Origin of the sequence: Actinosynnema sp. NPDC053489 (assembly GCF_044544865.1) — a bacterium.
In the GTDB taxonomy this organism is placed as follows: domain Bacteria; phylum Actinomycetota; class Actinomycetes; order Mycobacteriales; family Pseudonocardiaceae; genus Actinosynnema.
The window spans coordinates 1-55320 of the sequence record NZ_JBITXT010000019.1 but is presented as its reverse complement, the minus strand read 5'-3'; the positions used below and the strand labels follow the sequence as shown (position 1 = coordinate 55320).

Annotated in this window: 59 protein-coding genes and 1 tRNA gene (1 of these 60 only partly in view); 32 read left to right on the top strand and 28 right to left on the bottom strand. The window is 73.7% G+C overall.

Going from position 1 to position 55320, the window contains the following annotated elements:
• The 8 genes in view from ACIGNX_RS31620 to ACIGNX_RS31585 are tightly spaced (at most 36 nt apart) and all read right to left on the bottom strand, a layout consistent with a single transcriptional unit that may run on beyond the window.
• Positions 1-941: the 5' portion of an ATP-dependent DNA ligase gene (locus ACIGNX_RS31620; RefSeq protein WP_396544666.1), read on the bottom strand. The gene continues 133 nt to the left of window position 1, outside the view; the window shows 941 of its 1074 coding nt (coding positions 1-941); the start codon lies at positions 939-941; its stop codon lies off the left edge, out of view.
• Between the two features lie 26 nt (positions 942-967).
• Positions 968-1501 (bottom strand): alkaline shock response membrane anchor protein AmaP, encoded by a 534-nt coding sequence (locus ACIGNX_RS31615; protein WP_396544664.1) that lies wholly within the window; start codon positions 1499-1501, stop codon positions 968-970.
• Positions 1498-2001, bottom strand: a complete 504-nt coding sequence (locus ACIGNX_RS31610) for a DUF6286 domain-containing protein (RefSeq protein ID WP_396544662.1) — start codon at positions 1999-2001, stop codon at positions 1498-1500. The genes ACIGNX_RS31615 and ACIGNX_RS31610 overlap by 4 nt, the downstream gene beginning before the upstream one ends.
• On the bottom strand, positions 2002-2322 hold the full coding sequence (locus ACIGNX_RS31605) for an Asp23/Gls24 family envelope stress response protein (protein ID WP_396544660.1): 321 nt from the start codon (positions 2320-2322) through the stop codon (positions 2002-2004). It abuts the gene before it with no gap.
• Complete coding sequence (locus ACIGNX_RS31600) at positions 2319-2495, bottom strand: hypothetical protein (protein WP_396544659.1); 177 nt, start codon at positions 2493-2495, stop codon at positions 2319-2321. Before ACIGNX_RS31600 ends, ACIGNX_RS31605 begins: the two co-directional genes overlap by 4 nt.
• The gene (locus ACIGNX_RS31595) at positions 2492-2755 is read right to left on the bottom strand and encodes a hypothetical protein (RefSeq protein ID WP_396544658.1); all 264 of its coding nucleotides are present in this window, start codon (positions 2753-2755) and stop codon (positions 2492-2494) included. The genes ACIGNX_RS31600 and ACIGNX_RS31595 overlap by 4 nt, the downstream gene beginning before the upstream one ends.
• On the bottom strand, positions 2752-3228 hold the full coding sequence (locus ACIGNX_RS31590) for an Asp23/Gls24 family envelope stress response protein (protein WP_396544656.1): 477 nt from the start codon (positions 3226-3228) through the stop codon (positions 2752-2754). The genes ACIGNX_RS31595 and ACIGNX_RS31590 overlap by 4 nt, the downstream gene beginning before the upstream one ends.
• A gap of 36 nt (positions 3229-3264) precedes the next feature.
• The gene (locus ACIGNX_RS31585; RefSeq protein ID WP_396544793.1) at positions 3265-4038 is read right to left on the bottom strand and encodes a pyrimidine reductase family protein; all 774 of its coding nucleotides are present in this window, start codon (positions 4036-4038) and stop codon (positions 3265-3267) included.
• Between the two features lie 39 nt (positions 4039-4077).
• On the opposite strand from ACIGNX_RS31585, the gene zapE reads away from it, so the two are divergent.
• Both zapE and ACIGNX_RS31575 read left to right on the top strand, forming a co-directional pair.
• Positions 4078-5088: a cell division protein ZapE gene (zapE, locus tag ACIGNX_RS31580; protein ID WP_396544654.1), complete on the top strand. Its 1011-nt coding sequence runs from the start codon at positions 4078-4080 to the stop codon at positions 5086-5088.
• Positions 5089-5155: 67 nt separating this feature from the next.
• Complete coding sequence (locus ACIGNX_RS31575; RefSeq protein WP_396544652.1) at positions 5156-5398, top strand: DUF3040 domain-containing protein; 243 nt, start codon at positions 5156-5158, stop codon at positions 5396-5398.
• A 13-nt stretch (positions 5399-5411) separates the two neighbouring features.
• Here ACIGNX_RS31575 and ACIGNX_RS31570 read toward each other — a convergent pair whose 3' ends face one another.
• Positions 5412-6299 (bottom strand): hypothetical protein, encoded by an 888-nt coding sequence (locus ACIGNX_RS31570; RefSeq protein WP_396544650.1) that lies wholly within the window; start codon positions 6297-6299, stop codon positions 5412-5414.
• A 107-nt stretch (positions 6300-6406) separates the two neighbouring features.
• Here ACIGNX_RS31570 and ACIGNX_RS31565 point away from each other — a divergent pair, with 107 nt between their 5' ends.
• Positions 6407-8026, top strand: a complete 1620-nt coding sequence (locus tag ACIGNX_RS31565; RefSeq protein WP_396544648.1) for an ABC-F family ATP-binding cassette domain-containing protein — start codon at positions 6407-6409, stop codon at positions 8024-8026.
• A gap of 18 nt (positions 8027-8044) precedes the next feature.
• On the opposite strand, the gene ACIGNX_RS31560 is transcribed toward ACIGNX_RS31565, so the two are convergent.
• The 4 genes from ACIGNX_RS31560 to rocD all read right to left on the bottom strand — a co-directional run bounded on the left by ACIGNX_RS31560 (position 8045) and on the right by rocD (position 12333).
• The gene (locus ACIGNX_RS31560; protein ID WP_396544647.1) at positions 8045-8899 is read right to left on the bottom strand and encodes an NAD(P)H-hydrate dehydratase; all 855 of its coding nucleotides are present in this window, start codon (positions 8897-8899) and stop codon (positions 8045-8047) included.
• On the bottom strand, positions 8877-9584 hold the full coding sequence (locus ACIGNX_RS31555; protein ID WP_396544645.1) for a histidine phosphatase family protein: 708 nt from the start codon (positions 9582-9584) through the stop codon (positions 8877-8879). The genes ACIGNX_RS31560 and ACIGNX_RS31555 overlap by 23 nt, the downstream gene beginning before the upstream one ends.
• 54 nt (positions 9585-9638) lie before the next feature.
• Positions 9639-11012 carry a DUF2252 domain-containing protein gene (locus tag ACIGNX_RS31550; RefSeq protein ID WP_396544643.1) on the bottom strand — a complete coding sequence of 458 codons (1374 nt, stop codon included), beginning with the start codon at positions 11010-11012 and terminating at the stop codon, positions 9639-9641.
• A gap of 94 nt (positions 11013-11106) precedes the next feature.
• A complete protein-coding gene (gene rocD, locus ACIGNX_RS31545) occupies positions 11107-12333 on the bottom strand; it encodes an ornithine--oxo-acid transaminase (RefSeq protein ID WP_396544641.1) in 1227 nt (408 codons plus the stop codon).
• A gap of 142 nt (positions 12334-12475) precedes the next feature.
• Here rocD and ACIGNX_RS31540 point away from each other — a divergent pair, with 142 nt between their 5' ends.
• The 8 genes from ACIGNX_RS31540 (at position 12476) to ACIGNX_RS31505 (ending at position 18554) form a co-directional block, all read left to right on the top strand.
• Positions 12476-13345, top strand: coding sequence for a PPK2 family polyphosphate kinase (locus ACIGNX_RS31540; protein ID WP_396544640.1), 870 nt, complete (start codon positions 12476-12478; stop codon positions 13343-13345).
• 143 nt (positions 13346-13488) lie between these two features.
• Positions 13489-14580: a lactonase family protein gene (locus tag ACIGNX_RS31535; RefSeq protein ID WP_396544638.1), complete on the top strand. Its 1092-nt coding sequence runs from the start codon at positions 13489-13491 to the stop codon at positions 14578-14580.
• A 69-nt stretch (positions 14581-14649) separates the two neighbouring features.
• A complete protein-coding gene (locus ACIGNX_RS31530; RefSeq protein ID WP_396544636.1) occupies positions 14650-15396 on the top strand; it encodes an SGNH/GDSL hydrolase family protein in 747 nt (248 codons plus the stop codon).
• A gap of 17 nt (positions 15397-15413) precedes the next feature.
• The gene (locus ACIGNX_RS31525; protein WP_396544634.1) at positions 15414-15716 is read left to right on the top strand and encodes an ArsR/SmtB family transcription factor; all 303 of its coding nucleotides are present in this window, start codon (positions 15414-15416) and stop codon (positions 15714-15716) included.
• Entirely contained in the window at positions 15713-16168 is a 456-nt protein-coding gene (locus tag ACIGNX_RS31520) for an SRPBCC family protein (protein ID WP_396544633.1), read from the top strand. The genes ACIGNX_RS31525 and ACIGNX_RS31520 overlap by 4 nt, the downstream gene beginning before the upstream one ends.
• A 56-nt stretch (positions 16169-16224) precedes the next feature.
• Entirely contained in the window at positions 16225-17019 is a 795-nt protein-coding gene (locus tag ACIGNX_RS31515) for a HipA family kinase (protein WP_396544631.1), read from the top strand.
• On the top strand, positions 17003-17392 hold the full coding sequence (locus tag ACIGNX_RS31510; protein WP_396544629.1) for a DUF3037 domain-containing protein: 390 nt from the start codon (positions 17003-17005) through the stop codon (positions 17390-17392). The genes ACIGNX_RS31515 and ACIGNX_RS31510 overlap by 17 nt, the downstream gene beginning before the upstream one ends.
• 73 nt (positions 17393-17465) lie before the next feature.
• Positions 17466-18554, top strand: coding sequence for an LCP family protein (locus ACIGNX_RS31505; protein ID WP_396544627.1), 1089 nt, complete (start codon positions 17466-17468; stop codon positions 18552-18554).
• 72 nt (positions 18555-18626) lie between these two features.
• Here the strand turns inward: ACIGNX_RS31505 and ACIGNX_RS31500 are convergent, their stop codons facing one another.
• Positions 18627-19892, bottom strand: a complete 1266-nt coding sequence (locus tag ACIGNX_RS31500) for an MFS transporter (protein ID WP_396544625.1) — start codon at positions 19890-19892, stop codon at positions 18627-18629.
• Positions 19893-19956: 64 nt separating this feature from the next.
• On the opposite strand from ACIGNX_RS31500, the gene ACIGNX_RS31495 reads away from it, so the two are divergent.
• Positions 19957-20685: a TetR/AcrR family transcriptional regulator gene (locus tag ACIGNX_RS31495; RefSeq protein ID WP_396544623.1), complete on the top strand. Its 729-nt coding sequence runs from the start codon at positions 19957-19959 to the stop codon at positions 20683-20685.
• A 9-nt stretch (positions 20686-20694) separates the two neighbouring features.
• Here the strand turns inward: ACIGNX_RS31495 and ACIGNX_RS31490 are convergent, their stop codons facing one another.
• Positions 20695-20895, bottom strand: a complete 201-nt coding sequence (locus ACIGNX_RS31490; RefSeq protein ID WP_396544621.1) for a hypothetical protein — start codon at positions 20893-20895, stop codon at positions 20695-20697.
• 194 nt (positions 20896-21089) lie between these two features.
• Between ACIGNX_RS31490 and ACIGNX_RS31485 the strand changes: the two genes are divergently transcribed.
• Genes ACIGNX_RS31485 through ACIGNX_RS31475 form a run of 3 tightly spaced genes read left to right on the top strand, consistent with a single transcriptional unit; the run spans position 21090 to position 25089 of the window.
• Complete coding sequence (locus ACIGNX_RS31485) at positions 21090-21857, top strand: 3-hydroxybutyrate dehydrogenase (RefSeq protein ID WP_396544619.1); 768 nt, start codon at positions 21090-21092, stop codon at positions 21855-21857.
• A 39-nt stretch (positions 21858-21896) separates the two neighbouring features.
• A complete protein-coding gene (locus ACIGNX_RS31480) occupies positions 21897-23234 on the top strand; it encodes an MFS transporter (RefSeq protein ID WP_396544617.1) in 1338 nt (445 codons plus the stop codon).
• 4 nt (positions 23235-23238) lie between these two features.
• Positions 23239-25089: a helix-turn-helix domain-containing protein gene (locus ACIGNX_RS31475; RefSeq protein WP_396544615.1), complete on the top strand. Its 1851-nt coding sequence runs from the start codon at positions 23239-23241 to the stop codon at positions 25087-25089.
• Between the two features lie 103 nt (positions 25090-25192).
• On the opposite strand, the gene ACIGNX_RS31470 is transcribed toward ACIGNX_RS31475, so the two are convergent.
• Complete coding sequence (locus tag ACIGNX_RS31470) at positions 25193-26491, bottom strand: tannase/feruloyl esterase family alpha/beta hydrolase (protein ID WP_396544613.1); 1299 nt, start codon at positions 26489-26491, stop codon at positions 25193-25195.
• Positions 26492-26896: 405 nt separating this feature from the next.
• Between ACIGNX_RS31470 and ACIGNX_RS31465 the strand changes: the two genes are divergently transcribed.
• Positions 26897-27157, top strand: coding sequence for a hypothetical protein (locus tag ACIGNX_RS31465; RefSeq protein WP_396544611.1), 261 nt, complete (start codon positions 26897-26899; stop codon positions 27155-27157).
• Between the two features lie 111 nt (positions 27158-27268).
• On the opposite strand, the gene ACIGNX_RS31460 is transcribed toward ACIGNX_RS31465, so the two are convergent.
• From ACIGNX_RS31460 to ACIGNX_RS31445, 4 genes are all read right to left on the bottom strand, one after another.
• Positions 27269-28225, bottom strand: a complete 957-nt coding sequence (locus tag ACIGNX_RS31460) for a D-isomer specific 2-hydroxyacid dehydrogenase family protein (protein ID WP_396544610.1) — start codon at positions 28223-28225, stop codon at positions 27269-27271.
• 73 nt (positions 28226-28298) lie between these two features.
• Positions 28299-30617, bottom strand: a complete 2319-nt coding sequence (secA2, locus tag ACIGNX_RS31455; protein WP_396544608.1) for an accessory Sec system translocase SecA2 — start codon at positions 30615-30617, stop codon at positions 28299-28301.
• A gap of 286 nt (positions 30618-30903) precedes the next feature.
• Positions 30904-32205, bottom strand: coding sequence for an MFS transporter (locus ACIGNX_RS31450; protein ID WP_396544606.1), 1302 nt, complete (start codon positions 32203-32205; stop codon positions 30904-30906).
• The gene (locus tag ACIGNX_RS31445; RefSeq protein ID WP_396544604.1) at positions 32202-35168 is read right to left on the bottom strand and encodes a carboxyl transferase domain-containing protein; all 2967 of its coding nucleotides are present in this window, start codon (positions 35166-35168) and stop codon (positions 32202-32204) included. Before ACIGNX_RS31445 ends, ACIGNX_RS31450 begins: the two co-directional genes overlap by 4 nt.
• A gap of 156 nt (positions 35169-35324) precedes the next feature.
• Here ACIGNX_RS31445 and ACIGNX_RS31440 point away from each other — a divergent pair, with 156 nt between their 5' ends.
• On the top strand, positions 35325-36272 hold the full coding sequence (locus ACIGNX_RS31440) for a sporulation protein (RefSeq protein WP_396544602.1): 948 nt from the start codon (positions 35325-35327) through the stop codon (positions 36270-36272).
• 15 nt (positions 36273-36287) lie between these two features.
• On the top strand, positions 36288-36560 hold the full coding sequence (locus ACIGNX_RS31435; protein ID WP_396544600.1) for a GlsB/YeaQ/YmgE family stress response membrane protein: 273 nt from the start codon (positions 36288-36290) through the stop codon (positions 36558-36560).
• 82 nt (positions 36561-36642) lie between these two features.
• Here the strand turns inward: ACIGNX_RS31435 and ACIGNX_RS31430 are convergent, their stop codons facing one another.
• Positions 36643-37260, bottom strand: coding sequence for a TetR/AcrR family transcriptional regulator (locus tag ACIGNX_RS31430; RefSeq protein ID WP_396544598.1), 618 nt, complete (start codon positions 37258-37260; stop codon positions 36643-36645).
• 90 nt (positions 37261-37350) lie between these two features.
• Between ACIGNX_RS31430 and ACIGNX_RS31425 the strand changes: the two genes are divergently transcribed.
• The 5 genes from ACIGNX_RS31425 to ACIGNX_RS31405 all read left to right on the top strand — a co-directional run bounded on the left by ACIGNX_RS31425 (position 37351) and on the right by ACIGNX_RS31405 (position 41744).
• Positions 37351-38496 (top strand): acyl-CoA dehydrogenase family protein, encoded by a 1146-nt coding sequence (locus tag ACIGNX_RS31425; protein ID WP_396544596.1) that lies wholly within the window; start codon positions 37351-37353, stop codon positions 38494-38496.
• Between the two features lie 17 nt (positions 38497-38513).
• Positions 38514-39716 (top strand): acetyl-CoA C-acetyltransferase, encoded by a 1203-nt coding sequence (locus tag ACIGNX_RS31420; RefSeq protein ID WP_396544594.1) that lies wholly within the window; start codon positions 38514-38516, stop codon positions 39714-39716.
• Entirely contained in the window at positions 39717-40478 is a 762-nt protein-coding gene (locus ACIGNX_RS31415) for an SDR family NAD(P)-dependent oxidoreductase (protein WP_396544592.1), read from the top strand.
• 118 nt (positions 40479-40596) lie between these two features.
• On the top strand, positions 40597-41184 hold the full coding sequence (locus tag ACIGNX_RS31410) for a TetR/AcrR family transcriptional regulator (RefSeq protein ID WP_396544590.1): 588 nt from the start codon (positions 40597-40599) through the stop codon (positions 41182-41184).
• On the top strand, positions 41181-41744 hold the full coding sequence (locus ACIGNX_RS31405; protein WP_396544588.1) for a DinB family protein: 564 nt from the start codon (positions 41181-41183) through the stop codon (positions 41742-41744). The genes ACIGNX_RS31410 and ACIGNX_RS31405 overlap by 4 nt, the downstream gene beginning before the upstream one ends.
• Positions 41745-41859: 115 nt before the next feature.
• Here ACIGNX_RS31405 and ACIGNX_RS31400 read toward each other — a convergent pair whose 3' ends face one another.
• Together ACIGNX_RS31400 and fabG are read right to left on the bottom strand one after the other, a co-directional pair.
• The gene (locus ACIGNX_RS31400; RefSeq protein ID WP_396544586.1) at positions 41860-42318 is read right to left on the bottom strand and encodes a MaoC family dehydratase; all 459 of its coding nucleotides are present in this window, start codon (positions 42316-42318) and stop codon (positions 41860-41862) included.
• A gap of 2 nt (positions 42319-42320) precedes the next feature.
• Entirely contained in the window at positions 42321-43082 is a 762-nt protein-coding gene (fabG, locus tag ACIGNX_RS31395; RefSeq protein WP_396544584.1) for a 3-oxoacyl-ACP reductase FabG, read from the bottom strand.
• A 105-nt stretch (positions 43083-43187) separates the two neighbouring features.
• Here fabG and ACIGNX_RS31390 point away from each other — a divergent pair, with 105 nt between their 5' ends.
• Positions 43188-44000, top strand: coding sequence for an SDR family NAD(P)-dependent oxidoreductase (locus ACIGNX_RS31390; RefSeq protein WP_396544582.1), 813 nt, complete (start codon positions 43188-43190; stop codon positions 43998-44000).
• Positions 44001-44006: 6 nt separating this feature from the next.
• Entirely contained in the window at positions 44007-44960 is a 954-nt protein-coding gene (locus tag ACIGNX_RS31385) for a zinc-binding alcohol dehydrogenase family protein (protein WP_396544580.1), read from the top strand.
• A gap of 51 nt (positions 44961-45011) precedes the next feature.
• Here ACIGNX_RS31385 and ACIGNX_RS31380 read toward each other — a convergent pair whose 3' ends face one another.
• The 5 genes from ACIGNX_RS31380 to ACIGNX_RS31360 form a co-directional block, all read right to left on the bottom strand.
• A complete protein-coding gene (locus ACIGNX_RS31380) occupies positions 45012-45461 on the bottom strand; it encodes a DUF6319 family protein (RefSeq protein ID WP_396544578.1) in 450 nt (149 codons plus the stop codon).
• Positions 45462-45721: 260 nt separating this feature from the next.
• Positions 45722-45949, bottom strand: coding sequence for a hypothetical protein (locus ACIGNX_RS31375; protein WP_396544576.1), 228 nt, complete (start codon positions 45947-45949; stop codon positions 45722-45724).
• 19 nt (positions 45950-45968) lie between these two features.
• Positions 45969-47159: a S8 family serine peptidase gene (locus ACIGNX_RS31370; RefSeq protein ID WP_396544574.1), complete on the bottom strand. Its 1191-nt coding sequence runs from the start codon at positions 47157-47159 to the stop codon at positions 45969-45971.
• A gap of 140 nt (positions 47160-47299) precedes the next feature.
• Entirely contained in the window at positions 47300-48484 is a 1185-nt protein-coding gene (locus ACIGNX_RS31365; RefSeq protein WP_396544572.1) for a cation:proton antiporter, read from the bottom strand.
• Between the two features lie 5 nt (positions 48485-48489).
• Positions 48490-48972: a cation:proton antiporter regulatory subunit gene (locus tag ACIGNX_RS31360; protein WP_396544570.1), complete on the bottom strand. Its 483-nt coding sequence runs from the start codon at positions 48970-48972 to the stop codon at positions 48490-48492.
• Positions 48973-48991: 19 nt separating this feature from the next.
• On the opposite strand from ACIGNX_RS31360, the gene ACIGNX_RS31355 reads away from it, so the two are divergent.
• The 7 genes from ACIGNX_RS31355 (at position 48992) to ACIGNX_RS31325 (ending at position 55078) form a co-directional block, all read left to right on the top strand.
• On the top strand, positions 48992-50122 hold the full coding sequence (locus ACIGNX_RS31355) for a DUF1015 family protein (RefSeq protein WP_396544568.1): 1131 nt from the start codon (positions 48992-48994) through the stop codon (positions 50120-50122).
• A 90-nt stretch (positions 50123-50212) separates the two neighbouring features.
• Positions 50213-50941 (top strand): (d)CMP kinase, encoded by a 729-nt coding sequence (gene cmk / locus ACIGNX_RS31350; protein ID WP_396544566.1) that lies wholly within the window; start codon positions 50213-50215, stop codon positions 50939-50941.
• Positions 50938-51582: a lysophospholipid acyltransferase family protein gene (locus tag ACIGNX_RS31345; protein WP_396544564.1), complete on the top strand. Its 645-nt coding sequence runs from the start codon at positions 50938-50940 to the stop codon at positions 51580-51582. The genes cmk and ACIGNX_RS31345 overlap by 4 nt, the downstream gene beginning before the upstream one ends.
• A complete protein-coding gene (gene der / locus ACIGNX_RS31340; protein ID WP_396544563.1) occupies positions 51579-52985 on the top strand; it encodes a ribosome biogenesis GTPase Der in 1407 nt (468 codons plus the stop codon). The genes ACIGNX_RS31345 and der overlap by 4 nt, the downstream gene beginning before the upstream one ends.
• A gap of 37 nt (positions 52986-53022) precedes the next feature.
• Positions 53023-53679 carry a response regulator gene (locus ACIGNX_RS31335; RefSeq protein ID WP_396544561.1) on the top strand — a complete coding sequence of 219 codons (657 nt, stop codon included), beginning with the start codon at positions 53023-53025 and terminating at the stop codon, positions 53677-53679.
• Complete coding sequence (locus ACIGNX_RS31330; RefSeq protein ID WP_396544559.1) at positions 53673-54821, top strand: sensor histidine kinase; 1149 nt, start codon at positions 53673-53675, stop codon at positions 54819-54821. Before ACIGNX_RS31335 ends, ACIGNX_RS31330 begins: the two co-directional genes overlap by 7 nt.
• A gap of 183 nt (positions 54822-55004) precedes the next feature.
• Positions 55005-55078: transfer RNA gene (locus ACIGNX_RS31325), tRNA-Pro, on the top strand.
• Positions 55079-55320: the final 242 nt, after the last annotated feature.

Genomic DNA, 55320 nt, shown 5'->3' with positions numbered 1-55320 from the left:
CGGGCCGGCGCCGCGCCCTCGGTCTGCGAGTAGGCGATCTCCAGCACCCGCTCGGGCCGGACCGGCACCCAGTCGGCGTGCTTGCCGCGCCACCGGTTGACCTCACCGGGCAGCCGGCGGCCGTCCGGCTCCACCAGCCACGGGTGCTCGCCGGTGGTGATCAGGTCGCGGAACTCCTCGGCCAGCTCGCGCCGCTCGGCCGCCTTGAACGAGCCGACCACGCCGACGTGGTGCAGCACGCCCGCCTCGTCGTGCAGGCCGAGCAGCAGCGAGCCGACCGCCGTGCCCGGTTCCGTGTCCTTGTGCCAGCGCAGCCCGGCGACCACGCACTCGGCGGTGCGGGCGTGCTTGACCTTGATCATGCTGCGCTTGCCGGGCGTGTACTCGCCGTCGGCGGGCTTGCCGATGACCCCGTCCAGCCCCGCGCCCTCGAACAGCTCGAACCACTGCGCCGCCAGGCCGCCGTCGGTGGTCGCGGGCGTGAGGTAGAGGCCGTCGCCGGGCGTGACCAGGCCCTCCAACGTCGACCGGCGCTCGGCGCACGGCCGCTCCAGCAGCACGTCGTCGCCCACGGCCAGCACGTCGAACGCGACGAAGCCGGCGGGCGTTTGCTCCGACAGCAGCCGCACCCGGCTGGCGGCCGGGTGGATGCGCTCGGACAGCGCGTCGAAGTCCAGCTTGCCGTCCTTGGCCACGACCAGCTCGCCGTCGACCACCACCCGGGGCGGCAGGGTCCGCTTCAACGCGGCCTCCGCCTCCGGGAAGTACCGGTTGAGCGGCTTGCCGCTGCGGGACTGCAGGAACACCTCGTCGCCGTCGCGGAACACCAGGCAGCGGTAGCCGTCCCACTTCGGCTCGAACACCAAATCCACGTCGGTCGGGATCGCGTCCACCGCCGTGGCCAGCATCGGCTGCAGGGGAGGGGTCAACGGGAGCGCCACGCGGCCATCCTGCCGGGTGGGGTCGATCAGCGCACGCGTTGTCGCGGCCTCTTGTCCAGATCGAGCCGCACCGCGGTGGGCAGCACGTCCACGCCGAGCGCGGCGCGTGCCCGCGACAGCACCCGGTCGTCCAGTTCCAGCCACACCCCGGTCAGGTCCGTGCCGTGCCGCAGCGTCAGCCGCAGCCGCAGCGCGGGCGTGCCGACGACGGCCACCCGCGCCCCGTCCACGCCCGGCAGCCCCTCGGCGTCGGCCCGCACCGCCGACGCCAGCGCCTTGGCGGTCACCACGACGTCGTCCAGGCGCTGGTCGGGGTGGCGCTCCGGGCGGACCGCGCGCCAGGCCCACCACAGGCCGAGGAGCACGGCCAGCAGGCCGAGGGCGATCAGCCCGATCCGCACGGGCAGCAGGTGCCGCCGGGCCCAGTCCAGCGCGACCGGGTCCAGCACCGGCCGGTCGACCCCGAAGCGGTGCAGCAGCACGGCCGCGGCACCGGCCGCCAGGGCGAGCGCGCCCAGCAGGGACGCCAGCACGCGTTCGACGCGGTTCGAGCGGTTCACGGGCGGTCCTTCGGGGAGATGACCACGACGGACACCTTCGGCGGCACGGGCATCGGCAGCTCGGCCAGCGCCTCGCGGGCCGCCTCCAGCAGCCGGGGCCGCAACGCGGCCTCGTCGTGCGAGTGGCTGGTCGCCCGGACCCGCACCTTGCGCCGCGACGCCGTGACCGACGCGTCCGCCACGCCGTCCTGGGCCCGCACCCGGTGCCCGACCACGCGGGCCAGGGACGCGGGCGAGGTCACCACGCGCACGCCGTCGGCCGGGTCGTCCAGCGGCACGTGCCGCACGCCCGCCCGTGCGGCCACGACCAGCAGGAGCAGCCCCCCGACGGCCACGCACGCGCCGACGACCAGGACCGGCCGGTCGACCCACGACCAGCCGGGTCGGACGAGCCACCCCCGCCCGGCCCACTGCCGGGCGACCGCGACCACCAGCAACGCGCCCGCGGCGGCCAGCGCCAGCCCGAGCAGCGGCGACAACACGCGCAGCAGCACCCGCATCTACACCACCCGCGGTCGGGTGTCGGAGTCCAGCGCGGACACGGTCAGGGCCACCGACCGGACCCGGTGGCCGGTGATCCGCTCGACCTCGTCGGTGACGTGCCGCCGGACGGCCTCGGCCGCGGCGCGCACGGGCGCGGGGTAGCGCAGCGCGAGCCTCACGGCCAGCTCCAGCTCGCCGCCGCCCACCTCGCCGACCTTGATCGCGGCGCTCGGCCGCGCGCCGGGCACGAGCCGGACGGCGCGGGCGGCCAGCTTCCGCACCACGTCGGGGTGGATCTCCAGCGAGCCCGGGTGGTCCTGGTCGTCGGTCTCGGTCACTTGTCGCGGCCCCGGCCGAGCAGGTCGCCCAGGTCCAGCTCGCCGTCCAGGACGCGGCCGGCGACCAGGCCGATCACGCCGACCGCCAGGGTCACCAGGAACGCGGTGAAACCGCTGGTCGCGGCCAGTCCCAGCACCAGGCCCGCCAGCAGGCCGGTCTTCGTCGCGCTCATCTGCCCTCCCACTCCAGGTCGGCCACGACGACGTCCACCGGCGCCCGGCCGGCGACCCGCGCGACGTGCGCCCGCAGCTCCGACACGACCTCGCCGATCGGCCGGTCCGGGCGCAGCACCACCGCCACCTCGACCCGGTCGCCGACCCGGACGCCGTCCACCCGCCGCCCCGGCAGGTAGGAGGCGACCGCGCCGTCCAGCCGCGCCACGTCGGGGTGGGCCAGCAGCACGGCCTCGACGTCCTCCGCCACGTCCGTCACTCGACCCTGGGGCCGGTGCTCGGCGCGCCCTGCTCGTCGTCCTCGGGCAGGTGGATGTCGTTGACCGCGATGTTGACCTCGATGACCTCGAGGCCGGTCATCCGCTCGACCTGGCCGATGATGTTGCGCCGCACGGCCCGCGCCAGGTCGACGATGCCGACGCCGTACTCGACGATGATGTCGAGGTCGATGGCGGCCTGCTTCTCGCCCACCTCGACGGCGACGCCCGCGGTGTTCGAGGTGCCCGCGCCGGGGATGCGCTCGCGCAGCGCGCCGAACGCCCGCGACACGCCGCCGCCGACGGCGTGCACGCCCGCGATCTCCCGGGCCGCGATGCCCGCGACCTTCTGCACGACCGACGAGGCGATCGTGGTCCTGCCCTGCTCGGTGTCGTCGGCCGAGCGGGTGGCCGGCCCCCCGGTGTCCGGCTTGGCGGCGGCGGTGCTCTGGGTCACGGCGCGTCCTCTCCGCATCGGTGCGTGTCCGTACGAGTGCGCACCGTATCGGGATCAGGCCGGTCGGGCGCTCCCGGTCACCGGATCGTGCGTCGCCCTCCGGTACCGCAGCAGGAGGGCGCTGTCGTGGTGCAGCACGGACTCCAGCTCCAGCGACCGGGGCGACGGCGGCAGCGGGCCGACCGCGATCCGGCCGGCGTCACCCCCCGCCAGGAGGGGCGAGTACGTCACGCACAGCACGTCCACCAGGTCGGCGTCGATCAGCGCGCCGAACACCCTCGGACCGCCCTCGCAGTCGACCCGGCGCAGCCCGCGCTCGTCCAGCGCCCGCAGCGCGAGGTCCATGGCCACGGTCTCCTCGCCGGCCACGACGACGTCCGCGCCCGCCGCCGCCAGGGCGTCCCGGCGCTCCCGCGGCGCGGCCCGCGTGGTGAGGACGATCGGCGGCACGGCGGTGCTGGTCAGCAGCGTGGACGTCGGCTCGATCGAGCACCGCCCGGTGACCACCGCGATCGGCGGCACGGGCGCGAGCCCCAGCCGGGCCCGCCGCGACGCCCGCACCTCGCCCGCCTTGACCCCGTGGTAGCCCTCCACCAGCGCCGTGCCCGCGCCGACGAGCACCACGTCGCACAGGTCGCGGCCGAGCATGAACACCCGGCGGTCGGCGTCGTTGCCCAGCCCCTCGGAGCGCCCGGCGACCGACACCGCACCGTCCAGGCTGGACACGAAGTTCACCTGCACCCACGGCCGGTCCAGGCCGGCGGGGTAGTCGTAGAGCCGCTCCAGCTCCTCGTCGGTGACTTCGCCGGCACGTGGTGGCCACAACATCCGCACCGCCACATCCCAGCACGCCGTTACGATCCGGTCATGTCCGCCCCGCCGCGCCTGTCCGACCGCACCCCGCACGTCGCCGCGGACGAGCTGGTGGACGCCATGGTCCCGCCGCCGCGCTTCGACGGCGTCCGCTTCGACACCTACCTGCCCAACCCCGACGAGCCGAGCCAGGCCGCGGCCGTGCGGGTGTGCCGGGAGTTCGCCGAGCGCGTGTCCGAGGGCACCTCCCGGGGCGTGCTCGGCCGGCTGTTCAAGCGCTCCGGCGCGGACGACGCCAAGCCCGGCCTGTACCTCGACGGCGGGTTCGGCGTCGGCAAGACCCACCTGCTGGCCTCGCTGTGGCACGCCGTGCCCGGCCCGAAGGCGTACGGCACGTTCGTGGAGCTGACCAACCTCGTCGGCGCGCTGGGCTTCGCCGAGACCGTGCGCCGGCTGTCCGGGCACCGGCTGCTCGCGATCGACGAGTTCGAGCTGGACGACCCCGGCGACACGATGCTGGTCACGCGGCTGATCAAGGAGCTGACCGCGGCGGGCGTCTCGGTCGCGGCCACGTCCAACACGCTGCCCGACAAGCTGGGCGAGGGCCGGTTCGCCGCCGCGGACTTCCTGCGCGAGATCCAGTCGCTGTCGGCGAAGTTCGGCGTGGTGCGCGTCGACGGACCCGACTACCGCCACCGCGGCCTGCCCGACGCGCCGCCGCCCATGACCGACGAGGACCTGGTCGCGAAGTCGCTCGGCACGCCCGGCAGCACGTTGGACGAGTTCGCCGACCTGTGCGACGCGCTGGCCCGGCTGCACCCGTCCAGCTACGGCAGGCTGGTCGACGGCGTGACCGCCGTGCACCTGCGGCACGTCCGGCCCGCGCCGGACCAGGCGGTGGCGCTGCGGCTCGTGGCGCTGGGCGACCGGCTCTACGACCGGGACATCCCGGTGGCCGTGTCCGGGGAGCCGCTCTCGGAGCTGTTCACCGCCGAGATGCTGCGCGGCGGCTACCGCAAGAAGTACCTGCGGGCGGTGTCCCGGCTGGTGGCCCTCTCACGCTGATCTTGCCTGCTCAGACGCCCGTTCGGGCGAGTTTTGCGGTGGGGGCGCCGGGTATCCACCGGCCGTGATGAGCGAAGCGGAACGCCGCACCCTCAGTGAGATCGAGACCAGACTCGCGGACGAGGAGCCGGGCCTGGCCTCGGCGCTCGTCGCCGGGAAGCCCCGGCACCCGGTGCTCAGCTACGCCCTCGTGGCCACCTTCGGGGTCCTCGGCGTGCTGCTGCTGGTCCTCGGGGCGGTCGGCCCCGCCCTGGCGTCGCTGGGGTTCGGCGCGGTGGTCATGCTGGTGCGCGGCTACACCTGGCGGTGAGGGCCCCGGGCGGTCACGGCACCAGGTTCAGCCGGGCCGTGCAGCTGCCCACGCACGCCATCGCGTCGTAGTTCTCCCAGCGTGCCGCCCCTTCCGCGGGGTCGAGCACGAGCAGCCCGGCGAAACCGGCGCCCATCAGCCGCAGCGAGCTCATCCGCGTGTACCCGGTGACCACCCTGGCGTGGCCGGGCACGAAGCTGATGGACGGCCGTTCCGCGCGCACCTCGGCCAGGTACTCGGTGAACGTCGGCGTCGCCGACACCTCCGCCGACAACGCCCTGCCGGTCAGCTCCCGCACCGTGCGCGCCACGTCCCGCCACGTGCCGCGCACCGGCGACCCCTCGGTGCCCAGCCCCAGCTCCGACGCCAGCCGCTCCTGGTCGTACCGGTAGCGGTAGAAGTCCAGCAACCCCTGCACGCACGCGGCCAGCGCCCACGCGTCGGTCTCCTGCCGGGGCGGGCGCGGGCACGGCGGCAGCGTCCGGGTGTCCACCCTGGGCCGCAGCACCTCCTCCACCAGCGCCCGGTCGAACCGCCGCACCACCGGCTCGCCCAGGCCCACGACCTGCGCCAGGTGCGCCAGGTCGTGCACGCGCTGCCGGTAGCGCTCGGCGGCCTCCTCGCGCGGGTCGTCGGCGGGCCACGGCCGCCGCACCACCGCGGGCGCGGCGCGGCCCTCCGGCACGAACGCGACCAGCGGCGCGCCCCAGTGGGGCCGGGCCGCCACGTCCACGTAGCCCCGCCCGACGCGGTGCCGCCACAGCACCACCTCGCCGTTCTCGCACCGCACCGGCACCGGCTCGTCGACCGGCACGCCGTCCTCGGCGCACGGCAGCGCCCCCACCGTCGCCAGCACCCCCAGTTGCGCCGCGACCAGCCGCGCCACGTCGACCGAACCCATCGCCAGCCTCCCCGCATCACCCCTGTGCTCTAGGGAGCCGCGCGCCGGGTCGCAGATACCGCCGAATCCGCTGGCCATAGGCGGGGGTTATGGCCCACCATGCGCGGGTGGGTTTCCTGGATGCCAACGGGCTCGCCTTCCGCCTGCCCGACGGCCGCGAGCTGTTCCGCGACGTGTCGTTCAAAGTGGGCGCCAACAGCGTGGTCGCGCTGGTGGGCGCGAACGGCGTCGGCAAGACGACGTTGCTGCGCATCCTGTCCGACGAGCTGACGCCCACCGCGGGCAGCGTCCGGGTGCAGGGCGGCCTGGGCGTGATGCCGCAGTTCGTCGGCTCGGTCCGCGACGACAGCACCGTGCGCGACCTGCTGCTGGCCGCCTCACCCGCGCCGCTGCGGGCCGCCGCGCGGGCGCTGGACGACGTCGAGCTCCAGCTCATGGAGACCGACGACGAGCCGACCCAGCTGCGGTACGCCGACGCGATCACCACCTGGGGCGAGGTCGGCGGCTACGACGTCGAGGTGCTGTGGGACACCGTCACGGTCGCCGCGCTGGGCGTGCCGTTCGACCGGGCCCGGTTCCGCGAGGTGCGCACCCTGTCCGGCGGCGAGCAGAAGCGGCTGGTGCTGGAGGCGCTGCTGCGCGGTCCGGAGCAGGTGCTGCTGCTGGACGAGCCGGACAACTACCTCGACGTGCCGGGCAAGCGGTGGCTGGAGGAGCGGCTGCGCGAGACCGGCAAGGCCGTGCTGCTGGTCAGCCACGACCGGGAGCTGCTGGACGTGGCGGCGACGCACGTCGTCACGGTGGAGGCGCACTCGGCGTGGACCCACGCCGGGTCCTTCGGCACGTGGCACGCCGCCCGCGCCGCCCGCGTCGAGCGCCTGGCCGAGCAGCACCGCCGCTGGAACGAGGAGCACGACCACCTCAGGGAACTCGTCCGCACGCTCCAGGTCCAGGCCCGGGTGAGCGAGGTGATGGCGGCCAAGTACCGGGTCATGCGGGCGAAGCTGGAGCGGTTCGAGGAGGCCGGTCCGCCACCGGAGCTGCCGACCGACGAGAAGGTGGCGCCCCGGCTGCGCGGCGGCCGCACCGCCGTGCGCGCGATCACCTGCGAGAACCTCGAACTGACCGGGCTGATGAAGCCGTTCGACGTGGAGGTGTTCTTCGCCGACCGGGTGGCCGTCCTCGGCTCGAACGGCTCGGGCAAGAGCCACTTCCTGCGGCTGCTCGGCGGCGGCGAGGTCGCGCACACGGGCGTGTGCCGCCTGGGCGCGCGCGTGGTGCCGGGCCTGTTCGCGCAGACCCACCAGCACCCGGAGTGGGTCGGCCGCACGCTGGTCGACATCCTGTGGCACGGCGAGGACGGCCGCGCGGGCCGCGACCGGGGCGCGGCGATGGCCGTGCTGAGCCGCTACGGCCTGGGCAAGCAGGGCGACCAGCGGTTCGAGACGCTGTCCGGCGGCCAGCAGGCGCGGTTCCAGGTGCTGCTGCTGGAGCTGTCCGGCGCCACGCTGCTGCTGCTGGACGAGCCGACCGACAACCTCGACCTGAACTCGGCGGAGGCGTTGCAGAACGCGCTGGAGGGCTTCACGGGCACCGTCGTGGCCGTCACGCACGACCGCTGGTTCGCCCGCGGCTTCGACCGGTTCCTGCTGTTCCGGTCGGACGGCGAGGTGGTCGAGGTGGACGAGCCGGTGTGGGACGAGACGCGGGTGAAGCGGGCCAGGTAGGCCCGCCCCGCCCCGGTCTCAGCGCGAGCGCAGCTCCACCAGCACCCGCGGCACCTCGTCCAGCAGCTCGCGGGCCAGCATCCCGGTCAGGCCGGTGCGCGGCACCAGCCGCTGGCCGGCCACGGCGTGCACGTGCCCGGCGGAGCAGGTGGCCCGCGCCAGGTCGTCGTGCCGCGCCGCCATGCCGCCGACCAGCCCGGCCAGCACGTCGCCGCTGCCCGACGTGGACAGGCCGACGTGACCGGTGCCGTCCTGCCACACCCGGCCGTCGGGCGCGGCGGTCACGCCCATGAGGTTCACCACCGCGTCGTGCTTCTCGGCGATGCCGACCGCGGCGTCCACGTGGTCCCCGACCTCCGCGCCGAGCAGGAACCCGGCCTCGGTCACGTTCGGGGTGAGCACCAGCCGGCCCCGCACCGGGTCGCCCAACGACGGGTGCGTGCCCAGCGCGCCCAGCGCGAACGCGTCGAGCACCACCGGCCCGCGCGACAGCGGCAGCAGCCGTTCCAGCAGGGCGGCCGTCTCGTCCGGGTCGGTCAGGCCGGGGCCGACGACCAGCACCGCCGCGTCGCCGACCAGGTCGCCCAGTTCGTCCACCGCCTCGCGCGACACCGCGCCGGAGGCCGTCTCGGGCAGCCCGACCACCAGCGCCTCGGGCACCGCCAGCCCGAGCCCGGAGGCGTGCCGGTCCGCCACGGCGAGCTGGAGCGTCACCGCGCCCGTGCGCAGCGCCGCGATGCCGCTCAGCAGCACCGCGCCGGGCACCCGCCGGGAACCGCCGACGATGAGCACCGTGCCGCCGTCGTCGTCCCCCGTCGGCCACTCGCGCAGCAGGGCGGACGTGACCGGCTCAGGCCGAGCGCGTGGTGGCATCGGCGGTCTCCGTCGGCTCGGCCCCGTGCGCCACGAGGTGATCGGTGTCGAACTCGCGCTCCAGGGCCCACCCGCCGTCGTCCTGGCGCCGCCACGACGTCAGCGAGCCGTTGGGCACCGTGGAGTTGTGCGCGTAGGCCAGCATGTCCCGCTCCGGCACGCCCTCCAGCAGGTAGCGCAGCAGGAACGGCGTGATCTCGTGCGCGAACAGCAGCACGCGCCGCCCTTCCAGGTCGCGCACGAGCGACCGCAGCCGCAGCAGCACGTCGGCCCACGACTCACCACCCGGCGGCCGGTAGTAGAACTTGCCGAGCCGCCGCTTGCGCACCAGCTCGTCCGGGTGGCGGTTCGCCACGCCGTGCGTGGTCAGCAGGTCGAGCACCCCCAGCTCGCGGTCGCGCAGCCGCTCGTCCACCAGCGCCCGCGGGTGCCCCGGCAGGGCCAGCGCGGCGGTGGTGATGGTCCGCCGGTACGGCGAGGCGACCACGAGGTCCGGCCACTGCTCGCGGGGCATCGAGGCGAACCACCGCCCCAGGGCCCGCCCCTGGCGCTCGCCCTCCGGGGACAGCGGCACGTCCGCGTCCCGTTCGGCGATGTCGATGACGTCGTGCCCGCCCGACTCCGCCGCTTCGCGCGCCACGTTGCCGGTGCTCTCGCCGTGCCTGATCACTCCGATCCACTCCACCCCGGCAAACCTAGCGGTCCGCGGCCACCGCGGCACTCCAGGAGCGGCCGGCGCTCACCCGACCTCGGCGGGCAGCCGGCCGGACCGGACCGCGGCGGTCAGCTCCTCGTGGTCGGCGCACGTCCGATCGGCGTAGTCGACCGCGTACCGGGTGATCGCCTCGTCCAGCTCGTCGCCGCCCGCGCAGTACCCCGCCAGCAGCCGGGGGTCGACCGAGCGGCTGTGCGCGCGGGCCAGCAGCGCGCCCGCGAGCCGGCCGTAGTCGTCCAGGTCGTCCCGCTTCAACGCGGTCGCGTCGATCTCGCCCTTGCGGTTGCGGAACTGCCGGACGATGAAGTGCCGGTCCCCGATCGTGGTCCAGCCGAGCAGGATGTCGGTCTCGGCCTGCACCAGCCGCGCGCCGTGCACGATCCGCTTGCCCTCGTGCTTCACCGGCGGCGTGCCGAGGAACGGCGCCAGCGCCGACGGCCGCGCCTCCTTGACCTGCAGCACCAGCGCCTCGTCGCCGTTGCCGTGCAGCAGCACGAGGTAGTTGCGCCAGCCGACGCTGCCCGTGCCGACGACCCGGAACGCCACGTCCGACACGCTGTAGCGCATGATCAGGTTGTACCGGGACTCGCGCAGCGTGTCCACGTAGGACGGCAGGGCCGCGGTGACGGACGCCGCCTCCTCGGGGGAGATCCGGGACAGCACGGGGGGATCCGGGACGAACCGGATGTGCTCGCCCTCGCGCCGGGTCCACTTCGCCGCCACCCGGGCGCTGGTGTTGCGGCGCGCCTTGGCCGCCGCCTTGGCGAAGTGGTCCACGAGGTCGTCGGCCTTGGTGCGGGACAGCGCCGACTCGTCGCCCAGCGCGTTCCACGACTCCATGAACGGCATCGCGGCCAGGTGCCGGGCCGCGCCCCGGTAGGCGCGCACCGCGTCGGAGGCCGCGTCGCGGCAGCCCTTCTCCGACACGCCGCCCTCCCGGCCGGCCAGCACCAGCGAGGTGGCCAGCCGCTTGAGGTCCCACTCCCACGGGCCGGGCAGCGTGTCGTCGAAGTCGTTGATGTCCATCACGATCCGCCCCTCGGGCGTGCCGTAGAGGCCGAAGTTCGCCGCGTGCGCATCACCGCACAGCTGTGCCTCCAGCCCGCTGCGCGGGCCCGCGGCCAGGTCGCCCGCCATGAGCCCGGCGCTGCCCCGGAAGAACGCGAACGGCGAGGCGAGCATCCGGCCGACCCGCAGCGGCACCAGGTGCGGCAGGCGGCCCGCGTTCGACGCGTCCACGTACTCGACCACGCCCGGCCGGTCCGGCGCGAGCACCACCTCGCGGTGCGCCTCGTGGCCCACCGCCGCCCGCAGCCGGCGGCCGCGCTCCAGGACCTCCTCGGGTTCGACCCACCGTCCCAGCGCGACGGCCGCCTCGGCCCGCTTGCGTTCTCCCATGCGGGTAAGGATGCCTCCCCGGGCCGGACGGCACGGCCACTTCACGCGTCTGTGACCCGGGTCAACGCCGCGTGGCCCGACACCCCGACCCGGGTCAACGCCGCGTGGTCAACACCTCACCGATCGCGTCCACCCCGCGGTCCAGCTCCTCGCGCGTGATCACCAGCGGGGGAGCGACGCGCAGCGTGTTGTCGTGGGTCTCCTTGCACAGCACGCCGAGCCCGGCCAGCGCCTCGGACGCGACCCGGCCGCGCGGTCCGCCGGGCGCGATCTCCACCCCGGCCCACAGCCCCCGCCCGCGCACCTCGGCCACACCGCGGCCCACCAGCTCGCCGAGCCGCGCGTGCAGGTGGGCGCCCAGCTCGCGGGACCGCCGCTGGTACTCGCCGGTCGCCAGCAGCCGCACCACGGCCAGGCCGACCGCGCACGCCAGCGGGTTGCCGCCGAACGTCGACCCGTGCTCGCCGGGCCGCAGCACGCCCAGCACCGCCCGGCTGCCGACCACGGCGGACACCGGCACGATGCCGCCGCCCAGCGCCTTGCCCAGCGTGTAGAGGTCGGCGCGCACGCCCTCGTGGTCCAGCGCCAGCAGGTCGCCGGTGCGGCCGAGCCCGGACTGGATCTCGTCCGCGATCAGCAGGACGCCGTGCTCGTCGCACAGCGCCCGCGCGCCCGCCAGGTAGCCGGGGGGCGGCACGACCACCCCCGCCTCGCCCTGGATCGGCTCCAGCAGCACCGCGGCCGTCCGCTCGGTGATCGCCTCGCGCAGCGCGTCCAGCGACCCGTACGCGACGACCTTGAAGCCCGGCGTGAACGGACCGAAGTCCGCGCGGGCGGTGTCGTCGGTGGAGAACGAGACGATCGTGGTGGTGCGGCCGTGGAAGTTCGACCCGGCGACCACGATCTCCGCCGTGCCCTCCGGCACGCCCTTCACCCGGTAGGCCCACTTGCGGGCCACCTTGATCGCGGACTCGACGGCCTCCGCGCCGGAGTTCATCGCGAGCACCATCTCGGTGCCGGTCAGCTCGGCCAGCTCCCGGCAGAACACGCCGAACCGGTCGTGGTGGAAGGCGCGGCTGGTGAGCGTGACGCGGCCCAGCTGCTCGACGGCGGCGGCGACGAGGTCGGGGTGGCGGTGGCCGAAGTTCAGCGACGAGTAGCCGGACAGGAAGTCCAGGTAGCGCCGGCCGTCGACGTCGGTCACCCACGCGCCCTCGCCGTGCGAGATCACGACCGGCAGCGGGTGGTAGTTGTGCGTGCTCCACTCCTCGTCGAGCGCGATGAACTGCGAGGAGGTGCGGGCTTCGGCCAAGGCGGTCATGTCACCACAGTAAGGGGCTCGCGCCAGCGATTTCATCCGCTAGGCATTGCGCATCCGTGGTGTTCGTTGCGCAAATCGAACGTATCGCCGTCGATCCGTTGCGCAAGCGGCACGCCGAAGATCGGCGGGTTACCCTCCGACGATGGCCAAGAGATCCGCGCAGGTCCAGTCGATTTCGGACGCCTTCCGGGTGCGACCGGAGGACTTCTCGCTCGCCGGGGTCGACCCGGCCGCGACCCCGGTCGGCCCGAGGTCCAAGGCCGAGGCCGCCGCCGACCTGGCGGTGGTCGGCGAGGAGCTGGACCGGCTCCAGGAGGCGCTGTACGCCGAGGGCACGGGCGGTGGCGGGCGGCGGGTGCTGCTGGTGCTGCAGGGCATGGACACCTCGGGCAAGGGCGGCACGATCCGGCACGTCGCCGGCCTGGTCAACCCGCAGGGCCTGCACATCGCGTCGTTCAAGAAGCCGACGCCGGAGGAGCTGCGGCACGACTTCCTGTGGCGCGTGCGCGGCCAGGTGCCGCAACCGGGCTACATCGGCGTGTTCGACCGCTCGCACTACGAGGACGTGCTGGTCGCGCGGGTGGACGAGCTGGTGCCGTCGGCCGAGTGGCAGCGCCGGTACGGGGAGATCAACGCGTTCGAGGCGGAGCTGGCCGAGCAGGGCGTGACCACGGTGAAGTGCTTCCTGCACATCTCGCCGGAACGGCAGCGCGAACGGCTCATCGCCCGGCTGGAGGACCCGCTCAAGCGCTGGAAGTACAACCCGGCCGACCTGGAGGTGCGCTCCAAGTTCTCCCGCTACCAGCTCGCCTACCAAGACGCCCTGGTCAAGTGCTCGACGCCGGTCGCGCCCTGGTATGCGGTGCCGTCGGACCGCAAGTGGTACCGCAACTGGGTCGTGGCACGGCTGCTGCTGGAGGCCCTGCGGAGCCTCGCGCCCGCCTACCCCGAACCCTCGTACGATCCCGCCGTCGAGTTGGCACGGCTCCGGGACGCCGACCCGTTGCGCTAGACGCAATCTTCGTTGCGCCTCTTGCTTGACTGCAGTGGTCCAGTCCACTGTGGGGATCGCCGCGGGCGGTCGAGCGGAGGTTCGGTGTGGTTGTGGACAGGCGGCGGTTCCTGGGCGCCGTTGGCGTGGGAGCGGGGTTGCTGATGACCGAGGGTGTCGCGGGAGCGGACGAGGTCGGTGCCGGGGGAGCCGGTCACGGCCGGAAGGAGGTCCGCGCCTACCTGGGCACGTACACGTCCTGGGCGGGCGGCGGCACGGGCCTCGGGCTCGGCGCCTACGACCCGGCGACGGGCAGGCTGCGGGTGACCGGGGTGGTGCCGGACGTGCCGAACCCGTCGTTCGTGATCGACGCGGGCCGCTGGGTGTACGCGGTCAACGAGCAGGCCGACGGCGAGGTGACCGCCCTGGCGGTCGGCGCGGACGGCGTGCCGAAGGTGGTCGGCAGCCGGTCGACCGGCGGCGCGGACCCGTGCCACCTCGCGCTGCACCGGGGGTTCCTGCTCTCGGCCAACTACAGCTCGGGCAGCGTGGCCGTGCACCCGGTGCTGCCCGGCGGCGGGCTGGGCGAGCGCACGGACCTCGTCGTGTACTCCGGCGCCGGGCCGGACCCGGACCGGCAGGAGGGGCCGCACGCGCACCAGGTGCTGCCCGACCCCTCGGGCGAGTTCGTGCTGGCGGTGGACCTGGGCACGGACTCCGTGCACAGCTACCGGCTCAGCGGGCAGGGCAGGCTGACCGCCGCGGGCGTGGCGCGCCTGCACCCCGGCGCGGGGCCGCGGCACCTGGCGTTCCACCCGTCGGGCAGGTACGCCTACATCGCCAACGAGCTGGACTCCACGGTGGTCGTCGCGGCCTACGACCGGGGCGTGCTCACGCCCGGCGCGAAGGTGGGCACGCTGCCCGCCGGCGCGCCGACGGCACCGCGCAACTACCCGGCGGAGATCGTGGTGTCGGCGGACGGCCGGTTCGCCTACCTGTCCAACCGCGGCCACGACAGCGTGGCGGTGTTCGCGGTGGAGCGCGGTGGCGCGGTGCTGCGGCTGGTCGGGACGACGCCGGTGGGCGGGAAGTTCCCGCGCCACATCGCGCTGGACACGTCCGGTCGGTTCCTGCTGGCGGCCAACCAGAACTCCGACACGGTGACCACGTTCGCGGTGGACCGGTCCACCGGCGGGCTGCGGCTGACGAGCACGTCCGCCGCGCCGATCCCCGTCTGCGTCGCCCTGGCGGGGTGACACCGACGGGGTAACTCCGAACGGGTCGAGTTCGGCCGGCGGGACCGTCCACAGTGGTAGGCCGGGCGCATGAGGATGCTCGCGCTCGCGCTGCTGATGTCCGTGCTCCCCGCCCCGGTCGCGCCGGAGCTCGTCGCGCTGGGTGACTCCTACGCGGCGGGCCTCGGCGCGGGCGACGAGGCGTCCGACGACTGCCGGCGCAGCCCCCACGCCTACCCGGGCCTGTGGGCCGGGCGCCACGGTGCCTCGCTGGTGGTGGCGGCGTGCGCGGGCGCCCGCACGTCGGAGGTGACCGCGCAGGCCGAGCGGATCACGCCCACCGCCACGCTGGTCACCATCACGGTGGGCGGCAACGACGCCGGGTTCTCCGAGGTGATGACCCGGTGCACCCTCGGCGACGACGACGAGTGCGGGCAGCGGGTCGACGCGGCCGTGCGGTTCGTCCGCGACGAGCTGCCGGCGCGGCTCGACGGCGTGTACGACGCGGTGCGCGCCCGCCGGTCGAGCGCCGCCCGGGTCGTGGTGCTGGGCTACCCGCGGTTGTTCTCGTTCCGCACGTGGTGCCTGATGAGCGGGCGCAAGCGGGAGGCGGTCAACCGGGCGGCCGACGCGCTGGCCGAGGTGACGGGCGAGCGGGCGCGGGCGGCCGGGTTCCGGTTCGCCGACGTGCGGCAGCCGTTCGACGGCCACGGCGTGTGCGCCGACGAGCCGTGGCTCAACGGCCTCGTCCTGGTCCCCGTCGACCGGTCCTACCACCCCAACCGCGCCGGTCACGAGGCCGGTTACCTGGCGGCGTTGACGGCGGCCACTTCGTAAGTGCAGACTTACCGTTCGTGGGCGCTTACCAAGCTGTGGAGGCCCTGGGCGACCCGACCCGGCGGCTGATCTTCGAACGGCTCGTGGCCGGCCCGCTCGCGGTCGGCGAGCTGGCCGCCGGGCTGCCGGTGAGCAGGCCCGCGGTGTCCCAGCACCTCAAGGTGCTCAAGCAGGCGCGCCTGGTGCGCGACGAGGCCGTCGGCACCCGCCGGGTCTACCGCGTCGACCCGGCGGGCGTGCGCGAGCTGCGGGACTACTTCGACGATCTGTGGGGCCGGGCGCTGGACGCCTTCGCCCGTGCCGTGGAGGAGGAGAGATGACGGAGGAAGTGCGCCGGTCGGTGACGGTGGCCGCGCCACCGGAGCGGGCGTTCGAGGTGTTCACCGCGAAGTTCGCCGCGTGGTGGCCGCCGACCCACCACATCGGCGCGGCGGCGCTCGCGGACGCGGTCGTGGAGCCGTTCGCAGGCGGCCGGTGGTTCGAGCGCGGCGTGGACGGCTCCGAGTGCGACTGGGGCGTCGTGCTGGCCTACGAGCCGCCCACCCGGCTGGTGCTGTCGTGGCACATCGACGGCGACTGGTCCCACGACCCGGACCCGGCCCGCGCCAGCGAGGTCGAGGTCACGTTCACCGAGGTGGCCGGCGGCACCCGGGTCGACCTGGTGCACCGGGGCTTCGAGCGGCACGCGGCCTCGGCGGCGCGGGTGCGCGACGGGGTCGCCGGCGAGGGCGGCTGGACCGGCATCCTGGCCGGCTACGCGGCCGTGGTCTGACCGCCCGCCCGCAACCGGTTGGCGGCCGGGCCGCCGCGTTGTGAATCATTCCGGGCGTGAACCCCACGAACGGGCTGCGCCAGGTCGCGGCCACCCGCTACGTCACGCCCTTCCGGGAGGGCGGCTCCCTGCCGGGCCTGGTCGAGGCCGACGACCTCGGCATGTACGTGCTCAAGTTCCGCGGCGCGGGCCAGGGCGTGAAGGCGCTGATCGCCGAGATCGTCGTCGGCGAGCTGGCCCGCCGCCTCGGCTTCCGCGTGCCCGAGATCGTGCTGGTCGAGCTGGACCCGGAGCTGGGCCGCGCGGAGCCGGACCAGGAGGTGCAGGAGCTGCTGAAGGCCAGCGGCGGGCTCAACCTGGGGCTGGACTACCTGCCCGGCTCGTTCGACTACAACCCGGCCGTGCGGCCGCCGTCCACCGAGACCGCCACCCGGCTGCTGTGGCTGGACGCGCTCACCCTCAACGTCGACCGGAGCTGGCGCAACCCCAACACCCTGCTGTGGCACCGCGAGCTGTGGCTGATCGACCACGGCGCGTCGCTGTACTTCCACCACTCGTGGCGACCGGAGAAGTTCCCCGCCGCCACCTACCGGTTCGACGCGGCCGACCACCTGATGCTGCCGTTCGCGGGCCCGCCGGCCGACGTCGACGCCGAGCTGACCGCCCGCGTCACGCCCGAGCTGATCCGCGAAGTGCTCGCGCTCGTACCGGACGCCTGGCTCGCCCAGGACGAGGCGTTCGGCGCGCCCGCCGCCGTGCGCGAGGCGTACGAGTCGTTCTTCGCCGCCCGCCTGGCCGCGCCGCGGACCTGGGTCGACGCACTGGAGGCCGCCCGTGCCGCACGTGTTTGAGTACGCGCTGCTGCGCGCCGTGCCGCGGCAGGAGCGCGGCGAGTTCGTCAACGTCGGCGTGCTGGTCTACTGCAAGGACCTCGCCTTCCTCGGCGCGCGGGTGCACGTCGACGAGCGCCGCCTGCTGGCGCTGGACCCGTTCCTGGACGTGGAGGTGCTGCGCGCCACCCTGGACCACCTCGGGCTGTCGTGCGACGGCGCGGCGACCGCGGGTCCGGTGTCGCGCACGTCACCCGGCCAGCGGTTCCGGTGGCTGACCGCGCCGCGCAGCACCATCGTGCAGACCTCACCGGCGCACACCGGCCTCACCGACGACCCGGAGGCCGAGCTGGACCGCCTGCTGGCCGCGCTCGTGCTCCCGCCCGACCACTAGGGTGGCAACCTCTCGCCGCGCGCCGCGTCCTTGGGTGTGCGAGCAGTGACCGACACACGGACGGGGTCGCTTGATGAACGCCGGGTACCAGCAGGGCGGGTATCAGCAGGGCGGGTACCGACAGCCGCGCCAGCGGGGACCGCAGGGCGCGCCGCGCCAGGGCGGCTACGGGCCGCCGTACCAGCAGGCGGCACGCCCGCTCCCGCGCCGCCGCAAGCCGCGCGTCGGGAGGATCATCGGGGTCGTCCTGGTGCTGCTCCTGGTGTTCGGCGTGGGGTTGTGGTTCTACGTCGACGGGTCGCTGCGCCGGATCGACGCGCTGCCCGACTACGAGGGCAGGCCCGCCGACACCCCGGGCACCAACTGGCTGCTCGTCGGGTCCGACGCGCGCGACGACCTGACCGAGGAGCAGAAGCAGGACCTGTCCACCGGTGACGCGGGCGGTCGGCGCACCGACACGATCATGCTGCTGCACATCCCGGACGGCTCCGGGAAGTCCACTTTGGTCAGCGTGCCGCGCGACTCCTACGTGGACATCCCGGGCAATGGCAAGAACAAGATCAACGCGGCGTTCGCGTTCGGCGGGCCGTCGTTGCTCGTGCAGACCGTCGAGGGCGCGACGGGCATCCACGTCGACCACTACATGGAGATCGGCTTCGGCGGCTTCGCCGGGATCGTGGACGCGGTCGGCGGCGTGGAGATGTGCATCGACGAGCCGATGAAGGACCCGTTGGCGGGCCTGGACCTCCAGCCGGGCTGCCAGGAGCTGGACGGCACGCAGGCGCTCGGCTTCGTCCGGACCCGGGCGTTCGCCACGGCCGACCTCCAGCGGGTGGAGAACCAGCGCAAGTTCCTCGCCGCGCTGACCGACAAGGCGACGAGCGCGGGCACGCTGGCCAACCCGTTCCGCGCCTTCCCGCTGCTGTTCGCGACCACCGACTCGATCTCGGTGAACTCCGACGACCACCTGCACCACCTCGCGGGCATGGCGTTCGCGATGGGCGGGGGAGTGGACACGGTGACCGTGCCGGTCGGCAGCACGCCGACCGTGCCGGGCGCGGGTTCGGTCGTGCAGTGGGACCGGGAGAACGCGCTGCGCCTGTTCGGCGCGCTGGAGAAGGACGAGCCGGTCCCCGCGGACCTGCTGCCGCAACCGAAGTAGCACCGCACCGACGGCGGGCCACCGGGATTCCCCCGGGTGGCCCGCCGTCGTCGTTCCCGGACCTCCGCGTCGCTATACCCGCGCGACCGGGCGGTCCGGCACGCCGAGCCGGCGCACAGCCCGCGGCACGACCACCGCGCCGGCGAGGATCATCCCGGCGGCCACCAGGCACGCCACCCACCAGTGCGCACCGTCGTACAGCGCACCCGCCGCCAGGCTGCCGACCAGGGCGCCGACCAGGCAGGCCGCCTCGTACACGCCCATCGCCCGGCCCGCCCCGCCGTCGGCGGCCTCGACGATCACCGCCTGCTGCACCGGCATCACGGCCGCCCACGCCAGCCCGCTGAGCACCCACAGCGCCGCGATCACGTAGGGGTTCGGGGCCCACGCCAGGCCCACCGCGAACGCCGCGCTCGCCAGGGACGCGCCCACCAGCACCACCCGCCGGCCGAACCGCAGCACGTACCGGTGCAGGTGCTCGGCGGCGGCGCTCATCGCGATCGCGCCGGGCAGGAACACCAACGCCACCTCCCGCACCTCCAGGCCGAACCCGCGCTGGAGCCGCAGGAGCAGCAGCAGCGCGACGGCCGCCTCCGCCGCCATGGTCATCACGACCGCGAACAACATGGGCCGCAACCGCTTCCCCACCGCCCCCAGACCTGCCGCCGCCCCCAGACCTGCCGCCGCCCCCAGACCTGCCGCCACCCCCGGACCTGCCACCCCCGGACCTGCCGCACCCGGACCGGCCGTCTCACCCGAGCCGGCCGCCGCGTCGCCGGCACTGCGGTCCCGCCGACGGGGCGCGGCCAGCAGGAACGCCGCCGCCACCGCGCACGCCGCCGAGCAGGCCCAGAACAGCCCCGCGTACCCGATCGACCCCACCGCGCCGAGCCCGACCACGAACGCCACCCACGCACCGGTCTCCTGCGCGGACAGCAGGCGCGGGAACACCGCCGTGTCCTCGGCCAGCCGCTCGCCGACCATCGCGCGCACGGCCACCCACAGCAGCGCGCCGGACGCGCCGCCGACCGCCGCCGCCCCGTAGGCCGGGGCCGCTCCCGGTGCCACGGCGTACCCGGCGCACGACAGCGCGTACAACAGCGCGCCGACCGCCGCCACGCGTGCCCGCTCCCACCGGTCCGCCAGCACGCCCGCCAGCGGCCGCACGACCACCGACACCGCCATCTCCACCGCCATCAGCACGCCCACCTCGGTCGCGCCCAGCCCGAGCGCCGCGCCCGCCCACAGCGGCAGCACGAAGTCGATCAGCTCGTTCGGCCCGTTGACCAGCGTCGCCGCCGTCAACGCCCGCCGTTCCCGCACCAGCCCCCGGTCCACGTCGATCCCCCCTCGAACTCCGAACACCGTTCGCACAACTCCGAACGGTATACTGGGTTTCACGATGACCGCAAAGGACGACGGCCGGCGACGGGTGCTGGAGCTGCTGTGGCAGGACGCCCGCCGTCCCGCCCGCGGCCCGCAGCGCGGCCTGACGATGGAGCGGATCGTGGCCGCCGCCGTCCACGTCGTGGAGACCGAGGGCCTGGCCGCGCTGTCCATGCGCCGGGTGGCCGTGGAGCTGGGCGTCGGCACGGCGTCGCTCTACACCTACCTGCCGGGCAAGGCGGAGCTGGAAGCCCTGATGGTGGACGCGGTCGGCGGCGAGGGCCCGATGCCGGACGACCTGCCGGGCGACTGGCGGGCCAAGGTGGAGGGCTGGGCGCGCGCCGACCACGGGATGTACCGCAAGCACCCCTGGGTGCTGCACCTGGTGTCGACGGTGTCCGCGCCGGGCCCGAGCCTGCTGCGGTGGATGGACTCGGCGCTGCGGGTGCTGGAGGGCACCGGCCTGACCGAGGCGGAGCGGATGGCGGTGGTCGAGTCGGTCGACGCCTACGTGCGCGGCCAGGCCAGGCTGAGCCTGGACACGCCGCAGGAGACCGCCGACGAGGTGCGCGAACGGGACGCGGTGCTCGGCGAGCTGGTCGACTTCGAGCCCTACCCGGCGCTGGTCGCGGTCCTGCGGGCGGGCGTGTCGCCGTACGCGGGGGACAAGTTCGAGTTCGGGCTGCGGCTGCTGCTGGACGGCGTCGAAGCCCTCATCGCCTCGCGGAGGGCTCCGACGCGCTGAAGGCCCGGGTCAGCCCTCGGCGGGCGTCGGCGCGTCGACCTGCGCCGTGACCTGCCCGGCGGCCGGTTCGGAGGTGGGCTCGGTGGCGGGCGCGGCGGTGGCCTCGGTGGTGGGCTCGGCGGCGGTCCCGACCGCCTCGGCCGCCTCGCTGACGAGGATGATCCCCTCGAACTCGCGCAGCAGGTCGTCGTAGATCGGCGTGAGTGACACTTCGTAACCCCCAAGACGTCTTTCGTCCCCCGATCGGGCCAAAGCAGCCTACATACGAGTGTCGGTGGCTTCACCCTGTATGTGACAACCGGATCAGTTCCCGGCTAACTGTCGGCTAAACACATCCCTTGCCGGAAGGTTGTGGTCTTCCGTCACATGTCCGATGAACCGCAGGTCACCTAGCGTTTCGGCCCATGACGAGTGTCCCCGGTCACAGCGACGACCTGTCCGGTCGCACCGCCCTGGTCACCGGCGCGGGCAGCGGGATCGGGCGCGCCTGCGCGGTCGCCCTCGCCCGGGCCGGGGCGAAGGTGCACCTGGTCGACCGCGACGCCGACTCGGTCGCCGAGGCCGCCCGGGAGACCGGCGGCGCGGAGCACGTGGTGGACCTGTCCGCCGACGACCCGGTCCGCGACCTGCCCGCCGAGGTCGACATCCTGGTCAACAACGCGGGCCTGCAGCACGTGGCGCCGGTCCACGAGTTCCCGCCGGACCGGTTCGCGCTGCTCCAGCGGGTCATGCTCACCGCGCCGTTCCTGCTCGCCCGGCACGTCCTGCCGCACATGTACCAGCGCGGCTGGGGCCGGGTGGTCAACATCTCCAGCGTGCACGGCAGCCGGGCCAGCGCCTTCAAGTCCGCCTACGTCGCCGCCAAGCACGGCCTGGAAGGGCTGAGCAAGGTCATCGCGCTGGAGGGCGCGCCGCACGGCGTGACCAGCAACTGCGTCAGCCCCGGCTACGTGCGCACGCCGCTGGTGGAGAACCAGGTCGCCGACCAGGCCCGCGCGCACGGCATCGGGCCCGAGCAGGTGCTCGCCGACGTGATGCTCACCCGGCACGCCATCAAGCAGCTCATCGAACCGGACGAGGTGGCCTCCGTCGTGCTGTGGCTGTGCGGCGCGCACTCCGGTCACGTCACCGGTTCGTCGTTCACGATCGACGGCGGCTGGACCGCCCAGTAGCCCCCTCGTTCCCCCAACCCCAACGAAGTGGTGACCGCCATGACCAACGCCGCCCCTCCGCAGCCGAAGAAGTCCTTCGCCAAGGTCGTCATAGCCAGCCTCATCGGGACCACCATCGAGTGGTACGACTTCTTCCTCTACGGCTCCGCCGCCGCCCTGGTGTTCAACAAGCTGTTCTTCCCCACGGCGGATCCGCTCAACGGCACCCTGCTCGCGTTCACCACGTACGCGATCGGCTTCCTGGCCCGCCCGCTGGGCGGCCTGGTGTTCGGCCACTTCGGCGACAAGGTCGGCCGCAAGAAGCTGCTCGTGCTGAGCCTGCTGATGATGGGCGGCGCGACGTTCGCCATGGGCCTGCTGCCCACCTACGCGGCCATCGGCGTGGGCGCGCCGCTGCTGCTGACCCTGCTGCGGCTGGTCCAGGGCTTCGCGCTGGGCGGCGAGTGGGGCGGCGCGGTGCTCATCGTGTCCGAGCACGGCAGCGCCGAGCGGCGCGGGTTCTGGGCGTCCTGGCCGCAGGCGGGCGTGCCGATGGGCAACCTGCTGGCCACCGCCGTGCTCGCGGTGCTGGCCGCCGTGCAGACCGACGAGGCGTTCCTGTCGTGGGGGTGGCGGGTGCCGTTCCTGCTGTCGGGCGTGCTCGTGCTGATCGGCCTGTGGATCCGGCTCAGCGTGAGCGAGTCCCCGGTGTTCCTGGAGGCGCAGAAGAAGGTCGAGGCCGGCGAGCTGAAGGAGAAGCCCCCGATCGTGGCCGTCGTGCGCGACCACTGGCGCGAGGTGCTGATCGCGATGGGCGCGCGCATGGCGGAGAACGTGTCGTACTACGTGATCACCGCGTTCATCCTGGTCTACATCACCGCGGAACTCGGGATGCCGCGCTCGGCGGGACTGAACGCGGTGCTGATCGGCTCGTTCGCGCACCTGGTCACGATCCCGCTGTGGGGCGCGCTGTCGGACCGCGTCGGCCGGCGCACCACGTACCTGGTCGGCACGGTCGGCATCGGCCTGTGGATGTTCGCGTTCTTCGCCCTGCTCGACACCAAGTCGTTCGTCCCGATGACCCTCGCGGTGACCATCGGCCTGGTGCTGCACGGCGCGATGTACGGCCCGCAGGCGGCGTTCTTCTCCGAGCTGTTCGGCACCAAGGTGCGCTACTCGGGCGCGTCCATCGGCTACCAGCTCGCGTCGATCGCCGCGGGCGCGGTGGCCCCGCTCATCGCGACCGCGCTGCTGTCGGCCTACGACAGCACGTTCCCCGTGGTGCTGTACGTGCTGGCCATGTGCGTGCTGACGGTGATCTCGGTGGTGGCGGCGCGGGAGACGAAGGGCAGCTCCCTGAACCGGGCCGACGTCGGCCGGACCTCGGTGCGAGCATGAGGGCATGAGCGAGGCGGACGCGGTGGAGCACCTGCTGGAACTGCTCGACCTGCTCGCGGCGGACGCGGGCAGCGAGCGGCTGGCGGCGGTGCTCCCCGCGGCCCGCGCGGCGGGGGTGCCCGACCACGAGCTGGACCGGGTCGCCCGCGCCACCGAGTGGGCGTTGCGCATCCGCCGCACGCTCACCGCGCACCGCCGCCGGGAGGCCGAGCTGGAGGCGTTGTTCGACACCGCCAACGACCTGGCCGGGGTGCGCGACCCCGACACCGTGCTGCGGGCCATCGTGCGGCGCGCCCGCCAGCTGCTCGGCGCGGACATCGCGTACCTGAGCATGAACGACCCGGGCGAGCGCGGCACCTACATGAGGGTCACCGACGGCTCGATCTCGGCGCTGTTCCAGCAGGTCCGGCTCGGCATGGGCGAAGGGCTGGGCGGCCTGGTGGCGCAGACCGCGCAGCCGTACGTGACCGCCGACTACTTCGCCGACGACCGGTTCAACCACACCGGCCCGATCGACGCGGCCGTGCGCGACGAGGGCCTGGTCGCGATCCTGGGCGTGCCGCTGAAGCTGGACCGCCGGGTCATCGGCGTGCTCTACGCGGCCAACCGCTCGCCGCGCCAGTTCCCGCCCGACGAGGTGGCGCTGCTGTCGTCGTTGGCCGACCACGCCGCCATCGCGCTGGACACCGCGCACCTGCTGGAGGAGACGCGGGCGGCGGGCGAGACGATCCGCGCGCACAACGACGCCATGCGCCGCGCCGAGGAGGCCCACGACCGGCTCACCGACCTGGTGCTGCGCGGCGCGGACGTGCCCGAGGTGGCCGCCGCCGTGGCCAAGGTGCTCGACGGCGGGATCGTGGTGCACGACAGCGACGGCGAGGAGCTGGCCCGCATCGGCACCACCCGGGCGCTCGCGCCCCGGGCGGCGGTCAACGCCTCGCGGGTGAGCGGCCGGGCCATCCCGCAGGACGGCACGTGGGTGTGCGCCGTGCTGGCGGGCCGCGAGCTGCTGGGCGGCATCACCCTGACCGACCGGCCGGACCTCGGCGACGCCGACCGCAGGCTGTTCGAACGCGCGGGCGTCGTCACCGCCCTGCTGCTCCTGCTGCGCCGCACGGTCGCCGAGGCGGAGAACAAGGTGCGCGGCGAGCTGATCACCGACCTGCTGACGAACGCGGTCGACTCGGTCGCGCTGCGCGCCCGTGCCCGCCGGGTGGGCGTGGACCTCGCCGCCGACCACGTGGTGCTGGTCGCGGACGGCCCGCGCGACCGGCTCCTGGCCGCCGCCGCGCACCACGCCTCGGCGTGCCGCGGCCTGGCCGGCGCGCACGGCGAGCACGTCGTGCTGGTGCTGCCGGGCGCGGACCCGGCGTGCGCGGCCCGGGACGCGGCACGGGTGCTGGGCAAGGCGGTCGGCCTGCCGGTGACGGTCGGCTCGGGCGGGCCCGCGCACGGCCCGGACGGCGTGGCCGCGGCCCACGCCGAGGCGGTGCGGTGCGTGCGGGCGTTGCTGCGGCTGGGGCGGCAGGGCACCGGCGGGACGCTGGCCGACCTGGGGTTCGTGGGCGTGCTGCTGGGCGACCGGGCCGACGTCGCGGGCTACGTCCGGTCCACCCTCGGGCCGCTGCTGGACTACGACGCGAGCCGGGGCACCGAGCTGGTCCGGACGGTGACGGCGTACTTCGCGTGCGGCGCCAACCTCAGCCGCGCCAAGGAGGAGCTGCACGTGCACGTGAACACGGTGGTGCAGCGGCTGGACCGGGTGGCGAGCCTCCTGGGCGAGGACTGGCAGTCGCCGGAACGGGTGCTGGAGGTCCAGCTCGCGCTCAAGCTGATGAAGGTGCTGGGCGACTGACCGCCCGCAGGGGTCGGATGTCCGAAGTGGACGGTCGCCGGGAGGTGGTCGCGCCCCGCCGCTCGGCCGCCCCCAGTGCGGTCGAGCGGCGGGACGCGTGCCGTCACGCCAGCGCGCACTCCGTCGCGCTGACCGCCGCGGGGCGGGCGACCGTGGTCGACGCGGGCGGTCGGCCACCGGCCAGCCACGACTCCAGGGCCGCGAACGCGGTCCGGTGGCACGGCGTCAACGGCCGCAACCGGTCGGGGAAGGCGTCGAACAGCGAGTCGACGTGGGTGCCGCCCTCGATCCGGTAGTAGCGGAACAGCGCGCCGCGGCCCGCCCGGCGCACCATGTCGGCGTACACGTCCGAGTCGCGCGAGATGGGCAGCAGCACGTCCAGCGTGCCGTGCAGGGTGATCAGCGGCTTGCCGATCCGGCCGGTGAGCGCGATCCGCTCCACGGCGCGCTGCGCCTGCGGCCGTGAGGCGTAGTCGTAGTCCGCGTCGCACACCGGCGTGCCGGGCGCGCAGAACGGCGTGCCCGCCTCCGCGTCACCGTCCCACCCGGGGTCCAGCTCCTCGCGGTAGATGCGCTGGGTCAGGTCCCAGTAGTACTGGTGGTGGAACGGCCACAGGAACTCCGACTCGGCGGGGAACCCGGCGGCCACCACGGCCGCCTTGTCACCGGTGGCGTAGCCCTTCAGCGCGGGCGGCAGGAACGTCAGCAGGTTCGGGCCCCGGGCGGTCCACAGCGTGCCCTCCCAGTCGACCCCGCCGTCGTACAGCTCCGGCCGGTTCTCGAGCTGCCAGCGCACCAGGTAGCCGCCGTTGGACAGGCCGGTGGCCAGGGTGCGCGACGGCGGGCGGCAGTACCGCTGCGCCACCACGGCCCTCGCGGCCCTGGTCAGCTGCGTGACGCGGTGGTTCCACTCGGCGATCGCGTCACCGGGCCGGGTGCCGTCGCGGTAGAACGCCACGCCCGTGTTGCCCTTGTCGGTCGCCGCGAACGCGTAGCCGCGGGCCAGCACGAAGTCGCTGATCGCGCGGTCGTTGGCGTACTGCTCGCGCACGCCGGGCGACCCGGCCACGACGAGGCCGCCGTTCCAGCGCTCCGGCAGCCGGATCACGAACTGCGAGTCGTGCGCCCAGCCGTTGTTGGTGTTGCCGGTGGAGGAGTCGGGGAAGTAGCCGTCCACCTGCGTGCCCGCCACGGGCGTCGGCGCGGGCAGCCCCGCCGGGGTCAGCCCGGCCCAGTCGGCGGGGTCGGTGCGCCCGCCCGCGGTGGACAGGTCGGCGAGGTGGGTCAGTTCCTGGTGCTCGGCACCGGGAACGCGCAGGGGCCCGCATCCGTGGGCGGACGCGGGAACGGCCTGCGCCGTCGTCGCGAGGAGCGCTGCGATCAGCGGAACGGCGATGTTCACCCGAGGCACGGTAAGTCGGCCCGCCGGGCCGCGTAATGGGTCCCGACGCCATGGCCGGCGGGGCGGATGTGGTGCGTTGCGCCATCGGCGGCACGCGTTCGAGTGACCCTCACACCGGCGGTCTGCTCGACACCGGGTCATCGTCGGCCGCCGGCGGGTTTTTCACTGCTCCGAGTGACGTCGATCGGTGCATGACCGCGTTGTTAATCGATTCCCACGGCCGCGCGGACGGCCGTGTCCTGGCCGTCCCCGCGTGCTGCACGTGGCACCGTGTCCAGCGGGGAAGCCTTGAGTACCACGATCGGTGCGTTTCACGCGCCTCGGCAGGGGTAGCTGACTTGACCCAGCGAAGTTCGCACTGCCAGGTGATTTACGTTCACCCGGCGTGAGGTGTCTGCTTCCGGGGTGACTGAGCAACGGCGCTCTACGCGCACTGACCAGGAGTGGGACCTGATCCGGCGCATCCAGAACCTGGCCCACCGGGCCGAACGCACCGCGTTCGACCACTCGAACCTCGTCGGTCCGCCACCGTCCCAGCAGCACCTGGACATCCTGGCGGAGATCCGGGCGCTCACCGAGCAGGCGGTGGCGCAGCGGATGCCCAGACCGGCCACCCTGCCCCGGCAGGCGCAGCCGACCGCCGGGGAGGAGCTGTCCGTCCGCTGACGGCGTGACGCGGGTCGGGGCTGCCACCGGCCCGCGTCAGGTCGCCGTCGCGGGCAGCGCGGGCACGCCCGCGAACCAGTCCGCGGGGCACGCCCGCGAACCAGTCCTCCCTCAGTACCCGGCCGAACCGTCGACCAGGCCGTCCAGCGGCTCCCCGCGCCGGAACCGGCCCACGTTCTCCCGCACCCGTGCCGCGAGCTGGTCGGTGACGAACTCGAACGAGTCCGCGCAGTGCGAGGTGACGAGCACGGTGTCCAGGTCCCACAGCGGGTGCCCGTCCGGCAGCGGCTCCGGCTCGGTCACGTCCAGCGCCGCGCCCGCGATCGTGCCGTTGGCGAGGGCCTCGGTGAGCGCGTCGGTGTCGACGTGCGCGCCGCGCGCCACGTTCACCAGCACGGCCGACGGCGGCAGCAGCGCGAGCTCGGCCGCGCCGATGATCCCGCGCGTCTGCGGCGTCAACGCCAGCGCCAGCACCAGCACGTCGGTCTCGGGCAACACGGCGGGCAGCTCGGACACGGGCAGCGTCTCGGTGTCGCCGAGCGGCGCGCCGGAGCGCCGCAGCACCCGGACGCGGCAGCCGAACGGTTCGAGCAACCGGATCAGCGCCCGCGCCGTGCCGCCCGCGCCGAGCACGGTCACCCGCTTGCGGAACAGGGAGACCGGTTCCACCTCGGTCCAGCGGCGCGAGCGCGCCTGGCGCACGAAGTGCCGGTACAGGGCGAGGACCTGGGCCAGCGCGTGCTCGCCGACCTGCTCGGCGAACGACGCCTTGGCGCACGTGAAGGTGACCGGCCGGTCGAAGACGCCGGCCGCGGCGAAGTTCTCCACCCCGGCCCACGGCAGCTGGACCCACTCGATGCCGGGGTGCTCGTCCAGGTAGGCCGTCAGGGGCGCCGGGTCGCCGACCGAGAGCCAGACGAGCGCGTTGGCCTCCGCCGCCGGGGTGGGCACGCCACCCGCGGCCGTCACCGCGGCCTCGATCGCCGCGGCGCGGCGGGCCGAAGCGCCGTCGTCCGCGCGCGGCACCGGGAGGGTGCCGCGCGGCTCGATCGCGACTCGTGCGCTCATGAGCCGTCCCCCCGGACCGGGCGCCGCCGCGTGCGCCCGGCCGTCGTGTCCACCGGGTCGTCCAACGGGTCGTTCAGCGGCGGCGGACCAGCTTCACCAGGCCCTTGAAGGTCTCCTCCAGCCCGGAGGAGAACGGGTTGTCGTTGACCAGGTAGGTCCAGGTGGTGTTCGGGCGCTGCACGCCCGCCTCGGCCAGGTGCGCGCCGTCGGCGTCGATCTGCACCTTGGCGAAGGTCTCCTCCGCCTCGTCCCACGCGTCCGGGACGATCTTGTGGTAGGCCGGGATGGCCTCGCGGTGGAACTCGTCCAGCGGGTTCTGCCGCGCCAGCGCCCGCAGGTGGATGCCCTCGCGCAGGTCGGTCAGGAACGTCAGGTGGTCGCTCCAGCGCTGGTCGAGGTGGTGCAGCGCGATCAGCCGGGCCGCGCGGACCTTGACCTCCTCGTCCAGGTCCTTGATCTCGTGCGCCTTGTCCGGCTTGCGCTCCGACAGCTCGGTCCACGCCAGGTCGGTGCGCAGCAGCTTGTCCCGGTACTCCAGCAGCAGTTGGCGCTGGTGCTCGATCAGCTTGTTGTAGCGCCAGGTGTTGCGGTGGATCTCCAGGTGCACGCCCTCGGCGACGCGCTGCGCGTGCTCCACGGTGTGCAGCGTGCCGGCGTCCGTGACGCGGCCGTCCTCGTCCACCTCGGCCGGCTCGTCGTGGTCGGGCACGTACTGCGCGACCAGGTCGTCCTGCAGCGAGGAGAAGAACACCGACCCGCCCGGGTCGCCCTGGCGGCCCGCGCGACCGCGCAGCTGGTCGTCCAGGCGGCTGCTGGAGTGCCGGCCGGTGCCGATCACGTAGAGGCCGCCCAGCTCGGCGATCCGCTCGCGGTCGGTCGAGTCGTGCCCGCCGAGCCTGATGTCCGTGCCCCGGCCCGCCATCTGGGTCGACACGGTGATCCGCTCGAACGAGCCCGCGTCGGCGATGATCGCGGCCTCCTCGGCGTCGTTCTTCGCGTTGAGGACCACGCACTCCAGGCCCGCCTCGCCGAGCTTGCGCGACAGGCGCTCGGACTCGGCCACGTCGAGCGTGCCCACCAGGATCGGCCGGCCGCTCTCGTGCACCTTCTTGATCTCGGCGACGATCGCGGCTTCCTTCTGCTCCAGCGTCGCGTACAGCCGGGGCGCCTCGTCCTCGCGGATGGTCTCCACGTTCGGCGGGATCACCAGCACCTCGAGCTGGTAGAAGTCGCGCAGCTGCTCGGCGACGGCCACCGCGGTGCCGGTCATGCCGCACACGGTCGGGTAGCGGCTGAGCAGCGCCTGCACGGTGATGGAGTCCAGCACCTCGCCCGCGTCCGTGGTCGCCACGTTCTCCTTGGCCTCGACCGCGGCCTGGAGGCCGTCGGGCCAGCGCTGGAGCTTCGCGATCCGGCCGCGGGTGTCGTTGATCAGGTGCACCTTGCCGTCGCGGACGATGTAGTCGACGTCGCGGTGCAGCAGGACCTGCGCGTGCAGGGCCACGTTGACCTTGCTCAGCGTGGTCGAGACGTGCTCGTCGGAGTACAGGTCGATGCCGCCCAGCGCCCGTTCGACCAGCTCGCTGCCCGCGCCGGTCAGGTAGACGTTGCGCTCCTCGTCGTCGATCTCGAAGTGCAGGTCGCGGCGCAGCCGCTTGACCAGGTCGGCCAGGGCCGGGTCGACCGCCGGGCCCGCCGTGGAGCCGGCCAGGACCAGCGGCACGCGGGCCTCGTCCACCAGCACCGAGTCCGCCTCGTCCACCAGGGCGACGCGCGGCTTGGGCACGATCAGCTGGTCCACGTCGGTGGCGAGCCGGTCGCGCAGCACGTCGAAGCCGATCTCCGAGACCGACGCGTACATGACCTCGGCCTGGTAGGCGGCGCGGCGCTCCTCGGGCTTGGAGCTCTGGTTGATCCAGCCCACGCTGACGCCCATGAGCTCGTAGAGCGGACCCATCCACTCGGCGTCGCGCTGGGCGAGGTAGTCGTTCACCGAGACCACGTGCACCTGGTCGCCGCGCAGCGCGAAGCCGGCCGCGGCGATGGCGCCGGAGAGCGTCTTGCCCTCACCGGTGGCCATCTCGACCACGTGGCCCTCCAGGAGGCCGAGCGCGCCGAGGACCTGCACGTCGAACGGGCGCAGCCCGAGCGCGCGGTCGGCCGCCTCCCGGCCGAGCGCGCACACCCGCACCAGCTCGGCACGCCCGAACTCGGATTTCTCGCGCAGTGCGGCCGCCGCGGCGGTCAGTTCCTCGTCGCTGAGCTTCCCCACGCGCTCGGCCTGCTCGTTCACCTCGTCGAGCAGCTGCCGGTACGGCGAGAGGTCGGCGGAGCCGGGCTTCTGCGCGAACCGACGCAGCCGCTGCTTGAACCGTCCCAGGAGAGTGGTCACGGCACGGCAACGTACGGCAAGCGCGCAACGTTCCGCACGTCACCCAATTGACAGTTCACTCGGCGGGTGGCAAGGGCGTCGGCGGACCCGCTGCGCCAACCGGCCCAAACCGGACGTCACCGTCGAATTGCGCCTCGACGCCGACTACTTCCCGTTACGCTTCGGCACTTTGCTGTAGCCGGCGGACGGCTCGGCACCGGCGGTCGCGCCGCACCGGACGCGGGCATGCGCATCGAGGGCGCGAAAAAGGGGTGCGCTCGGGTGAGCGCACCCCTCCGACGCGTGGTCAGGACCGGTGGGTTTCGCGCAGGCCCAGCACGGAAGCCAGCGTGACCAGGCCCATGACCAGCAGGAACGCCGACACCGAGGCCGAGGTGCCGGTGGCGGCCAGCAGCGCGGTCATGATGACCGGGGTGCCGCCGCTGACCAGGATCGAGGCCAGCTGGTAGGCCAGGGACGCGCCCGAGTACCGCACCTGCGGCTCGAACAGCTCCGCCAGGTACGCCGCCACCGGCCCGTAGACCAGGCTCGACGCGACCCCCGACACGGCCAGCGCCACGAAGACCAGCCCCAGCGACGCGGTGTCGACCAGCCAGAAGTAGGGGAACGCCCACACCGTCATCGCCACCGCGCCCGCCACGATCAGCGGCCGCCTGCCGTGCCGGTCCGACCACCGCCCGGCCAGCAGGATGACCGGCACGCTGAGCAGCGACGACAGCAGCGTCACCACCAGCACGGAGTTGCGCGCCAGCCCCAGCTCGCGGGTGGCGTAGTCGAGCACGCCCGCGATCGACACGTAGAACACCGCGTTCGAGGCGAACATCAGCCCCGCCCCGAGCAGCACGGGCCGCCGGTGTGTCCGCAGCACCTCCCGCAGCGGCGCGGGCGGTGGTCCGGCCGGTCGCCGTTCTTTGATCTCCCGGAACACCGGGCTGTCCTCCACCTTGAGCTGGATGAACAGCACCACGGGGAACAGCAGCGCGCTCGCCAGGAACGGCAGCCGCCAGCCCCACGAGGCGAACGACGCGGCCGGCACCAGCGCGCCGACCAGCAGGAACGCCACGTTGCCCAGGATCACCCCCAGCGGCACGCCCGCCTGCCCGAACGTCCCGGCGAACCCGCGCCGCCCCGGTCCCGCGGTCTCGGTGAGCAGCAGCACGACCCCGCCCCACTGCCCGCCGACCGCGATGCCCTGCAGGAACCGCAGCACCACCAGCAGCACGGGCGCCAGCACGCCGAGCGTCGCGCTGGTGGGCAGCAACCCGATCAGGAACGTCGCCGCCGCCATCACCGCGAGGCACGTCACCAGCGCGGGCTTGCGGCCGAACCGGTCACCGACGTGCCCGAACACCAGCCCGCCGACCGGCCGGGCGACGAAGCCCGCCCAGAACGTGCTGAACGACAGCAGCAACCCGATCAGCGGCGACGCCCCCGGGAAGAACAGCTTCGGGAAGACCAGCGCCGCGGCGGTCGCGTAGATGAAGAAGTCGTACCACTCGAGCGACGAGCCGACGAGCCCGGCCGCCATGAGCCCGCGCAGCGTGCGCCGCCCGGGGGGAGCGGTCGTGACCATGCTGTTCCCTTTCACCAGGTGTCCACGAAGGGACGCTTCTTGCCGGCGCCGGCCCGGACGGGCGCGGGACCGGTGAGCAGGGTGGTGATCCAGCGGCGCGTGTCGGCCGGGTCGATCACGTCGTCGATCTCGTACGTGGAGGCCACGTTGAGCGCCTTGCCGTGCTCGTAGGCGGCCGAGACCATCGCCTCGAACACCTCCTTGCGCTGGACCGGGTCGTCGACGGCGTCCAGCTCCCGCCGGTACCCGAGCCGGACCGCTCCCTCCAGCCCCATCGGGCCGAACTCGCCGCTGGGCCACGACACGGCGAACAGCGGCACCTTGAGGCTGCCCGCCGCCATCGCCTGCGCGCCCAGCCCGTACGCCTTGCGCAGCGCCACGAACCCGAACGGCACGTCGAGGTTCGCCCCGGCCACGAGCATCCGGGTCAGGTGGCGCACGGTGGCGGTGCGCTCGGCGTCCGGCCCGACCATGAACCCCGGCGTGTCGCACAGCGACACCACCGGCAGGTCGAACGCGTCGCACAGCCGCAGGAACCGCGCGGCCTTGTCGGCGGCGTCGGCGTCGATCGCGCCGCCGAGGTGGCCCGGGTCGTTCGCGACGAGCCCCAGCGGCCTGCCCTCGACCCGGACCAGCGCGGTGACGATGCCGCGGCCGAACTCCGGCCGCAGCTCCAGCACCGAGCCGGTGTCGGCGACGGTCCGCACCACCGACCGCACGTCGTAGGCGCGGACCCGGTTCTCCGGCACGAGGTGGCGCAGCAGCCGCTGGTCGGCGCACTCCCACGCGTCCACGGGACCCTGGAAGTAGGACAGGTACTTCTTGGCCACCGCGACGGCCTCGGCCTCGTCGGACACCAGCACGTCGATCACGCCGTTGGGCACCTGCACGTCGACCGGCCCGACCTCCTCGGGCCGGAACACGCCCAGGCCGCCGCCCTCGATCATCGCCGGGCCGCCCATGCCGATGGTCGCGTCCCGCGTGGCGATGACCACGTCGCACGTGCCGAGCAGCACCGCGTTGCCGGCGAAGCAGCGGCCCGAGGCGATGCCGACCAGCGGCACGAGCCCGGACAGCTTGGCGAACAGGTGGAACGCCATGCAGTCCAGCCCGCTGACGCCGCCGTGGTCGGTGTCGCCGGGCCGGCCCCCACCACCCTCGGCGAACAGCACGACGGGCAGCCGCCGCTGCTCGGCCAGCGCGAACATCCGGTCCTTCTTGGCGTGGTTGCGCAGGCCCTGCGTGCCGGCCATGACCGTGTAGTCGTAGGACATGGCGACGACCTGGCCGCCGCCGACCGTGCCGACGCCCGCGACCAGCCCGTCCGCGGGCGTGCGCTCGACCAGCTCGTCCAACGACCGGCGGCGGCGTTGCGCGGCGATGGCCAGCCCGCCGTACTCCACGAAGTCCTCGCACAGGTCGGCGATGTTCTCCCGGACCGTGCGGCGGCCCGCCGCGTGCCGCTTGGCCTCCGCCTCGGGCCGGGAGAAGTCGTGCCGCGCCGCCGTCTCCGCCAGGTCCGGCCGCACGTCGTCCAGGTCGACCTCGACGGCCTTCTCCTCCACGGCCACGTCGACGCCCTCGGCGAGCAGCGCGCCCTCCGCGACCGTGTCGCCGACCTCCACGAGCACCCGCGCGTCGCCGACCGGCACGACGTGCTGCATCTTCATCGCTTCCACGACAACGGCGCCGTTCTCGATCGCGACGACCGTGCCCGGCACGGGAGCGCGCGCTCCGGTGTCCTCACGGGGCAGTGAGTCGACCAGCCCGGTGTGCGCCTTCAGGACGTCCGGGTGGTCGAGCAGCGCGCGCAGGAAGCCGATGTTCGTCCGCGCACCGTCCACGGTGAACTCGTCCAGCGCCCGGCGCGCACGGCGCAGCGCGGTGTCGAGGTCGTCCGCGTGCACCACGACCTTGGCCAGCAGCGGGTCGAAGTCCAGGCCGGCCCGGTAGCCGGTGGACGCGTGCGTGTCGACCCGCACGCCCGGTCCGGTCGGCGGGACGAACGCCGACAGCCGTCCCGTGGACGTCAGGCTCACGCGCAGTTGCAGCGCGGTGCCGCGCGGGGTGTGCGCCAGGTCCGGCTCGACCTCGGTCGCCAGCAGCAGTTGGGCGCGCACCAGGTCCAGCCCGGTGACCTCCTCGGTGACGGTGTGCTCCACCTGCAACCGCGGGTTGGCCTCCAGGAACGCGAACCGGCCGTCCGGCGCGACCAGGAACTCCACCGTGCCCAGGCCCGTGTAGCGGACGGCCCGCGCGATCGTCGTCGCCGCCTCGTGCAGCGCGGACCGCAGGCCGGGGGAGAGGTCGGGCGCGGGCGCGACCTCGACCAGCTTCTGGTGCCGCGCCTGCAACGAGCAGTCGCGGTCGCCGAGCACGGTCGTGCCGACCAGCTGCACCTCGACGTGCCGGGCCGGTTCCAGCAGCTCCTCCACGAACACGGCGTCGTCGCCGAACGCGGCCAGCGCCTCGGCCCGGCACCGGCGCACCGCGGCGGCCAGGTCGGCCGGTCGCCGCACCACCCGCACGCCCTTGCCGCCACCGCCGGCGACGGCCTTCACCACCACCGCGCCGTGCGCGCGGAAGAAGTCCTCGAACCCGTCCCGCGCGCCCGCGAGCACCGGCACGCCGACGCGGGTGGCCAGGTCGCGGGCCCGGCCCTTGTCGCCGAGCAGCTCCAGCACCTCCGGCGGCGGGCCGACGAACGTCAGCCCGGCCTCGGCGCACCGGCGGGCGAAGCCCGCGTTCTCGGCCAGGAAGCCGTAGCCGGGGTGCACCAGGTCGCAGCCCTCGGCGGCGGCCAGGACGGCGTCCACGTCCAGGTACGAGCCGCGCAGCCGGACCGCGCGGTCGGCGAACCGGCCGTGCGCGTCGTCGGAGTCGGTGACCAGGGCGACGGTCCGCCACCCGAGGTCGGCGGCGGCGCGCAGCACGCGGACGGCGATCTCACCCCGGTTGGCGACGAGCAGCGTGGGCACGGGAACCTCCTGAGCGACCGCTTAGTATGTGACCGCCGTCGCATACTGGCACCCGGGCTTAGCGTTCGTCCAGAGGGAACCGATGCACTTGTCGAGGCGTCCTTGGAGCAACGCAGCACAAGGGCGTGACCGACAGCAGGCCAGGAGGCACCCACCGTGGTTTTCAAGAGGATGTTGCGCGCGTTCGGAGTCGGCGGTCCCTCGGTGGACACGGTGCTGGCCAACCCCAACGTCCGCCCGGGCGAGCTGCTCACCGGCGAGGTGCGCATCGCGGGCGGCGACCACCCGGCCGACATCGACCTCGTCAAGCTCTCCCTGGTGACCCGGGTCGAGGTCGAGAGCGGCGACAACGAGCACAACCGCAACGTCGAGTTCGCCCGCGCCGTCGTCGGCCAGCGGATCACCGTCGGACCGGGTCAGCACCTCGCGCTGCCGTTCCAGTTCCCGGTGCCGCTGGAGACGCCGCTGACCGTCGTGCACGGGCAGCACCTGCACGGCATGACGATGGGCCTGCGCACCGAGCTGGAGGTGCGCGGCGCGATCGACCCCGGCGACCTCGACCCGGTGGCCGTGCACCCGATCCGGTCGCAGGAGCACGTGCTCAACGCGTTCGGCGCGCTCGGGTTCCGCTTCCAGCGCGCGGACAACGAGTCCGGGCGCATCCACGGCGTGCCGCAGCAGCTCCCGTTCTACCAGGAGATCGAGTTCCTGCCGCCGGGCCAGTTCCTGGGCAAGATCAGCCAGCTGGAGCTGACCTTCGTCACCGACCCGCACCACCTGTACGTGGTGCTGGAGGCGGACCGGCGGGGCGGGCTGTTCCGGGCGGGCGGTGACACGTTCGGGCACTTCGCCATGTCCCACGATGAGGTGATTCGCACGGACTGGGCCGGGCTGCTGCACCACTGGATGGACCAGGTCGCCGGCAGGCGGTCTGCCGGCGGTTACGGGATGCACGGGGGCCACCACGGCGGCCACCACGGGGGTCACCACGGCGGGGGAATCGGCGCGGGCGGGATCGTCGCCGGGGCTGCGGCCGGCGTGTTCGGTGGGATGATGATGGGCGAGGCCCTCGACGAGATCGGGGACTTCTTCGAAGGCGACTAACCCGCAGGAGGCATCGTGGGCATCGGCGGTGTGATCAGCGCTCTGATCGTGGGCCTCGTCATCGGCCTGCTCGGCAGGCTCGTGGCGCCCGGCAAGCAGTCGATCCCCATCTGGCTGACGATCATCGTGGGCATCGTGGCGGCGTTCATCGGCACGTTCATCGCCCGCGCGCTCGGCGTGGAGGACACGCCCGGCATCGACTGGATCGAGATCATCGTGCAGGTGGTCCTGGCGGCGATCGGCGTGAGCCTGGCCGCCGGGTTCTACGGCCGGAGGTCCGTCCGCTGACCTGACCCGCCCGCCCACTCGCGAGCCCCGCGCCCGGCACCCCCGGACGCGGGGCCCGCGCGCTCCAACCCGGTCCCGGTGGTCAGGCGGCGCCCACCATGCGCAGCACCAGGTCGGCGTAGAGGTCCCCGATCTCGGCCGGCGTGCGGCGACCGGACGGCTGGTACCAGCGCGCCACGTCGATGCACAGCGACAGCACCGCCAGCGTCGCCCCCCGCACGTCCGGCACGTCGAACGCCCCGGCCGCGACCCCCGTCTCGACCATCCCCCGCACGGCCGCCTCGATGCGCCGCCGCAGCTCCACCACCTCGGCCAGGTGCTCCGGGGTCAACGCGCTCAGCTCGTACTGCACCACGCGCGCCGTCGTGTGGTACTCCGCGTGCCACGACGCGAACGCCCGCACCGCCGTCGCCAGCCGCGCCACCGGGTCCACCTCGGACACCCCGGTCAGCAGCGCCAGCGAGGTGGCGTGCCCGACCCGCGAGATGTGGAACAGCAGTTCCTCTTTGGACCGGTAGTGGATGTAGACCGCGGCCGGTGACATGCCGGCCTGCGCGGCGATGTCCCGGGTCGTCGTCGCGTGGTACCCGCGGGCGGCGAACGCGGCGGCGGCGGCGATCAGCATCCGCCGGGCGGCCGGCGGCGTCACCGACGACCACGTCTCGTCCAGGAGCGCGAACTCACCACTGGTCGTCGTCACAGCCGGCCCTCCTTGACACGAACCCGAACGATACCGCAGGCTAAGCACACGCTTAGACCTAAGCAACCGCTTAGTATGGAGGATGCGAGAGTGCGCCGCACGCTGTTCGAACCCGACCACGAAGCGTTCCGCGAGACCGCGCGCGCGTTCTGCGACCGCACCCTCCGCCCGAACTACGAGCGGTTCGTCGAGCAGCGCGCCATCGACCGCGAGGTGTGGCTCGAAGCGGGCAAGCAGGGCCTGCTCGGGCTGGAGGTCCCCGAGGAGCACGGCGGCAGCGGCGCCGGGGACTACCGGTTCAACGCCGTGCTCGGCGAGGAGCTGGCCAAGGTCAGCGCCGGCATGTCGTCCTGCCTGGGCATCCACGGCGACGTGGTCGCGCCCTACCTGGTCGACCTGTGCACCGAGGAGCAGAAGCAGCGCTGGCTGCCCCGGTTCTGCTCCGGCGAGCTGACCACCGCCATCGGCATGACCGAACCGTCCGGCGGCTCGGACCTGGCCGCGCTGCGGAGCACCGCGGTCCGCGACGGCGGCGACTGGGTCCTCAACGGCTCGAAGACCTTCATCACCAACGGCTTCTCCGCCGACCTGGTCGTCGTCGCCGCGCGCACCAGCCCGGAGAAGAAGGCCAAGGGCATCACCCTGTTCGCCGTCGAGACCGGCATGAAGGGCTTCGAGCGCGGGCGCAAGCTCGACAAGGTCGGCCAGCCCGAGTCCGACACCGCCGAGCTGTTCTTCGAGGACGTCCGCCTGCCCGCCGAGAACGTCATCGGCGAGGTCGACCGGGGCTTCGTCTACATGATGGAACGCCTGCCGCAGGAACGCCTCGGCGGCGCGATCTCCAACCTGGCGCACGCCAAGGAGATCCTGCTGGAGACCATCGCGTACACCAAGGAGCGCAAGGCGTTCGGCCAGGCCATCGGCTCGTTCCAGCACAACAAGTTCACCCTCGCCGAGCTGGTCACCAAGATCGACGTGACGCAGGCGTTCCTCGACCAGTGCACCGACGCGCACACCAGGCACGAGCTGACCGCCGTGGACGCGGCCAAGGCCAAGTGGTGGAGCGCGGACGTGCAGAACGCCGTCATCGACGCGTGCGTGCAGCTGCACGGCGGCTACGGCTACATGACCGAGTACCGCGTGGCGCGCGCCTGGATGGACGCCCGGGTGACCCGGATCTGGGCCGGCTCCAACGAGATCATGAAGGAACTCATCGGCCGCGACCTCGGCCTCTAGGACCAGGAGACACCGCCATGCCCGAGGCTGTCATCGTCGCCACCTCGCGTTCCCCGATCGGCCGGGCGCGCAAGGGGTCGCTGGTCGACCTGCGCCCGGACGACCTGGCCGCCCAGGTCGTCGCCGCCGCGCTGGACCAGGTGCCCGAGCTGGACCGCACCGAGCTCACCGACCTGCACCTGGGGTGCGCCGAGCCGCAGGACGAGCACGGCCAGAACGCGGCCCGCCGCATCGCCGTGCAGCTCGGCCTGGACACCCTGCCCGGCACCACGGTCAACCGGTTCTGCGCCTCCTCGGTGCAGACCACGCGGATGGCGTTCCACGCGATCAAGGCCGGTGAGGGCCACGCGTTCGTCAGCGCCGGCGTGGAGTGCGTCTCCCGCTACCGGCACGACGACCCGCACGCCAACCCGCTGTTCGACGGGGCGCGGGCCCGCACCGAGCGCACGGCCGAGACCAACGAGCCCTGGCACGACCCGCGCGAGGACGGCGAGCTGCCCGACTACTACATCGCGATGGGCCAGACCGCCGAGAACGTCGCCACCCTGCTCGGCATCGGCCGCCGCGACCAGGACGAGTTCGGCGTGCGCTCGCACAACCTCGCCGAGAAGGCCATCGCGGACGGGTTCTTCGCCCGCGAGATCACCCCCGTCACGCTCCCGGACGGCACGGTCGTCGCCACCGACGACGGGCCGCGCCCGAACGTCACCTACGACGCCGTGGCGGCGCTCAAGCCGTCGTTCCGTCCACAGGGGACGGTCACGCCCGGGAACTGCTGCCCCCTCAACGACGGCGCGGCGGCCCTGGTCGTCATGAGCGACGTCCGCGCGCGGGAACTGGGCCTGACCCCGTTGGCGCGCATCGTGTCCACCGGCGTGTCCGGCCTCTCGCCGGAGATCATGGGCCTCGGCCCGGTCGACGCCACCAGGCAGGCCCTCGCGCACGCCGGCCTGACCATCGACGACATCGACCTGGTCGAGATCAACGAGGCGTTCGCGGTGCAGGTGCTGGGCAGCCAGCGCGCGCTCGGCATCGACATGGACAAGCTGAACGTGCACGGCGGCGCGATCGCCCTCGGCCACCCGTTCGGCTCCACCGGCGCCCGCATCACCACCACCCTGATCAACGGGATGCGCGCGCGCGACGCCCAGTTCGGGCTGGAGACGATGTGCGTGGGCGGCGGTCAGGGCATGGCGATCATCCTGGAGAGGTTGAGCTGAATGGGGATCCTGGACAGGTTCCGGCTGGACGGGCAGGTCGCGATCGTCACCGGCGCGTCGTCCGGCCTGGGCGTGGCGTTCGCCAAGGGCCTCGCCGAGGCGGGCGCGGACGTGGTGCTCGCGGCACGGCGGGTCGACCGGCTCAAGGACACCGCGCGGCTGGTGGAGGACGCCGGCCGCCGGGCGCTGATCGTGCGCGCGGACGTCGCGCAGCCGGACGACTGCCGGGAGGTGGCCCGGGCGGCGGCCGAGTTCGGCCCGGTGCGCGTGCTGGTGAACAACGCGGGCGTGGCGTCGGCGGTGCCCGCGTCCCGGGAGACGCCCGAGCAGTTCCTCGGCGTCATGGACGTCAACCTCAACGGCACCTACTGGATGGCGCAGGCCGCGGCGGCCGTGATGACCGACGGCGGCTCGATCGTCAACGTCTCCAGCGTGCTCGGCCTGGTCTCCGGCGGGCTGCCGCAGGCCGCGTACTCGGCGTCCAAGGCCGGTGTCATCGGCCTGACCCGCGACCTGGCCCAGCAGTGGACCGGCCGCAAGGGCATCCGGGTCAACGCCGTCGCGCCCGGCTACTTCGCCTCCGAGATGACCGACCAGTACCCCGAGGGCTACCTCGAAGGGCACATCGCGAGGCTGCCGATGGGGCGGGTGGGCGACCCGGAGGAACTGGCGGCGGCCGTCGTGTTCCTCGCCTCGGCGGCGGGCGGCTACACCACCGGCGCGACGTTCGTGGTCGACGGCGGCGTGACGCTGGGCGGCTGACCCCGGGTGGTGGCTCACCCCCGGTGACCCGGGGGTGGGACCCGCGGGTGCGCGTCGCGTGCCGCCACGGCGGACCCGATCGCCGTGTTCCGGTGAACGGGCGTGCGATGCTTGGCCCATGGCATCGGTACCGGAACGGCTGATCGACGCCGCGACGCGGTTGTTCGCCGCCAAGGGCTTCGACCGGGTCGCGGTGCAGGACATCGTGGACCTGGCGGGCGTCACCAAGGGCGCCATGTACCACTACTTCGGGTCCAAGGACGACCTGCTGCACGAGATCTATGGCAGCCTGCTGCGCATGCAGACCGAGCGGCTGGACCACTTCGCGTCCGGGTCGGCGCCGATCGCCGAGCGGCTGCACGCGGCGGCGGTCGACGTCGTGGTCACCTCGGTCGACAACTTCGACCAGGCGCGGGTGTACTTCCGGTCCGCCGACCACCTCGCCGAGGACAAGCGGCGGGAGGTGCGGGCGGAGCGGCGGCGCTACCACGAGCGCTTCCGGTCGCTGGTCGAGGAGGGCCAGGCGGCCGGCGTGTTCCGCGCCGACGTGCCCGCGGACCTGGTCGTGCACTACTTCTTCGGCTCGGTCCACCACCTCGGCCAGTGGTACAGCGCCGACGGGCCGTTGTCGGCGAAGCAGGTGGGCCGCCACTTCGCCGACCTGCTGCTGTCGTCCCTGCGTCCCGCGACCGGGGAGGCCCCGTGAAGCCCGACCTGCACCGCTACCTGCGCACGGCCCGCGAGGCGGTGCTGTGGAAGCTGGAGGGCCTGTCGCCCTACGACGCCCGCCGCCCGTTGACGCCGACCGGCACGAACCTGCTGGGCCTGGTCAAGCACCTGGCGGGGGTGGAGGTCGGCTACTTCGGCGACACGTTCGGCCGCCCGTTCCCGGAGCCGCTGCCGTGGGCGGCGGACGACGCCGAGCCGAACGCGGACATGTGGGCCACGGCCGAGGAGTCGCGCGAGGACGTGATCGCCCTGTACCGCCGGGTGTGGGCGCACTCGGACGCGACGATCGAGGAGCTGGACCTCGACGCGCCGGGCGTCGTGCCGTGGTGGTCGGCGGACCGCGCGCGGGTCACCCTGCACCTCGTGCTGGTGCACGTGATCGCCGAGACGAACCGCCACGCGGGCCACGCCGACATCGTGCGGGAACTGGTCGACGGCGCGGCGGGACTGCGCCCGGACAACGACAACCTGGGCGAGGTGGACTGGACCGCCTACCGCGCGCGGCTGGACCGGGTCGCCCGCGAGGCCGACGCCTGACGTGGGAAGGACGACGGGCACGGCGCCTGTCGGGGGGAAGGCGCCGTGCCCGCCGCGTCCGTGCCCGTCGCGTCCGGGGTCCGATCTTCCGGGCCGGCTCTTTCGGGGAGAGCGGTCAGCCCGCCGGGACCAGCAGGACCACGGTCTCGGCCACGCACGCGGGCTTGGGGTTGCCGTCGATCTCGACGGTCACCCGCACCACCGCCTGCTTGCCCTGCGCCACGTCGGTGACCTCGGCCAGCTCGGCGCTCGCCCGCACCCGCGACCCGACGACCACCGGGCTGGGGAAGCGCACCTTGTTCAGCCCGTAGTTCACGCCCATGGACAGACCCTCGACGGTGTAGATGTCCCGCACGAGCAGGGGAATCAACGACAGCGTCAGGTAACCGTGCGCGACCGGCGCGCCGAACGGCCCGGCGGCGGCCTTCTCCAGGTCCACGTGGATCCACTGGTGGTCGCCCGTGGCGTCGGCGAACAGGTTGATCTCGGCCTGGGTGACCTCGTGCCACTCACCGCGGCCGAGGTGCTCGCCCTTGGCCGCGGCCAGCTCGTCGAGGTTCGCGAATACCCGCATCGTCAGTCCTTCGGTCCGCCGGCGACGTAGACGACCTGGCCGGACACGAACCCGGCACCCTCGCTCACCAGGAAGGACGCGGTGTGCGCGATGTCCTCGGGCGTCCCGACGCGACCCACCGGGATGGTGGCGGCCGCACCCTTCTTGAAGTCCTCGAAGTCGACGCCGACCCGGGCGGCCGTCGCCGCGGTCATGTCGGTCGCGATGAACCCCGGCGCGATGGCGTTCACCGTCACGCCGAACTTGCCCAGCTCGATCGCGAGCGTCTTGGTGAAGCCCTGCAGGCCCGCCTTGGCCGCCGAGTAGTTCGCCTGCCCCCGGTTGCCCAGCGCGGAGGTGCTCGACAGGTTGACGATCCGGCCCCACTTCGCGGCCGTCTGGAACTTCTGCACCTCCCGGCTCATCAGGAACGACCCGCGCAGGTGGACGTTGATGACCGCGTCCCAGTCGTCGTCGGTCATCTTGAACAGCAGGTTGTCGCGCAGGATGCCCGCGTTGTTGACCAGGACGGTCGGCGGGCCCAGCTCGTCGGCGACCCGCCGCACGGCCGCCTCGACCGCGGCGCTGTCGCTGACGTCGACGCCCACCGCGATCGCGGTGCCACCGGCCGCCCTGATGCCCGCCACGGCCTCGGCGCAGGCGTCCTCGGTGAGGTCGAACAGCGCGACGGCGAGGCCGTCCTGGGCGAGCCGCGTGGCTACGGCGGCGCCGATGCCGCGTGCGGCACCGGTGACGATGGCCACCCGTGCGTCCGTCTGGGCCACGGTCAGTCCTCCTTGATCTGCGGGCCTAAGCAACCGCTTAGTAACCTACCGGCGAGGTCGCCTTGACGCCAGAGCGCGTCGGGGGAACCATACCGACTGGTCGGAATGTCAGCCAGAGGAGGCGCGGTGGAGTTCTCGGGCAAGGTCGCACTGGTCACCGGGGCCGCGAACGGCATCGGCGCGGGGGTGGCCCGCCGCCTCGCCGCCGGCGGCGCGTCCGTGGTCGTCGCCGACGTCGACGACGAGCGGGGCGCCGCGGTGGCCGACGAGGTGGGCGGCGTGTTCGCCCACTGCGACGTGCGCGACCCCCGGCACAGCGAGGAGGCGGTCGCGACGGCCGTGCGGCGGTTCGGCGGGCTCGACGTCGCCGTGCTCAACGCGGGCATCGCCACCGGCTTCGGGCTGGGCGACGACTTCGACCCCGAGCGCTACCGCGCCGTCATGGGCATCAACCTGGACGGCGTCGTCTACGGCGTCCACGCGGCGCTGCCCGAGCTGCGCAAGCGCGGCGGCCGCATCGTCGCCACCGCCAGCATGGCGGGCCTGATGGCCATGCCCATGGACCCCCTCTACGGCGCGAACAAGGCCGCCGTCGTCGGCCTCGTCCGCGGGCTGGGCCCGGTGGCCGCCGCCGACGGCGTCACCGTGAACGCCGTGTGCCCGTCGTTCGCCGACACCGACATCATCGCCGACGTCAAGTCCACCCTGGAGCAGGTGGGGATGCCGGTGATGAGCGTGGACGACGTGGTGGACGCGTTCGTCGCCGTGTTGCGCGACGGCAAGCCCGGTGAATGCTGGTTCGTGCAGGCCGGGCGACCCAGCGCGCCGTTCACCTTCCCCAACCCGCCAGGCCCGCGCACCGCGACCGGTGAACGCGTGCGGCTGGACCACGACCCCATCGCCGCCAAGGAGAGCTGAACCCCCGTGCGCGCCATCCAGATCACCGAGTTCGGCGGACCCGAGGTGCTGACCGAGGTCGAGCTGCCCGACCCCGTCGCGGGGCCCGGCGAGCTGCTCGTCGACGTCAGCCGCGCCGGCCTGAACTACGCCGACACGCACCAGGCCGAGAACTCGTACCTGTCCAAGATGGAGCTGCCGCTCGTGCCCGGCGGCGAGGTCGTCGGCACGGCGGGGGACCGGCGCGTGGTCGCCCTGACGAACTCCGGCGGGTACGCGCAGAAGGCCGTCGTGCCGGAGGCGACCGCGTTCGACGTGCCGGACGGCGTCGACGACCTCACCGCGCTGAGCATGGTCGTGCAGGGCGCGACGGCGTGGCTGCTGCTGCGCAAGAGCGCGCACCTGGAGCCGGGGGAGAGCGTGGTCGTGCACGCCGCCGCGGGCGGTGTCGGCACGCTGGCCGTGCAGCTGGCGAAGAGGTGGGGCGCGGGCCGGGTCATCGCCACGGCCAGCAGCGAGGAGAAGCGCCGGTTGGCGCTGGACCTGGGCGCGGACGTCGCCGTCGACTCGACCGCGCCGGACATGACCGCGGCGCTGCGCGAGGCCAACGGCGGTCGGCGGGTCGACGTCGTGCTCGACATGACCGGCGGCGCGGTGACCGACCAGAGCATCGCGGCGCTCGCGCCGTTCGGCCGGCTCGCGTTCTACGGCATGGCCAGCCGCGAGCAGCCGTCGCCGATCCCGCCGGGCAAGCTGCTGGTCCGCTCGACGGCGGTCGCGGGCATGTGGCTGCCGCACGCGTTCGCGCTGCCGGGCCGGGTGGTGCACCGGGCGATGGCCGAGCTGTTCGACCTGGTGCTGGCGGGCGGGCTGCGGGCCGTGCCGGGCGGGGAGTACGGGCTGTCCGAGGTGCGCCGGGCGCACGAGGACCTGAGGTCCAGGCGCACCACCGGCAAGCTGGTGCTGGACCCGTCGCGCTGAGCGGGAGGGTGCCGTCGACCTCGCCGGTCGGCGGCACCCGGCCGGTCGACGTCAGTCGGTCAGCTCGGCCAGCGCGGCCTTGACCTTCGCCAGCTCCGCCTCCAGCTCTTCCATCCGCGTGCGGTGCTGGGCGCGCGCCGCCTCGATGACCTCGTCGATGCCGCCCGCGATGTCGTCGTGCAGCTCCTTGGCCGCCCGCGACACCGCCGCGGCCGAGATCGGGAGGCCCTGCACGACCCGCTTGGTGCCGTGCACCAGGTCGGCCTGCCACTCGCCGTCGGCCGTGCCCGTGACGGTCAGCGTCAGCTCGACCGTGCGGGTCTTCTTGGCCGTCGACTTGGGCCGCTTCGCGGGCTTGGCCTCGGCCTCGGCGGGCTTGGCCTCGGGCTCCGCGACCGGTTCCGCTCGCTCTGCCACGGGTGCGACCTCCTGCTGCACGGGTGCGGCGGGCGCCTCGGCGTCCACCGTCTCTTCCTGCTCCACGAGCGTGTCCGCCTGCACGTTCTCTCGTCGTCCTCTCTGCGCATCCGGCTCGACCCGGCGCGATCATAGAACACGTGTTCGATGATGGGTCGATTGCCCCGCACAGCGTAGGGTGTCCGGTTCGCGGCCCGTCTCGGCACCGGTCCCGAACGGATCGTGACCGGGACGGCCTGGGCGTCCCGCCCGTCCGGGGCCCACGGGTGCGACCGGCCCCGCACAAGCGTTCTTCTCCGTCTTGAGGAATTCCGGAAATGGGGACGGCGTGGCGCCGGCCGGGTTCAGCCGCCCGGCTCGGGAGGCGGCCGCAGCGTGCGCTCCACCTCGACGTGCGCGACGCCGGGCACGGCGCCGAGCCGGTCGCCCGCACCGGGGGCGACCGACCCGGTCACCACGCCCAGCGCCGCGAGCACGGCGTCCACCACCATCCCGGCGTCGCGCAGCGCCGCCACGACGGTGGGCAGGTCGGCCAGGCGGTCGTCGGCCACCGAGACCACGACCTTGTCCACGGGCGCCTCCGCAGCGGCCTCAGGGAGCTTGGACCAGTCCCGCGCCCACGTCGGTCGAGGGCAGTTCCAACCGACGCGCGCTCTGCACGAGCCGGGCCCACAGCTCCCACCCGCGGGCGCCGTGCTTCTCGGCGATGAGCGCCGCGACGCCCGCCACGTGCGGGGTGGCCATGCTGGTGCCCTGGATGCGCTTGTGCATGCCCAGCCCGCCGTCCTCGCGGTTCCAGCTGGAGTAGACGTCCACGCCCGGCCCGACGAGGTCGACCTGGCCGATCGTGTCGACGGTCCCGCAGGAGAAGTACGCGACGGCGCGGTTCACGTCGACCGCGCCCACGGAGAGGATGGACGGGCAGTTGGCGGGGTGGCCGACCGGCGCGACCAGGCCCGGCCGGGTGCTGTCGTTGCCCGCCGCGGCGACGATCAACGTGCCCTTGGCCATCGCGCGGGTGGCCGCCTGCTCGAAGACCTGCGAGTACTGCGTGCCGGGGCGCACGGTCGCGCCCAGCGACATGGAGACGACGGCGCAGTTGTTGGCGATGGCCCACTCGATGCCCGCGAGGATGCCGGAGTCGGTGCCGCTGCCGCGGTTGGACAGCACCTTGCCCGCGTAGACCTCGGCCTCGTGGGCCACGCCGTACCCCGGCCCGCCGCTCGCGGCCCGGCGCGGCCCGGTGGACGAGCCGATGCAGTGCGTGCCGTGGCCGTGCGCGTCGTCCACCGACTCGCCGTCGACGAACGACTGCGTGATCACCGAGCGGCCCGCGAAGTCCGGGTGGGCGACGGTGAAACCGGTGTCGAGCACGGCGACCCGGACGCCCTTGCCGGTGGCCGAGCAGAGGTTCGCGCCCACGGCCTGCAGGCCCCAGGTGAACACGGACTCGTCCACGGCGGCGTCGGTGCCCGCCTCGGGCGGCGCGGTGTAGGCGCGCACGACCCGCTCGGCCTCGACCACGGCGATCGGGCCGGGCGCCTCGGCGGCCCGGGTCAGCCTGGTGACCTGGTCCGGCGTCGCGTTGACCACGGCCACGCCCAGTTCCTGGAAGATGACGCCGTCGGCGGCGGCGAGGTCCGCGCCCGTGGCGCTGTCCGCGGTGCTCGCGGCGCTGATCCCGGCGACCCGGTTCATCTCCCGCGCGCCGGCCGTGACGGACCTGTCGTCGATGAGGACGAGGTAGCGACCCGTTGTCCCGGCGTCCGTTGGTTGTGACATGACGACCCCCTTCGGGGTTGGACGGCAGTCAGGTGTAACCCCGGATCACGCCCGCGTTCAATCAACCGGACGGGTTGGGCGCGGACGTGATCCCGGTCACATGCCGTAGTGGAGTCACTGAACCGGGTGGAGATACCGGGTCACGCGGCCGTGGGAGCCGCACCACTCTTTCGGGTGAACTTCTTGGCCAGCGGCTCCACCACGCGCGCCGCCACGGGCCCCATCACCGCCATCAGCAGCACGTACGCCGTCGCCAGCGCCGCCAACCGACCGTCCACCGCGCCGGACGCCACCGTCAGCGACGCGATCACGATCGAGAACTCGCCGCGCGCCACCAGCGCCGCGCCCGCCCGCACCCGGCCCATCCGCCCGATGCCCTGCCGCCGCGCGGCCCACCACCCGGTGGCCACCTTCGTCAGCGTGGTCACCACGGCCAGCGCCACCGCGAGCCCCAGCACCGGCGGGATCGACCTCGGGTCGGTGTTCAGGCCGAACACCACGAAGAACATCGCCGCGAACAGGTCGCGCAGCGGCTCCAGCATCCGGGTCGCGTTCTCCGCCGTCGACCCGGAGATCGCGATGCCCAGCAGGAACGCGCCCACCGCCGCCGACACCTGCAGCTGCGACGCCACGCCCGCGACCAGCAGCGCCGCGCCCAGCACCTTCAGCAGGAACACCTCGGGGTCCGGGCTGTCCACCACCGCGGACACGTACCGGCCGAACTTCAGCGCGATCACCAGCACGACCGTGATCGCGGCCAGCGAGATGCCCACCGCGCTCAGCCCGCCGAGGAAGCTCACGCCCGCCAGCACGGCGGTCAGGATCGGCAGGTAGACCGCCATCGCCAGGTCCTCGAACACCAGCACCGACAGCACCACCGGCGTCTCCCGGTTGCCCAGCCGGCCCAGGTCGCCGAGCACTTTGGCGATGATCCCGGACGACGAGATGTAGGTGACGCCGCCCATCGCCAGCGCGCCGACCGGGCCCCAGCCCAGGATCAGCGCCGCGATCACGCCCGGGGTGGCGTTGAGCGCGATGTCCACCAGGCCGGCCGTCCACGACCGCTTCAGCCCGGTCATCAGCTCCGCGGCCGAGTACTCCAGGCCCAGCAGGAGCAGCAGGAGGATGACGCCGATCTCGCTGGACAGGTGCGTGAAGTCCTCGATGCCGTGCAGCGGCACCAGGCCGCCCTGCCCGAAGGCCACGCCGCCGATCAGGTAGAGCGGGATCGGGGAGATGCCGACCCGCCACGCCATCTTGCCGAGCAGGCCCAGCCCGAAGAAGACCGCGCCCAGTTGGACCAGTGCGATTGCGGTGCTGTGCAAGGTGTTCAGCCACCGCCCAGCAGCTCGGCCGCGGCGCTCAGGCCGTCCACCGTGCCGACCACGACGACCAGGTCGCCGCCCTCGAAGACGAAGTCCGGGCGCGGCGACGGGTGCACCGAGCCCCGCCGCACGACGGCCACGATGGACGCGCCCGTGCGGGTGCGCAGCTCGGTCTCGGCCAGCGGGCTGCCGTCGAACCGGGAGCCGGGCACGACGGGGAACTGCTTGGTGGAGATGCCCGCGACCTCGCGGTGCTGCTCCTGCAGGTGCGCCACGAGCTGCGGCGAGCCCAGCAGCCCGGCCAGCGTGCTCGCCTCGGCCGGCGTCAGCGCTATCGAGGCGGCGCAGTCGTCGGGGTCGTCCCGGTTGCTGACGATCAGCTCGAACTTGCCGTCACGGTGCGTTATCACCCCGATGCGGCGGCCCGCGCGGATCATGAAGTCCTGACGGGTGCCGATCCCCGGAAGCGGCGTCACCTCGACGTTCACGACGTGTGATTCTAATCGAATGAAAACACGCGTTCGGGCGATCCGGCACGGATGGGTGGTTCGTGACGGTGTGCCCGGTCCGGACGTCGACGAGTTCGCCGAGCCGGAGCGGGTCGTCGCCGCGCTCGCCCGCGCCCGCCCCGGCACCCTGCTCGCGGTGCAGCACCCCCACCGCACCCCGGCCGCCCTCGCCGCCGGGTCGAGCCTGCTCGACGCGCTGCCGCACGCCGTCGCCGACCTCGCCCGGCTGCGCCGCACCGCCTACCGCGAGGTCCACGACGTCGTCGCGCCCTACCGGGTCGACGGGCCCGACGGCACCGCGTACGGCCTGCTGTGCATGGCGGACCCGGCGGCGGTCGGCCACACCGAGGACGTGTACCCCGAGGTGGTCGCCGAACGCGCCCGCGTGCTGACCGGTCTCGGCTGCGTCACCAGCGCCGCGATGCTGGTGCCGGTGGCCCGCGAGGTGCGGCTGACCCGGCTGGTCGCCGAGGTCTCCGAGGAACCCGCCGTGTCCCTGGTCGACCCCGGCGGGCGGCGGCACTGGCTGTGGCTCGTCGGTCCCGGCGAGCGGCAGGACGCCCTGCTGGAGGCCGCCGGCGAGCACCTGCTGATGGTCGCCGACGGCAACCACCGCGTCGCCGCCTCCGCCGGGCTGCCCGGCCTGCTGGCGCTGGTCACGGCCGGCCCCGACCTGAGGATCGGGCCGATCCACCGCGCCGTCGCCGGCACCGGCCTGTCCCTGGCGGACATGGCGGCGGCGTGGCGGGCCCTCGGCCTGCCGGTGGCGCCGGTCGACGCCGGGACCCGGCCGTCGCCCGGCGCGGTGGTCGCGGTGTCCGGGTCGGCCGCGGTGCGGGTCGAGCTGCCGTCGACCGGCGTGGACCACGCGTGCGTCGAGGAGGTGCTGCTGCACCGGGCCCTCGGGCTGGACCCGGAGAGCCCGCACGTGCGCCCGGTGACCGGCGACGTGCCCCCGGTGACCGGCGACGTGCCCCCGGGCGTCCCGCTCGACGCCCTCCTGCTGATCGCACCCGTGCCGCTGGGGGACGTCCTGGCGGTGCACGCGGCGGGCGGCCGGATGCCCCGCAAGAGCACCTACTTCACGCCCAAGCCGCGCAGCGGGCTGCTGCTGGCCGACCTCGGCTGACGCCCGCGCGGGGCTGATGCGGGTGTGACGCGTCGCACCGGGCACAATTGGAGGTTGACGAACGTCGTCGCGTTTGAGGAGGAAAACCCCGTGCAACACGGTGAGCTGCGTGGCGTGGTGGCCCTCGACGGGCCCTCCGGCACCGGCAAGTCCTCCGCGGCGCGCAGGCTCGCGGCCGGCCTCGGCGCGCGCTACCTGGACACCGGCGCGATGTACCGGGCCGTGACGCTGGCCGTGCTGCGGGCCGGCGTCGACCCCACCGACGAGGCCCGCGTGGCCGAGGTCGCGGCCGCCGCGCTCGTCGTCCAGGGCACGGACCCGGACCGCTCCACGACCTCCCTCGACGGCGACGACGTCGGCGCCGAGATCCGCGGCCCCGAGGTCACCCTCGCCGTGTCGCCGGTGTCGGCGGTGCCCGCGGTGCGCGCCCGGCTCGTCGCCGAGCAGCGCCGGATCATCGCCGAGGCGCTGGAGGGGACCGGCGGGATCGTCGTGGAGGGCCGCGACATCGGCACCGCCGTCGTGCCCGACGCGCCGCTCAAGGTCTACCTGACCGCCGACGCCGAGGCCCGCGCGCTGCGCCGCGCCAAGCAGGACAGCGCGTCCGGCCGCGAGTCCACCCTGGACGCCACGCTCGCGGACGTGCAGCGGCGCGACGCCTACGACTCGACCCGCGCGGTGTCGCCGCTGCGGGCCGCGCCGGACGCGGTCGTGCTCGACACGACGTCGCTGGACCTCCCGGGCACGCTGGCCGCGTTGCTGGAACTGGTGGACGCCCGCGGGCTCCTGGCCCAGCCGAGCGGACGGGTGAGCGGGTGACCGACCAGCTCCCCGAGGGGGCGGCGCCCTGGCTGCACGAGGTCGGCCGGTGGATCGCGCGCGGACCCGTCCGCTCGGCGTTCCGGGTCCGGGCGCGCGGTGTCACCCGCGTCCCGCTCGACGGCCCGGTCGTCGTGGTGGCCAACCACAGCTCGATGGCGGACGGGCCGATCCTGTTCGGCGTCCTGCCCCGGCGCGTGGTGTTCCTGATCAAGCAGGAGATGTTCAAGGGCGTGGTCGGCACGCTGCTGCGCAAGATCGGCCAACTGGCCGTGCGGCGCGGCGAGCCGGACCGGGCGCCGCTGCTGGCCGCGCAGAAGGTGCTGCGGGCCGGCGGCGTGGTCGGGGTGTTCCCCGAGGGCACCCGCGGCACGGGCGACGTGGCCGAGGCGCAGGCGGGCGCCGCGTGGCTCGCCCGCTCGACCGGCGCGGTCGTCGTGCCCGTCGCGTGCCGCGGCACCCTGCGCCCGCCCGGGACCCGGCGGAGGTTCCGACCCGTGGTGGACGTGCTCGTGGGTGAGCCGTTCGAGCTGCCCGGCGACCGCGGTCGCCAGGCGCTCGTCAAGGCCACCGAGCAGGTCCGCGACCGCTTGGCCACGCTGGTGGCCGAGCTCGACAGCCAGCGAGGAGAAGCGCAGTGACGGACTTGGACGGCACCTGGGCGGACGAGTCCGAGTGGACCGCGTTCGACGAGGCGGTCGAGGGCGAGGAGGCGGGCGCGCCCCCGATGCCCGTGCTGGCCGTGGTCGGCCGGCCGAACGTCGGCAAGTCGACGTTGGTCAACCGCATCATCGGCCGCCGTGAAGCGGTCGTGCAGGACGTGCCGGGCGTGACGCGCGACCGGGTCGCCTACGACGCCCTGTGGAACGGCCGCAAGTTCACCGTGGTCGACACCGGCGGCTGGGAACCCGACGCCACCGGCATGATGGCCTCGGTCGCCGCGCAGGCCGAGCTGGCCATCGCCACCGCCGACGCGATCCTGTTCGTGGTCGACGCGACGGTCGGCGCGACCACCACCGACGAGGCCGCGGTCAAGCTGCTGCGCCGGTCCAAGCGGCCCGTGCTGCTGGTGGCGAACAAGGTCGACGACGAGAGGCTCGTCGCCGAGGTCGCGTCCCTGTGGTCCCTCGGGCTCGGCGAGCCGATCCCGGTGTCCGGCCTGCACGGCCGAGGCTCCGGCGACATGCTCGACGCGATCCTCAAGGCCCTCCCGGAGACCCCCCGCGAGACCTACGAGGCCGTCCGCGGCGGCCCGCGCCGCGTCGCCCTGGTCGGCCGGCCCAACGTCGGCAAGTCGTCCCTGCTCAACCGCCTGACCGGGGAGAACCGGTCCGTCGTGCACGACGTCGCCGGCACCACCGTCGACCCGGTCGACTCGCTGGTCGAGCTGGACGACGAGCTGTGGCGGTTCGTGGACACCGCGGGCCTGCGCAAGCGCGTCAACTTCGCCTCCGGCGCGGAGTACTACGCCTCGCTGCGCACCAAGGCCGCGATCGAGTCCGCCGAGGTGGCCATCGTGCTGCTCGACGCGTCCGAGCCGATCAGCGAGCAGGACCTGCGGGTGCTCAGCATGGTCGTGGACAGTGGGCGCGCGTGCGTGCTGGCGTTCAACAAGTGGGACCTCGTGGACGAGGACCGGCGCAACGCGATGGTGCGCGAGCTGGAACGCGGGCTCGTCCGGGTGCCGTGGGCGGAGAAGGTGAACATCTCCGCGTTGACGGGGCGCGCGGTGCGCAAGCTCGCGCCCGCCCTGCGCACGGCGCTGCACTCCTGGGACACGCGCGTGCCGACCGGGCAGCTGAACTCGTGGCTGACCGACCTCATCGCCGCCACCCCGCCGCCGGTGCGCGGCGGCAAGCAGCCCAAGGTGCTGTTCGCCACCCAGGCGGGCACCCGGCCGCCGACGTTCGTGCTGTTCACGACCGGTTTCCTGGAGGCGGGCTACCGGCGGTTCATCGAGCGCAAGCTGCGCGAGGAGTTCGGCTTCCAGGGCAGCCCGGTGCGCATCTCGGTGCGGGTGCGGGAGAAGCGCCCCAAGAAGTGACCCGAGTTCGTCGGGGCAGGTTGCCCCGGCCCGCCGGATGCGGTTGCCTGGCGAAGTGCCGGTGCGACTGGTCCTCGCCGACGACGAAGCGCTGCTCCGTCGAGGGCTGAAGGTGCTGCTCGAAGCCGACGGCCGGGTCCGGGTCGTCGCCGAAGCCGCGGACGGCGCCGGGCTGCTGCAGGCCGTCCGCCGGTTCCGGCCCGACGTGGCGCTGGTCGACGTGCAGATGCCGGGCATGGACGGGCTGTCCGCGCTGCGCGCCGTGCTGGCCTGGCCGGACCCGCCGGCGCTGGCCGTGCTGACCACGTTCGACCTGGACGAGTACGTGGCCACGGCGTTGGAGCTGGGCGCGCAGGGGTTCCTGCTCAAGGACGCCGAGCCGGACGCCCTGGTGCGCGCCGTGCTCGACCTGGCCGCCGGCGGAGCCGTCCTGGACCCGCGCATCACCGCCCGGCTGCTGCCGAAGATGCGCGCCACCCGGCTGCGCCCCAGCCCGCGGCTCGACCAGCTGAGCGCGCGCGAGCGGCAGGTGCTCGAGCTGCTGGCGAACGGCCAGCCGAACAGCGCCATCGCCGCGTCCCTCGGCCTCAGCGAGGCGACGGTCAAGAGCTACGTGTCGACGGTGCTGACCAAGCTGGGCGTGGACAACCGCGTCCAGGCCGCCCTCGTCGCCCACCAGGTGGGCACGTGGTGATCCTGCGGGAGCTGCTGGTGGTGGTGGTCACCGGCGCGGTGGTCCTGCTCGCCGACCACATCCCGTACGCGTGGTCGCTGCCGACGGCGCTGGCCGCGTGCGCGCTGCTGCCGCTGCGCCGGTGGCGGCCGTGGGTCGCGGCGCTGGTCAGCCTGCCGGGCCTGGTGGGCGGCCTCGGTCTCGCGCCCACCGTCGTCGCCCTCTACCGGGTCGGTCGCAAGTCGTCCACGCGGGTGATGATCGGTTTCGTGGCGCTGGCCACCGTGCTGCCGTCGGGGCTCGTGGTGGCAACCCAACCCCTGCCGCTCGGGGCCGTGCTGCTGACGTTCGCGTTCAGCCTGTTCGTCGCGGGCGCGCCCACGGCGTTGGGTGCGCTGATCACGACGAGGCGGGAGCTGACGGAGAGCCTGGCCGAGGCGTCGAGGGCGCGGACGGCCGAGCTGGAGGCCCGCGAGGACGGCGCGCGTGCGGCGGAACGCGCCCGGATAGCGCGCGAGATCCACGACGCCGTGGGCCACCACGCCACGCTCATCGCGGTCGAGTCGGCGGCCCTGGCGGCCACCACGTCCGACGGCCCGACCCGTGATGCCGCGCTGCGCGTGCGTGCGCTGGCGAAGGAGGCGCTGGCCGAGATGCGCGCCGCGTTGGGCTTGTTGAACACCGAACCCGCGCCGGGTTTCGAGGGCATCCCGGCCCTGATCGCCCGAGCCCGTTCGGCAGGGCTGGCGGTGCGCTACGAGAACGACGTGACCGATGCGCACCCACCAGCCCCGACCTCCCGCGCCGCGTACCGCGTGATCCAGGAAGCGCTGACCAACGTGACGAAGCACGCCCCGGGTGCTCCGGTCCACGTGCGACTGTCGCAAGAGGATGATCGGCTGCGGGTGACGGTGACCAACGACCGGCCCACCGTACCGCCGCGTCCGTCGCATCTGCCACATCCGCCGCGTCCGTCGGAAGAGGGTGGTCACGGGCTGCACGGGCTGCGGGAGCGGGTCGCCCAAGCCGGGGGTGACCTGACGACGGGGGTGAGGTCGGACGGCGGCTTCACCGTGGACGCCACGTTACCGGCGAGTTGGTCGAAAGTTGACAAAGAAGACTCGACTTTAGGCGGTACCGAACCAAACCGGGCCAGCGCATAGTGACCGACGAGGTCGTCGATTCCAGGGGGAGCAGGCGAGCCGGAGGGATCAGGAGCCCGCTTCGTGCGGGCTCCTGCCGTTTGCGCAGGTAGATGGCTTGGGGTAGGCAGGTGGGGGGTGGTGGTCGGGGGGCTGTCGTGGGTGCGCTAAGCTATGCGCGCACCCCACAACGGGGGGTGCGGCCGGGACGTGGCGCAGTTTGGTAGCGCACTTGACTGGGGGTCAAGGGGTCGCAGGTTCAAATCCTGTCGTCCCGACGGCCGAAAGAGCCCGCTGATTCAGGTAAAACACCTGGTTAGCGGGCTCTTTTGCTTCTAGCCGTGGATCTTCTTCTTGATCTTGGGGACGTCTCACACAGCGGTGAGTGACTAACTGAGTGACTGAGGCTTCGTCGGTGGGCTAGTTGTACTGCCCTGGGAGGTTGTGGACGTCCCACGCGACACGTAGTCGGATGATGTTGGAATGAGGGAGGGCCTCCGGGTTCGGTGTGGATTGCGAC

What these genes read in the sequence shown, in the direction of transcription:
- ACIGNX_RS31570 (WP_396544650.1), bottom strand. Translation starts at nt 6,299, where the DNA reads ATGGGTTCGGTCGACGTGGCGCGGCTGGTCGCGGCGCAACTGGGGGTG.
- rocD (WP_396544641.1), bottom strand. Translation starts at nt 12,333, where the DNA reads ATGACCGCCTTGGCCGAAGCCCGCACCTCCTCGCAGTTCATCGCGCTC.
- ACIGNX_RS31485 (WP_396544619.1), top strand. Translation starts at nt 21,090, where the DNA reads ATGACGAGTGTCCCCGGTCACAGCGACGACCTGTCCGGTCGCACCGCC.
- ACIGNX_RS31355 (WP_396544568.1), top strand. Translation starts at nt 48,992, where the DNA reads ATGAAAACACGCGTTCGGGCGATCCGGCACGGATGGGTGGTTCGTGAC.
- ACIGNX_RS31370 (WP_396544574.1), bottom strand. Translation starts at nt 47,159, where the DNA reads ATGTCACAACCAACGGACGCCGGGACAACGGGTCGCTACCTCGTCCTC.
- ACIGNX_RS31535 (WP_396544638.1), top strand. Translation starts at nt 13,489, where the DNA reads ATGACCGAGGGTGTCGCGGGAGCGGACGAGGTCGGTGCCGGGGGAGCC.
- ACIGNX_RS31460 (WP_396544610.1), bottom strand. Translation starts at nt 28,225, where the DNA reads ATGAGCGCACGAGTCGCGATCGAGCCGCGCGGCACCCTCCCGGTGCCG.
- ACIGNX_RS31530 (WP_396544636.1), top strand. Translation starts at nt 14,650, where the DNA reads ATGAGGATGCTCGCGCTCGCGCTGCTGATGTCCGTGCTCCCCGCCCCG.
- ACIGNX_RS31415 (WP_396544592.1), top strand. Translation starts at nt 39,717, where the DNA reads ATGGGGATCCTGGACAGGTTCCGGCTGGACGGGCAGGTCGCGATCGTC.
- ACIGNX_RS31520 (WP_396544633.1), top strand. Translation starts at nt 15,713, where the DNA reads ATGACGGAGGAAGTGCGCCGGTCGGTGACGGTGGCCGCGCCACCGGAG.
- ACIGNX_RS31475 (WP_396544615.1), top strand. Translation starts at nt 23,239, where the DNA reads ATGAGCGAGGCGGACGCGGTGGAGCACCTGCTGGAACTGCTCGACCTG.
- ACIGNX_RS31400 (WP_396544586.1), bottom strand. Translation starts at nt 42,318, where the DNA reads ATGCGGGTATTCGCGAACCTCGACGAGCTGGCCGCGGCCAAGGGCGAG.
- ACIGNX_RS31480 (WP_396544617.1), top strand. Translation starts at nt 21,897, where the DNA reads ATGACCAACGCCGCCCCTCCGCAGCCGAAGAAGTCCTTCGCCAAGGTC.
- zapE (WP_396544654.1), top strand. Translation starts at nt 4,078, where the DNA reads ATGTCCGCCCCGCCGCGCCTGTCCGACCGCACCCCGCACGTCGCCGCG.
- ACIGNX_RS31610 (WP_396544662.1), bottom strand. Translation starts at nt 2,001, where the DNA reads ATGCGGGTGCTGCTGCGCGTGTTGTCGCCGCTGCTCGGGCTGGCGCTG.
- ACIGNX_RS31420 (WP_396544594.1), top strand. Translation starts at nt 38,514, where the DNA reads ATGCCCGAGGCTGTCATCGTCGCCACCTCGCGTTCCCCGATCGGCCGG.
- ACIGNX_RS31600 (WP_396544659.1), bottom strand. Translation starts at nt 2,495, where the DNA reads ATGAGCGCGACGAAGACCGGCCTGCTGGCGGGCCTGGTGCTGGGACTG.
- ACIGNX_RS31495 (WP_396544623.1), top strand. Translation starts at nt 19,957, where the DNA reads ATGACCGCAAAGGACGACGGCCGGCGACGGGTGCTGGAGCTGCTGTGG.
- ACIGNX_RS31585 (WP_396544793.1), bottom strand. Translation starts at nt 4,038, where the DNA reads ATGTTGTGGCCACCACGTGCCGGCGAAGTCACCGACGAGGAGCTGGAG.
- ACIGNX_RS31335 (WP_396544561.1), top strand. Translation starts at nt 53,023, where the DNA reads ATGCGGTTGCCTGGCGAAGTGCCGGTGCGACTGGTCCTCGCCGACGAC.
- ACIGNX_RS31540 (WP_396544640.1), top strand. Translation starts at nt 12,476, where the DNA reads ATGGCCAAGAGATCCGCGCAGGTCCAGTCGATTTCGGACGCCTTCCGG.
- ACIGNX_RS31560 (WP_396544647.1), bottom strand. Translation starts at nt 8,899, where the DNA reads ATGCCACCACGCGCTCGGCCTGAGCCGGTCACGTCCGCCCTGCTGCGC.
- ACIGNX_RS31505 (WP_396544627.1), top strand. Translation starts at nt 17,466, where the DNA reads ATGAACGCCGGGTACCAGCAGGGCGGGTATCAGCAGGGCGGGTACCGA.
- ACIGNX_RS31590 (WP_396544656.1), bottom strand. Translation starts at nt 3,228, where the DNA reads ATGCGGAGAGGACGCGCCGTGACCCAGAGCACCGCCGCCGCCAAGCCG.
- ACIGNX_RS31575 (WP_396544652.1), top strand. Translation starts at nt 5,156, where the DNA reads ATGAGCGAAGCGGAACGCCGCACCCTCAGTGAGATCGAGACCAGACTC.
- ACIGNX_RS31550 (WP_396544643.1), bottom strand. Translation starts at nt 11,012, where the DNA reads ATGGGAGAACGCAAGCGGGCCGAGGCGGCCGTCGCGCTGGGACGGTGG.
- ACIGNX_RS31410 (WP_396544590.1), top strand. Translation starts at nt 40,597, where the DNA reads ATGGCATCGGTACCGGAACGGCTGATCGACGCCGCGACGCGGTTGTTC.
- ACIGNX_RS31390 (WP_396544582.1), top strand. Translation starts at nt 43,188, where the DNA reads ATGTCAGCCAGAGGAGGCGCGGTGGAGTTCTCGGGCAAGGTCGCACTG.